Source organism: Arthrobacter sp. YAF17, from assembly GCF_052113365.1.
Taxonomy (GTDB): domain Bacteria; phylum Actinomycetota; class Actinomycetes; order Actinomycetales; family Micrococcaceae; genus Arthrobacter.
In genome coordinates this window covers 516,212-571,843 of sequence record NZ_JBFRDB010000001.1, presented here as the reverse complement: position 1 = coordinate 571,843, position 55,632 = coordinate 516,212, and the positions used below count along the sequence as shown (strand labels likewise).

General features: G+C 67.3%; 55 protein-coding genes and 1 pseudogene (2 of these 56 only partly in view). 35 read left to right on the top strand and 21 right to left on the bottom strand.

Going from position 1 to position 55,632, the window contains the following annotated elements:
- Together AB4Y67_RS02685 and AB4Y67_RS02680 are read right to left on the bottom strand one after the other, a co-directional pair.
- Positions 1–462: pseudogene (locus tag AB4Y67_RS02685) on the bottom strand (SulP family inorganic anion transporter) (its annotated part extends 528 nt beyond the left edge of the window); the annotation flags it as partial.
- 138 nt (positions 463–600) lie between these two features.
- A complete protein-coding gene (locus AB4Y67_RS02680; protein WP_441404331.1) occupies positions 601–1,311 on the bottom strand; it encodes an endonuclease/exonuclease/phosphatase family protein in 711 nt (236 codons plus the stop codon).
- 267 nt (positions 1,312–1,578) lie between these two features.
- Here AB4Y67_RS02680 and AB4Y67_RS02675 point away from each other — a divergent pair, with 267 nt between their 5' ends.
- Positions 1,579–2,385 carry a thioesterase family protein gene (locus tag AB4Y67_RS02675; protein WP_441404254.1) on the top strand — a complete coding sequence of 269 codons (807 nt, stop codon included), beginning with the start codon at positions 1,579–1,581 and terminating at the stop codon, positions 2,383–2,385.
- Positions 2,386–2,415: 30 nt separating this feature from the next.
- On the opposite strand, the gene AB4Y67_RS02670 is transcribed toward AB4Y67_RS02675, so the two are convergent.
- Positions 2,416–2,799 carry a DUF2177 family protein gene (locus tag AB4Y67_RS02670; RefSeq protein ID WP_441404253.1) on the bottom strand — a complete coding sequence of 128 codons (384 nt, stop codon included), beginning with the start codon at positions 2,797–2,799 and terminating at the stop codon, positions 2,416–2,418.
- Between AB4Y67_RS02670 and AB4Y67_RS02665 the strand changes: the two genes are divergently transcribed.
- Complete coding sequence (locus AB4Y67_RS02665; protein ID WP_441404252.1) at positions 2,792–3,565, top strand: lipoate--protein ligase family protein; 774 nt, start codon at positions 2,792–2,794, stop codon at positions 3,563–3,565. The genes AB4Y67_RS02670 and AB4Y67_RS02665 overlap by 8 nt on opposite strands.
- Before the next feature lie 69 nt (positions 3,566–3,634).
- Here AB4Y67_RS02665 and AB4Y67_RS02660 read toward each other — a convergent pair whose 3' ends face one another.
- The 3 genes from AB4Y67_RS02660 to AB4Y67_RS02650 all read right to left on the bottom strand — a co-directional run bounded on the left by AB4Y67_RS02660 (position 3,635) and on the right by AB4Y67_RS02650 (position 5,771).
- Positions 3,635–4,282 carry an MBL fold metallo-hydrolase gene (locus AB4Y67_RS02660; protein ID WP_441404251.1) on the bottom strand — a complete coding sequence of 216 codons (648 nt, stop codon included), beginning with the start codon at positions 4,280–4,282 and terminating at the stop codon, positions 3,635–3,637.
- Positions 4,279–5,364: an S-(hydroxymethyl)mycothiol dehydrogenase gene (locus AB4Y67_RS02655; RefSeq protein WP_441404250.1), complete on the bottom strand. Its 1,086-nt coding sequence runs from the start codon at positions 5,362–5,364 to the stop codon at positions 4,279–4,281. Before AB4Y67_RS02655 ends, AB4Y67_RS02660 begins: the two co-directional genes overlap by 4 nt.
- 149 nt (positions 5,365–5,513) lie before the next feature.
- Entirely contained in the window at positions 5,514–5,771 is a 258-nt protein-coding gene (locus AB4Y67_RS02650; RefSeq protein ID WP_024367105.1) for a mycoredoxin, read from the bottom strand.
- A 276-nt stretch (positions 5,772–6,047) separates the two neighbouring features.
- Between AB4Y67_RS02650 and AB4Y67_RS02645 the strand changes: the two genes are divergently transcribed.
- Entirely contained in the window at positions 6,048–6,794 is a 747-nt protein-coding gene (locus AB4Y67_RS02645) for an SOS response-associated peptidase (protein WP_441404249.1), read from the top strand.
- 582 nt (positions 6,795–7,376) lie between these two features.
- On the opposite strand, the gene AB4Y67_RS02640 is transcribed toward AB4Y67_RS02645, so the two are convergent.
- Positions 7,377–8,294: an alpha/beta hydrolase fold domain-containing protein gene (locus tag AB4Y67_RS02640; RefSeq protein ID WP_441404248.1), complete on the bottom strand. Its 918-nt coding sequence runs from the start codon at positions 8,292–8,294 to the stop codon at positions 7,377–7,379.
- Between the two features lie 6 nt (positions 8,295–8,300).
- A complete protein-coding gene (locus AB4Y67_RS02635; RefSeq protein ID WP_441404330.1) occupies positions 8,301–8,723 on the bottom strand; it encodes a VOC family protein in 423 nt (140 codons plus the stop codon).
- A gap of 14 nt (positions 8,724–8,737) precedes the next feature.
- On the opposite strand from AB4Y67_RS02635, the gene AB4Y67_RS02630 reads away from it, so the two are divergent.
- Entirely contained in the window at positions 8,738–9,064 is a 327-nt protein-coding gene (locus tag AB4Y67_RS02630; RefSeq protein WP_441404329.1) for a chorismate mutase, read from the top strand.
- Between the two features lie 10 nt (positions 9,065–9,074).
- Here AB4Y67_RS02630 and AB4Y67_RS02625 read toward each other — a convergent pair whose 3' ends face one another.
- Complete coding sequence (locus AB4Y67_RS02625; RefSeq protein WP_441404247.1) at positions 9,075–9,461, bottom strand: hypothetical protein; 387 nt, start codon at positions 9,459–9,461, stop codon at positions 9,075–9,077.
- A gap of 155 nt (positions 9,462–9,616) precedes the next feature.
- Between AB4Y67_RS02625 and AB4Y67_RS02620 the strand changes: the two genes are divergently transcribed.
- The 6 genes from AB4Y67_RS02620 to pdxS all read left to right on the top strand — a co-directional run bounded on the left by AB4Y67_RS02620 (position 9,617) and on the right by pdxS (position 17,905).
- Complete coding sequence (locus AB4Y67_RS02620) at positions 9,617–9,946, top strand: DUF6504 family protein (protein ID WP_441404246.1); 330 nt, start codon at positions 9,617–9,619, stop codon at positions 9,944–9,946.
- Positions 9,943–13,443: a DNA polymerase III subunit alpha gene (locus AB4Y67_RS02615; protein ID WP_441404245.1), complete on the top strand. Its 3,501-nt coding sequence runs from the start codon at positions 9,943–9,945 to the stop codon at positions 13,441–13,443. The genes AB4Y67_RS02620 and AB4Y67_RS02615 overlap by 4 nt, the downstream gene beginning before the upstream one ends.
- Positions 13,444–13,549: 106 nt before the next feature.
- Positions 13,550–15,559, top strand: coding sequence for a threonine--tRNA ligase (gene thrS, locus AB4Y67_RS02610; RefSeq protein ID WP_441404244.1), 2,010 nt, complete (start codon positions 13,550–13,552; stop codon positions 15,557–15,559).
- A 14-nt stretch (positions 15,560–15,573) separates the two neighbouring features.
- Complete coding sequence (locus AB4Y67_RS02605; RefSeq protein WP_441404243.1) at positions 15,574–16,179, top strand: HIT family protein; 606 nt, start codon at positions 15,574–15,576, stop codon at positions 16,177–16,179.
- A complete protein-coding gene (gene pgsA / locus AB4Y67_RS02600; protein ID WP_441404242.1) occupies positions 16,169–16,807 on the top strand; it encodes a phosphatidylinositol phosphate synthase in 639 nt (212 codons plus the stop codon). The genes AB4Y67_RS02605 and pgsA overlap by 11 nt, the downstream gene beginning before the upstream one ends.
- Before the next feature lie 171 nt (positions 16,808–16,978).
- Complete coding sequence (gene pdxS / locus AB4Y67_RS02595) at positions 16,979–17,905, top strand: pyridoxal 5'-phosphate synthase lyase subunit PdxS (protein WP_441404241.1); 927 nt, start codon at positions 16,979–16,981, stop codon at positions 17,903–17,905.
- A 202-nt stretch (positions 17,906–18,107) separates the two neighbouring features.
- On the opposite strand, the gene AB4Y67_RS02590 is transcribed toward pdxS, so the two are convergent.
- The gene (locus AB4Y67_RS02590) at positions 18,108–20,120 is read right to left on the bottom strand and encodes a M3 family metallopeptidase (protein WP_441404240.1); all 2,013 of its coding nucleotides are present in this window, start codon (positions 20,118–20,120) and stop codon (positions 18,108–18,110) included.
- 82 nt (positions 20,121–20,202) lie between these two features.
- Between AB4Y67_RS02590 and AB4Y67_RS02585 the strand changes: the two genes are divergently transcribed.
- From AB4Y67_RS02585 to AB4Y67_RS02575, 3 genes are all read left to right on the top strand, one after another.
- Positions 20,203–21,486, top strand: coding sequence for a CapA family protein (locus tag AB4Y67_RS02585; RefSeq protein WP_441404239.1), 1,284 nt, complete (start codon positions 20,203–20,205; stop codon positions 21,484–21,486).
- A gap of 3 nt (positions 21,487–21,489) precedes the next feature.
- Positions 21,490–21,756 carry a hypothetical protein gene (locus AB4Y67_RS02580; protein WP_441404238.1) on the top strand — a complete coding sequence of 89 codons (267 nt, stop codon included), beginning with the start codon at positions 21,490–21,492 and terminating at the stop codon, positions 21,754–21,756.
- Between the two features lie 77 nt (positions 21,757–21,833).
- Complete coding sequence (locus AB4Y67_RS02575) at positions 21,834–22,682, top strand: alpha/beta fold hydrolase (protein WP_441404237.1); 849 nt, start codon at positions 21,834–21,836, stop codon at positions 22,680–22,682.
- 20 nt (positions 22,683–22,702) lie between these two features.
- Here AB4Y67_RS02575 and AB4Y67_RS02570 read toward each other — a convergent pair whose 3' ends face one another.
- A complete protein-coding gene (locus tag AB4Y67_RS02570) occupies positions 22,703–23,191 on the bottom strand; it encodes a GNAT family N-acetyltransferase (RefSeq protein WP_441404236.1) in 489 nt (162 codons plus the stop codon).
- Between the two features lie 142 nt (positions 23,192–23,333).
- Between AB4Y67_RS02570 and AB4Y67_RS02565 the strand changes: the two genes are divergently transcribed.
- The gene (locus AB4Y67_RS02565; RefSeq protein WP_441404235.1) at positions 23,334–23,984 is read left to right on the top strand and encodes a hypothetical protein; all 651 of its coding nucleotides are present in this window, start codon (positions 23,334–23,336) and stop codon (positions 23,982–23,984) included.
- Between the two features lie 27 nt (positions 23,985–24,011).
- On the opposite strand, the gene AB4Y67_RS02560 is transcribed toward AB4Y67_RS02565, so the two are convergent.
- Positions 24,012–24,809 (bottom strand): type 1 glutamine amidotransferase, encoded by a 798-nt coding sequence (locus AB4Y67_RS02560; protein ID WP_441404234.1) that lies wholly within the window; start codon positions 24,807–24,809, stop codon positions 24,012–24,014.
- Entirely contained in the window at positions 24,806–26,110 is a 1,305-nt protein-coding gene (locus AB4Y67_RS02555) for a MurT ligase domain-containing protein (RefSeq protein WP_441404233.1), read from the bottom strand. The genes AB4Y67_RS02560 and AB4Y67_RS02555 overlap by 4 nt, the downstream gene beginning before the upstream one ends.
- Positions 26,111–26,202: 92 nt before the next feature.
- Here AB4Y67_RS02555 and pdxT point away from each other — a divergent pair, with 92 nt between their 5' ends.
- From pdxT to AB4Y67_RS02510, 9 genes are all read left to right on the top strand, one after another.
- On the top strand, positions 26,203–26,904 hold the full coding sequence (gene pdxT, locus AB4Y67_RS02550; RefSeq protein ID WP_441404232.1) for a pyridoxal 5'-phosphate synthase glutaminase subunit PdxT: 702 nt from the start codon (positions 26,203–26,205) through the stop codon (positions 26,902–26,904).
- Between the two features lie 3 nt (positions 26,905–26,907).
- Positions 26,908–27,663 carry a YebC/PmpR family DNA-binding transcriptional regulator gene (locus tag AB4Y67_RS02545; RefSeq protein WP_224046648.1) on the top strand — a complete coding sequence of 252 codons (756 nt, stop codon included), beginning with the start codon at positions 26,908–26,910 and terminating at the stop codon, positions 27,661–27,663.
- Entirely contained in the window at positions 27,660–28,247 is a 588-nt protein-coding gene (gene ruvC, locus AB4Y67_RS02540; RefSeq protein ID WP_441404231.1) for a crossover junction endodeoxyribonuclease RuvC, read from the top strand. Before AB4Y67_RS02545 ends, ruvC begins: the two co-directional genes overlap by 4 nt.
- 105 nt (positions 28,248–28,352) lie before the next feature.
- On the top strand, positions 28,353–29,000 hold the full coding sequence (gene ruvA / locus AB4Y67_RS02535; RefSeq protein ID WP_441404230.1) for a Holliday junction branch migration protein RuvA: 648 nt from the start codon (positions 28,353–28,355) through the stop codon (positions 28,998–29,000).
- On the top strand, positions 28,993–30,105 hold the full coding sequence (gene ruvB, locus AB4Y67_RS02530) for a Holliday junction branch migration DNA helicase RuvB (RefSeq protein WP_441404229.1): 1,113 nt from the start codon (positions 28,993–28,995) through the stop codon (positions 30,103–30,105). Before ruvA ends, ruvB begins: the two co-directional genes overlap by 8 nt.
- Positions 30,106–30,341: 236 nt before the next feature.
- A complete protein-coding gene (gene yajC, locus AB4Y67_RS02525; protein ID WP_441404328.1) occupies positions 30,342–30,740 on the top strand; it encodes a preprotein translocase subunit YajC in 399 nt (132 codons plus the stop codon).
- 106 nt (positions 30,741–30,846) lie between these two features.
- Positions 30,847–32,613: a protein translocase subunit SecD gene (secD, locus tag AB4Y67_RS02520; protein WP_441404228.1), complete on the top strand. Its 1,767-nt coding sequence runs from the start codon at positions 30,847–30,849 to the stop codon at positions 32,611–32,613.
- Complete coding sequence (gene secF / locus AB4Y67_RS02515; RefSeq protein ID WP_441404227.1) at positions 32,614–33,633, top strand: protein translocase subunit SecF; 1,020 nt, start codon at positions 32,614–32,616, stop codon at positions 33,631–33,633.
- Positions 33,634–33,807: 174 nt separating this feature from the next.
- The gene (locus AB4Y67_RS02510; RefSeq protein WP_441404226.1) at positions 33,808–36,201 is read left to right on the top strand and encodes a RelA/SpoT family protein; all 2,394 of its coding nucleotides are present in this window, start codon (positions 33,808–33,810) and stop codon (positions 36,199–36,201) included.
- A gap of 29 nt (positions 36,202–36,230) precedes the next feature.
- Here AB4Y67_RS02510 and AB4Y67_RS02505 read toward each other — a convergent pair whose 3' ends face one another.
- From AB4Y67_RS02505 to AB4Y67_RS02495, 3 genes are all read right to left on the bottom strand, one after another.
- Positions 36,231–36,848, bottom strand: coding sequence for a hypothetical protein (locus AB4Y67_RS02505; protein ID WP_441404225.1), 618 nt, complete (start codon positions 36,846–36,848; stop codon positions 36,231–36,233).
- A gap of 190 nt (positions 36,849–37,038) precedes the next feature.
- Positions 37,039–38,760 (bottom strand): DUF349 domain-containing protein, encoded by a 1,722-nt coding sequence (locus AB4Y67_RS02500; protein ID WP_441404224.1) that lies wholly within the window; start codon positions 38,758–38,760, stop codon positions 37,039–37,041.
- A 61-nt stretch (positions 38,761–38,821) separates the two neighbouring features.
- The gene (locus AB4Y67_RS02495) at positions 38,822–39,643 is read right to left on the bottom strand and encodes a peptidylprolyl isomerase (protein ID WP_441404223.1); all 822 of its coding nucleotides are present in this window, start codon (positions 39,641–39,643) and stop codon (positions 38,822–38,824) included.
- Positions 39,644–39,900: 257 nt separating this feature from the next.
- Here AB4Y67_RS02495 and hisS point away from each other — a divergent pair, with 257 nt between their 5' ends.
- Positions 39,901–41,247 (top strand): histidine--tRNA ligase, encoded by a 1,347-nt coding sequence (gene hisS / locus AB4Y67_RS02490; RefSeq protein WP_441404222.1) that lies wholly within the window; start codon positions 39,901–39,903, stop codon positions 41,245–41,247.
- Positions 41,248–41,276: 29 nt separating this feature from the next.
- Here hisS and AB4Y67_RS02485 read toward each other — a convergent pair whose 3' ends face one another.
- Positions 41,277–42,575, bottom strand: a complete 1,299-nt coding sequence (locus tag AB4Y67_RS02485; protein ID WP_441404221.1) for an APC family permease — start codon at positions 42,573–42,575, stop codon at positions 41,277–41,279.
- Positions 42,576–42,682: 107 nt separating this feature from the next.
- Between AB4Y67_RS02485 and aspS the strand changes: the two genes are divergently transcribed.
- The 4 genes from aspS to AB4Y67_RS02465 all read left to right on the top strand — a co-directional run bounded on the left by aspS (position 42,683) and on the right by AB4Y67_RS02465 (position 46,247).
- Complete coding sequence (aspS, locus tag AB4Y67_RS02480) at positions 42,683–44,476, top strand: aspartate--tRNA ligase (RefSeq protein ID WP_441404220.1); 1,794 nt, start codon at positions 42,683–42,685, stop codon at positions 44,474–44,476.
- A gap of 108 nt (positions 44,477–44,584) precedes the next feature.
- Positions 44,585–45,370 (top strand): GNAT family N-acetyltransferase, encoded by a 786-nt coding sequence (locus AB4Y67_RS02475; protein WP_441404219.1) that lies wholly within the window; start codon positions 44,585–44,587, stop codon positions 45,368–45,370.
- A 110-nt stretch (positions 45,371–45,480) separates the two neighbouring features.
- Positions 45,481–45,972 carry a DUF2975 domain-containing protein gene (locus tag AB4Y67_RS02470; protein ID WP_441404218.1) on the top strand — a complete coding sequence of 164 codons (492 nt, stop codon included), beginning with the start codon at positions 45,481–45,483 and terminating at the stop codon, positions 45,970–45,972.
- Positions 45,972–46,247, top strand: coding sequence for a helix-turn-helix domain-containing protein (locus tag AB4Y67_RS02465; protein ID WP_441404217.1), 276 nt, complete (start codon positions 45,972–45,974; stop codon positions 46,245–46,247). Before AB4Y67_RS02470 ends, AB4Y67_RS02465 begins: the two co-directional genes overlap by 1 nt.
- A 9-nt stretch (positions 46,248–46,256) precedes the next feature.
- Here the strand turns inward: AB4Y67_RS02465 and AB4Y67_RS02460 are convergent, their stop codons facing one another.
- Together AB4Y67_RS02460 and AB4Y67_RS02455 are read right to left on the bottom strand one after the other, a co-directional pair.
- On the bottom strand, positions 46,257–46,913 hold the full coding sequence (locus AB4Y67_RS02460) for a class I SAM-dependent DNA methyltransferase (RefSeq protein WP_441404216.1): 657 nt from the start codon (positions 46,911–46,913) through the stop codon (positions 46,257–46,259).
- A gap of 25 nt (positions 46,914–46,938) precedes the next feature.
- Positions 46,939–47,520, bottom strand: coding sequence for an AAA family ATPase (locus AB4Y67_RS02455; protein WP_441404215.1), 582 nt, complete (start codon positions 47,518–47,520; stop codon positions 46,939–46,941).
- Between the two features lie 109 nt (positions 47,521–47,629).
- Here AB4Y67_RS02455 and AB4Y67_RS02450 point away from each other — a divergent pair, with 109 nt between their 5' ends.
- The 3 genes from AB4Y67_RS02450 (at position 47,630) to AB4Y67_RS02440 (ending at position 50,828) form a co-directional block, all read left to right on the top strand.
- Positions 47,630–48,370: an ASCH domain-containing protein gene (locus AB4Y67_RS02450; protein WP_441404214.1), complete on the top strand. Its 741-nt coding sequence runs from the start codon at positions 47,630–47,632 to the stop codon at positions 48,368–48,370.
- A 7-nt stretch (positions 48,371–48,377) separates the two neighbouring features.
- Positions 48,378–48,878, top strand: coding sequence for a GNAT family N-acetyltransferase (locus tag AB4Y67_RS02445; protein ID WP_441404213.1), 501 nt, complete (start codon positions 48,378–48,380; stop codon positions 48,876–48,878).
- Positions 48,879–49,184: 306 nt separating this feature from the next.
- Positions 49,185–50,828: a DUF222 domain-containing protein gene (locus AB4Y67_RS02440; RefSeq protein ID WP_441404212.1), complete on the top strand. Its 1,644-nt coding sequence runs from the start codon at positions 49,185–49,187 to the stop codon at positions 50,826–50,828.
- Positions 50,829–50,940: 112 nt separating this feature from the next.
- On the opposite strand, the gene AB4Y67_RS02435 is transcribed toward AB4Y67_RS02440, so the two are convergent.
- The gene (locus tag AB4Y67_RS02435; RefSeq protein WP_441404211.1) at positions 50,941–51,468 is read right to left on the bottom strand and encodes a hypothetical protein; all 528 of its coding nucleotides are present in this window, start codon (positions 51,466–51,468) and stop codon (positions 50,941–50,943) included.
- 230 nt (positions 51,469–51,698) lie between these two features.
- A complete protein-coding gene (locus AB4Y67_RS02430) occupies positions 51,699–52,346 on the bottom strand; it encodes an acVLRF1 family peptidyl-tRNA hydrolase (protein WP_441404210.1) in 648 nt (215 codons plus the stop codon).
- Positions 52,347–52,409: 63 nt separating this feature from the next.
- Here AB4Y67_RS02430 and AB4Y67_RS02425 point away from each other — a divergent pair, with 63 nt between their 5' ends.
- The 4 genes from AB4Y67_RS02425 to AB4Y67_RS02410 form a co-directional block, all read left to right on the top strand.
- On the top strand, positions 52,410–53,858 hold the full coding sequence (locus tag AB4Y67_RS02425; RefSeq protein WP_441404209.1) for a replication-associated recombination protein A: 1,449 nt from the start codon (positions 52,410–52,412) through the stop codon (positions 53,856–53,858).
- 235 nt (positions 53,859–54,093) lie between these two features.
- Positions 54,094–54,492, top strand: a complete 399-nt coding sequence (locus AB4Y67_RS02420; RefSeq protein WP_441404208.1) for a cupin domain-containing protein — start codon at positions 54,094–54,096, stop codon at positions 54,490–54,492.
- 219 nt (positions 54,493–54,711) lie between these two features.
- Positions 54,712–55,338 carry a 30S ribosomal protein S4 gene (rpsD, locus tag AB4Y67_RS02415; protein WP_224046625.1) on the top strand — a complete coding sequence of 209 codons (627 nt, stop codon included), beginning with the start codon at positions 54,712–54,714 and terminating at the stop codon, positions 55,336–55,338.
- 145 nt (positions 55,339–55,483) lie between these two features.
- Positions 55,484–55,632 carry the beginning of a DUF948 domain-containing protein gene (locus AB4Y67_RS02410; RefSeq protein ID WP_224046624.1) on the top strand. Its footprint extends 226 nt past the window's final position, so the window shows 149 of its 375 coding nt (coding positions 1–149); its start codon is at positions 55,484–55,486; its stop codon lies beyond the right edge, outside the window.

Below are 55,632 nucleotides of genomic sequence, written 5' to 3'. Positions count from 1 at the left end.
GGCGATGGTGCCGGCGCCGAACAGCAAAGCGAGCGGATTGATGGCGCCCTGGGCCACCGCCTGGGCTGTGCCGGCAGCGGTGCCGGCCAGTGAGCCGCCGGTACCCGTGATGCCGAGCAGCTTGGGCAGCTGGCTCAGCATGATGACCAGGGCGATTCCGTTGAGGTAGCCAACCCGGATGGGTTTGGACAGCAGCCCGGTCACGAAACCCAGTTTGAAGACCCTGCCGGCCAGCAGCAGCCCGCCGATCATGAGTGCCAGCACGCCGGCCAGGGCCACGGCGTGATCCGGTTCCGTGGCGGCCAGGGGCAGGATGGCGGCCGCGATCATGGGGGCCAGGCTTGAGTCCGGACYGATGATCAGGACCCGGGAGGGTCCGAACACGGCATAGGCGAGCAGGGGGATGATCGAGGCGTAAAGTCCCGTGACGGCCGGAAGCCCGGCCGCCTCGGCATATGCCATGCCGGCCGGAATGAGGAACGCGCTGAGGGCTGCGCCGGCGGCCAGGTCGGATTTCAGCCAGGGACGCTCATAGTCCCGCACCATTGCGAGGCCCGGCGGGAGTTTCAGTGCCCGGGCGCCTCTCACGGTGGACCCGGGCTACGCGGCAGGGTACGCGGAGCCGTTGGCCAGCGGAGCGTCCTGGCCGTACTCCGCCGAAATGAGGATCGGGAGGTGGTCCGATGCCCCGCGCGGAAGGGTTTCGACACTCTCGATGTTGAGGCCCTGGGACGTGGCGAAGTCAAAGTGGCCCTTGAACACCTTGTACCGCGTGTAGGTCCGCCGGTCGCTGAGCGTCAGGTCGTAGCCGGCGTCCTTCATCTGTTCGGTGAGGTTCTTGGTGAAGAACGGATAGTTGAAGTCGCCCACCATCAGCGACATCAGGCCGCCGCCCATGCTCAGCAGCTCCGCGTGCGCGGCGTGGATCTGGTTCCGCCGCAGCGAGTTCGACGCCGTCAGCGGGGCCGCGTGGAACGAAGCGATCACGAGGTCGTGGTCCGTCTCATTGTCGACCACCCGCGTCCCGATGAGCCGCTCGTGGGCGGGGGACAGGACGCGGTCATGCAGTGACTTCTTCAGGGCGAATGCCTTGGTTTCGTAGGCCCTGAACCGGTCCATGCGGTAGTAGATCGCCAGGCCCAGGCGGTTGCCCTTGGTGGAGTCGGCGAGGTGCAGATCACCAATGGTGTCCGGCAGGTCGTTGGTGTCGCACTCCTGCAGACACAAGGCATCAATCTCAAAATCGCGGGCCAGATCAACCAGCTCACCGCTGGCATGGTGCTTACGCAGGTTGTAGCTGATGACTCGAATCAGGGGAACACCTCTTCGGTGGATAGTCGCGGACAGTCTGGTTCCGAGTCTACCCAGTCCCGTGAATCGCGTGGCAACGTGGGAACGGGGGACCCGGGGTCAGACCTGCGCCGCGGCATCAAGGAGCTGCCCGGTGGTTGAGCCGGGGAAGCCCCGCGCGTGCGGGCCTCGCGGCTGCCGGACCTATGCCGGCCAGAGGCGGGCTATAGCGGGAGCTATGAAGCGATAGTGTGTTCAGGGATTACCAGCCACGCGAAAGGGCAGACATTGACGACTGCTGAACTACCGGAGCTTGCCGAAGGCGATTTCTACTACGAGGTCTTGGGGGAGGGGCGCTTCCGCTCCACCATCCACGCCCAGGGCGCCTGGAACGAGCACGAGCAGCATATGGCGCCGGCGTCCGGCATACTGGCGGACTGCCTGGACCGGCACGAACCGCGGGACGACATGCGGATGGCGCGCCTGAGCTACGAGATCCTCGGGCTGATCCCCGGCGGCGAGTTCGAGGTCGTCACCACCACACTCCGCCCGGGCCGGACGATCGAGCTGGTGCAGGCCGAGCTGGTCGCCGGGGGGCGGGTCGCGATCCGTGCGACGGCCTGGCGGATGATCATGTCCGACACGACCGCCGTGGCCGCCTTCGAGGACCCGAGGATTCCCGCGCCGGCCGAATGCAAACCCTACGACGCCTCGACCATCTGGCCCGGCGGCTACATCGCTTCCCTGGAGATGCGGATTGCCGAGGGGCACCGCGCCGGGTCAGGGACCGTCTGGCTGCACACCGAACACCCGCTGACGGACGAGAAGGACAGCAGCGACCTGGCCCGGCTGATCGGCCTGGTGGACACCGCCAACGGGATCGCCGCCCGGGTTCCGCCGGGCAAGGGCAGCTACGCCTTCCCCAATCTGGACCTCCAGGTCCACATGTACCGGCGCCCCGAAGGTGACTGGCTGGGCCTGGACAACGAGGTCTCCTTCGGCACGGACGGGATCGGCCTGACCTCGACCGTGCTGCATGACCTCCAGGGCCCGTTCGGCCGCGCCGAGCAGATCCTGACGCTCCGGAAATCCTGATCGATCGTCCGGCCGCTTCAGGCCCTCCGGCTAGTGGAAGACCAGCCAGCCGACGACCGTGGCCAGGCCGGTCAGCACGGCGCCCCAGGCGATATCCGCCACCACGATGACGAGCGGCCAGTTCTTCAGGGTCGCCGCGTTCGTGAGGTCATAGGTCGCATAGGCGAAAGTGCCCAGCGCGGCGCCGTAGCCGAGCGCCGTGAACCAGCTGCCGCCGTCGAGCGCGGGCTGGAGGGCGAAGAAAACGATGCCTGCGATGTACAGGACGTAGAAGGCGACGGCGTACCCTAGATTGGGCTTGTCCGCCATGAGGTGCCCCAGATGGTTCCGGTAGAACTTGCTCATTGACTTGAGCCAGACGGAATCGATGACGGCGAACGCGGCGGCTACGACGAGGAACTGCAAGATGACCATAAGGGAGCATAACAACATGCCGGAGGCCGCGGTGGCACCACGGACGCTGACGATATTCCGGCAGGAGGATTCCCTGGGCGCCGCCGCAGACCTGGACCTCGCCCTCGAGCTGCTGCGGAAGGTCAAGACCGGCGAGGTGGGTCCCATGCTCCGGCTCTACCGGCCGGCACCCACCGTGGCCTTCGGGCAGCGGGACACACACCTGCCGGGCTTCGACGCCGCGGCGCAGGCCTGCCGCGACCTCGGCTTCGAGCCGCTGGTCCGCAAGGCCGGGGGCCGTGCCGCCGCGTACCACCAGGGGACCCTCGTGATCGATCACCTGGAACCGGACACCGACGCGATCGCCGGTGCCAAGGGACGGTTCTCCTTCTTCGGCGAACTGCTGGCCCACGCCCTGCGCAGCGCCGGCGTCGACGCCGCGGTGGGGGAGATCCCCGGCGAGTACTGCCCCGGCGAATTCAGTGTCCACGGCCAGGATCCGGAGTTTCCGCAGCACCAGCTCAAGCTGATCGGCACGGCCCAGCGGGTGGTGGCCGGCGGCTGGCTGTTCAGCTCGGTGATCGTGGTGGAGAACTCGGCCCCGATCCGCGCGGTGCTGGAGGCGAGCTACGCGGCCCTGGGCCTGGATTGGGATCCGACCACGGCCGGCGCCGTCAACGATCTTGTCCCGCACCTCGGCGTCGACGCCATCGAGGCGGCCGTGATCGACACCTACTCCCGCTACGCCGCCCTGGACTACGGCGACTTCGGCAGCCTGCTGGGCTGAGAGGGTCGCAGGCATGCAGAAGGCCGGGCACCACTGGTACCCGGCCTCCTCCACGCCTGCGGCTGGAGCCTAGTGCCCGCGGGCGATCCATTCCTCGAGCTGCGGCGCCTCGGCACCGACCGTCGTCGGGTCGCCGTGACCGGTCCGCACCACCGTGTCCACCGGGAGCGTCAGCAGCCGGCCCTTGATGGACTCGATGATGGTCGGGAAGTCGCTGAACGACCGGCCGGTGGCGCCCGGACCGCCCTGGAACAGCGTGTCGCCGGTGAAGACGGTGCCTTCGCTGGCCAGGTAGAAGCTCACGGATCCCGGGGAGTGACCCGGGGTGTGCAGCGCGACGAGCCGGGCACCGGCGACGTCGAACGTGTCCCCGTCCGCGATCGCGTGGTCCGGTTCGGTGCCCGGGAACACGCGCTCCCACAGCATCCAGTCCTCGCGGTTGAGGTACACCGGTGCGTTGACGCGCCCGCGGAAAGCGCCCACGGCGGCGATGTGGTCATCGTGACCGTGGGTCAGCAGGATCGCGGTGACCTTCCGGCCCGCGACGGCAGCCGCGATGGCGTCGGCGTCGTGCGCCGGGTCAATCACGATGCATTCCGCGTCGTTGCCCACGATCCAGACGTTGTTGTCTACGTCCCAGGTGCCGCCGTCGAGCGAGAAGGTGCCCGAGGTGACCAGCCGGTCGATCCGGAGCCCGTCCACGGGGCCGCCGCTCACAGTTCCACCACGGAACGCAGCACCGAGCCGGAGTGCATCTTGTCGAAGGCTTCCTCGATCTGGTCGATCGTGATCCGCTCCGTGACGAACGCGTCCAGGTCCAGTTTGCCCTGCCGGTACAGGTCGATCAGCATGGGGAAGTCGCGCGAAGGCAGGCAGTCGCCGTACCAGGAGGACTTGAGCGAGCCGCCGCGGCCGAAGACGTCCAGCAGCGGCAGGTCCAGGGTCATTTCGGGGCTCGGGACGCCCACCAGGACCACGGTGCCGGCGAGGTCGCGGGCGTAGAAGGCCTGCTTGTACGTCTCGGGGCGGCCGACGGCGTCGATCACCACATCGGCGCCGAAGCCGCCGGTCAGTTCGCGGATCGCCTCCACCGGGTCGACGGCGGAGGAGTCAACGGTGTGGGTGGCGCCGAGGTCCTTGGCGCGGCTGAGCTTCTTCGGGTCGATGTCGACGGCGATCACGGTGGTGGCGCCGGCGAGCGCGGCGCCGGCGACGGCTGCCACGCCCACGCCGCCGCAGCCGATGACGGCGACGGAATCGCCGCGCTTGACGTTTCCGGTGTTGATGGCGGCGCCGATGCCTGCCATCACGCCGCAGCCGAGCAGGCCGATCGCGGCGGGGTCAGCCTCGGGGTCAACCTTGGTGCACTGCCCGGCGGCGACCAGGGTCTTCTCGGCGAAGGCGCCGATGCCGAGGGCCGCGGAGAGTTCGGTGCCGTCCTCGAGCGTCATCTTCTGGGTGGCGTTGTGCGTATTGAAGCAGTACTGCGGCTGGCCCTTGGCGCAGGCACGGCATTCGCCGCAGACGGCACGCCAGTTGAGCACCACGCGGTCGCCGGGGGCCACCTCGGTGACGTCCGGACCCACGGCGCTGACGACGCCGGTGGCCTCGTGGCCGAGCAGGAACGGGAAGTCATCGTTGATGGCGCCCTGCTTGTAGTGCAGGTCGGTGTGGCAGACGCCGCAGGTGAGGATGTCCACCAGGGCCTCGCCGGGTCCGGGATCCGGGACCAGGATGGTCTCCAGGGTGACGGGGGCTCCCTTGGAGCGGGCTACGACGCCTTTGACTTTATGGACCATGGAAATAGCTCCTCTGCTCAGATCGCGGTTCCCACCGCAGGACTCTTTGTCGTGCGGCTTCTGCCGCACACAACTTTGCCGCACAACGAAGTCCGGCGCGGCCCCCAAAGGAGGCCGCGCCGTCGTCGTCATCGGTTCATAAAGGGGCCTTAGGCCGCGAGGCGGCTCTTGACCTCTGCCGCGGAGGGGTTGGTGGCCGCGGTGCCATCCGGGAACAGCACGGTGGGGACGGTGCGGTTGCCGCCGTTGAGCTTCTCCACGAGATCCGCGGTGCCTTCAACTTCTTCGATGTTAATCTCGGTGTACCCGATGCCCTGGGCGTCCAGCTGCTTCTTCAGGCGGTTGCAGTAGCCGCACCAAGTGGTCGAAAACATGGTGATGGTGCCGGATTCGGGGGTGAAGTCCACGAAGTTCTCCTTCAAACTGGTTGACGGCGCGCGGTGGCAGCGCCAGTTGCGACAAAAAGTCGTACGTTACTCCCAATAACCGTAACCCGCGGGCCGCTATTCCCGCACAGTGCGGCGCCGGTGCTACGTCGCGGTCGGGCGCGAAGTCGCCGGAAAGCTGCGGAGTCGCCGGAACGTTTCGGCGACCTCGCATGGTTCCGGCGACTTCGGTGGGCTCAGCCGGGTCGCCTGTGGCGCGCGGATGACACAGCATGGGTGCGGTGGCATGCTGGTGCCATGTGTGGACGCTACGTGATGGCCCGGGCCGTCGGGGACCTGCTGGCCGAGTTCGACGCCGGGCTGGAGGAGGAGGTCGCGATTCCGCCGTCGTGGAATGTGGCCCCGACCGCGGATGTGCCCATCCTGCTGGAACGGCTGGTCGACGGGCAACCGGTCCGGCAGCTGCACATCGCGCGCTGGGGACTGGTGCCGTCCTGGGCCAAGGACCCGGGAATTGGCTCGAAGATGATCAACGCCCGCAGTGAGAGCGTGCTGGAGAAGCCGGCGTTCCGGAAGGCCACCCGCGCCCGGCGCTGCGCCGTCCCAGCCGACGGCTACTACGAATGGAAGGGCGAGGGCCGCGGCAAGCAGCCGTATTACGTGCACCCCAGGGACGGCCACCCGATAGTCTTCGCCGGGCTCTACGAATGGTGGAAGGACCCGTCGAAAGCCGAGGACGACCCGGCGCGCTGGCTGCTCTCGACGTCGATCATGACCACCGATTCGCCGCCGGAAGGCTACGCCGGTGGAATGCTGGCCGAACTCACGGCCCTGCATGACCGGGTGCCGCTGCCGATGGACCGGGAAACGATGCAGTCGTGGCTGGACCCCCAGGCCGATGACGCCGCCGAACTCGTGGACCTCGTCCGGGCCGGCGCACACGATGTCGCGGAGGGCTGGACGATCGACGCCGTCGGCACCGCCGTCGGGAACGTCAGGAACGACTCCCCGGAACTCATCCAGCCGGTGGGAAGCCTGTTCTAGCCGCGCCGGCGCGGGGGTAGTCCCGACGGGTCAGTCTTGGGTGCCCAACTTTTCTTCCTCGTAGGACCTCAAGCCGTGCTTCACGCCAAGACGAATGATCCAGTACAGCAGCGTCGCAATGAGAATGGTTGGTATGGCGAATACGGCCACAGAAATGAGTATCGACAACATGTTTTCCCCCCAGTGAGAATCTCTCAGTGGTTAGCTTCTCACGCCGAACGGACCTGGCGTCCAAGGTCCACGCACGACGATCGCTGATGCTGACACGGAACTTGGGAGCGGGCGGATGGCTTGGGGGCAAAGCGGTGGCGAGCTGCGGAGCACACTCCTGCTTCGCAACTCGCCGCACACCGGCTCGATTAGCGTGCCGCCGTGTACTCCCAGCCACGTTAGCGACGCCGGTGAACACCTCAATAGGGCCATAGTGCCCTTGGCGAGTGGGCGGCGGCCTCACTCGCCCCGAACCAGTCAGGGGAATAAGCAGGATGCCCGCTTTGATCCGCCGCTGCTGGAGCGCAGTCTCGGTGTCGCTTCCCTAGGTCTCCGGATGGTCCGCCACGTCGCCGCGCCCTGTCCGTGCGGCTAGCCGCCGTCGCGAATGACGTATCCGAATAGCCGCAGGAGCTCATTCCCGGCCTCAAAGGCAGCTGGCGACTCTGTATCGAGGCTGAGGAAGCCATGGACGAGTCCACCATGAGGCACATGGTGGACCTCAGTTCCGGCGGCAATCAGCCTCCGGGCCAGGGCCTCGCCCTCGTCGCGAAGCGGATCGTGCTCCGCCGTAGCTATGACAGTCGCGGGCAGGCCGCTGAATCTGACGTGCAGTGGGCTCAATGACTCGAGTTGTTCGGCGTCCAAGCCCGGTACCCATTGCCTCAGCGACCACGCCAGCGCTTCTGCGTCCAGCCCCCATCCCAGCCCCTTCTGCTGCACGCTTGGCTGCGACAGCGTCAGATCGGCGTTGGGACAAACCAGCAGGAGCCCGCTGAGGCGGGCGCCCTCCGCGACCAGCCGCTGTGCCGCCAGCAAGGCGATCAGGCCTCCTGCGCTGTCGCCGGCCAGGGACGGAGAACCGCTGATTGGTCCAAGGACCGACGGTGGCTGGAGAGCCCACCTCAATACGGCGACGACGTCGTCAATCGCCGCCGGCGCCGGGTGCTCGGGCGCTCGCCGATAGTCGACCGCAAGCACCGAGGCGTTGGCTTCCACGGCCAGCCGGCGGCACGTCCGGTCGTGGGACTCGAGGTCCCCGACGATGAACGCCCCGCCATGGACGTAGACGATGAGCGGCAGTGGCTGCCCGCTGGGTCGGTAGAAGCGCAGTTGAACCGGGCTGTCGCCGGGCGTGGCAAGGTCGACTACTTGGGGCAGGCTTGGCCCTGCAGGCCTGGCGCGTGCGGCGCGCAGCTTGTTCACGTCCAGGGGCGGGGCGTCTGCTGGTTGTGAGCGGATGCCGGATATCCACCTGGCAAGCCCGTCATCGGCGAGTGTCTCGTTCACTTGTCGTCAGAGCGTGACTTTACCGCCGCCGTCGACCGCCCAGCTGGGATTGAAGGCGACCTCCCAGCGGTAGCCGTCGGGGTCGGCGAAGTAACCGGTGTAGCCGCCCCAGGGCTGGGTTCTCGGCTCGGCGATGATGGCAGCTCCGGCGGACTCGGCCTCTGCCATCACCCAGTCGACTTCCGCCGCGCTGCCCAGGTTGTGGCTCAGGGTGATGGTGGGAACCCCGGCCGGGGAATCAACGGCCGCTTCGGCCTGCATCCGCCCGGCGTCCCAGAGCGAGAGGACGAGGCCGTGATTGGCCTGGATGAACAGGACCTCGCCCCGGACTTCCCGGTGGACGGGCCAGCCCAGGCCATCTACATAGAAACTGCGGGAGGCGTCAACACTGCGGACACCCAGTGAGATTAAATCGACTCGTGGCTGCATCATTCGATACTGTCATGCACATGTCCACAAATCACCAAGACGAAAAAGCTGCCAAGGCCGACCGGGAGCAGCTCGCCGCCGTGCGGGTGGCCGTGGACGAGGTGGACGAGCAGATCGTGTCGCTGATCGGCCGCCGCGAGCGCCTGATCCGGATCGCCGGAACCCTCAAGGCTGACAGCGCCGAGGTGCGGGCCCCCGGGCGCGTGGAGCGGGTTATCGAACACGTCCGCGCCACGGCGGAAAATAAGGATATCGACGTCGAMCTYGTYGAGAAGACSTACCGGGCRATGATCGACGCGTTCATCACGCTCGAGCTGGAAGTCTACAAAGCCAGCTCCTAGGGCGAGGGGCCTAGAGGGCCTCCTCCACCGGAACGTTCGCCTGGTAGTCGCGGCCGTCGCAGTCGCTGAAGGCCGTCATGAGGTGCCCCTTGGCCAGGCCCATGATGGTGCTCAGCGGAAAGTGCCCGGTAATGGTGTTGCCGGAGTGCTCAACTCCCTTGAGGTCAAAGTTCTCCTCCGTGCCGTCATGACTGAAGCAATAGAAGGACACAGCTTCCCCGTTCATGAACTCGATCCCCATGCGTCGCTGGTGGGAATGATCGGGAGTCGCCGCTAACAGCCCCACCACGTAGGCGCCCTGGCCGGGGATGTTTCCGTCTATATCGAACTTCGCCACCAAGGACGTGTCCTCGGCGGCGATGCTTACCTGCTTCAGAAGTGCGTTATGGGAGCTCATGGATCAATCCTGCTACCTGTGCCTGCGTCCGTCCACCCCTGATCTAGGTTTTCCCCCGGCGCCGTCGTAGACTGGAATTGTTCGAAGATATGTTCGAATAGTTGCTGGCTGTTTGGCCAGATGGTTCTTACAGATGGCGCGGTCCGGGAGGCACGATGGGCATGTTCAGCGAGTCGGTGGACGTCGTCTGCACACCCTCCGGCCAGCCCCTGAAGCTGGACTGGGCAGGCCGGCACTACACCGTCTGCGCCGAACCGGTCCGCTGGTTTGAGCGCCGCCAATGGTGGGCGGAAGAGCAGCGGGCGCCGCTGGGCAGCGGCCCGGGACTCGTGGACCACGAAATCTGGCGGGTTCAGGTGCGCCGGGCAGATTCCCCCGACCCGGAAAGCCTCACACTTGACCTCACCCGGCATGTCGGCAGCGGACGCTGGCGCCTGCTGAGGATCCATGACGCCCTGCTTCACCGGAAACCCGAATCGGCATGAGCTTCACCCATCTCCATGTCTCCACCGCCTTCAGCGCCCACTACGGGGTCTCCTGGCCGGATGAGCTGGCGGTAGCCGCCGCCGCAGACGGGGCGACGGCGCTCGCCTGCACAGACCGCGACGGCCTCTACGGGACGGTCAAGCACCTGAAGGCCTGCATGGCGGCCGGGCTGGATCCGATCGTCGGAGTGGACCTTGCGGTCTTTGACGACGACGGCGACCTCCGCACCCAGGTGGGAGGACGCGTCGTCGTGCTGGCCCATGGGCATAACGACGGCGCTGGCTACCGTGCGCTGTGCCGGCTGATCTCCGATGCCCATGCCCGCACCACTGGAAAGGCCGGGGGAGCGGTGCCCGTCGCCGTGACCCGGGCAGAGCTGGCCTCCCGTACCCTGCACCCGGAAACGCTCAAGCCGGTGCTGACCGTGCTGATCGGGCCGGACTCCGACGTCGGACGCGCCATGGGAGGGAGGCGCTACCTGCGCCCCCGCACCCTGTTCAAACGCTGGCTCGACGCCATGCCGGCCGGAACCATTGCCGCCGAGGTGGTCAGCCAGCTCAGCCCGCCCGGGGAACCGCTCAGCACCGCCCACGCGGTACGGATGCTCAAACTCGCCGCCGAACACGGGGTGCCAGCCATGCTGAGCAACGCCGTGCGTTACGTGGCAGAGGACGGCGCGGCCACCGCGGATGTGCTGGACTCCGCCCGCACACTGAAATCGCTGCCCGAACTTTCCGCTGCCCCGCTGCTGCAGCCCAACGGGCAGGGCTGGCTCAAATCCGCGGACCGGATGCTCCAGCTCGGCAAGGAGATCATGCACGCCGCCGGATACGGTGCCGCCGACCTCAAGAGCCTGATGGCGCAGACCGAGGCGCTCGCGGACCGTTGCCGGATGGATCCGGTGACGGACATGGGGTGGAAACAGCCGGTGGTGCCGGAAGCCTCGGTGATCGGGATCGCCGGGGACGCCCTCCTCGAGCTCACCCAGCGGTGCGAAGCAGGCATCAGCAGGCGTTTCCCCGGGATCGCCGGCAAACCCGCCGGGGAGCTGCGCTCGCGGCTGGAACACGAGCTGCGGATCATCGACAGCCTCGGCTTCGCCGCGTACTTCCTGACCGTTGCCGAAGTCTCCCGGATGATCCTGGACATGGGAGTCCGGGCGGCCGCCCGCGGCTCGGGGGCATCCAGCCTGGTCAACTACCTGATCGACGTCAGCCAGGTGAACCCGCTGCAGCACGACCTGATCTTCGAACGCTTCCTCTCCCGGGACCGTGCCACCCTGCCGGACATCGACATCGACGTCGAAAGCGCCGAACGGCACAACGTGTACCGCAAGATTTTTGAGCGCTTCGGCTCCGAGCGCGTCACCTTGATGAGCATGCAGAACGGCTACCGCGCCCGCGGTGCCGTGCGCGACGCCGGCCTGGCCCTGGGCATGGAGGAGGGCGAGATCGGGGACATCGCCAAGCAGCTGTGGCGTTTCTCGGCCCGGAACTTCCGCGAAGCCCTCGAGGAGAAGCCCGAGCTGAAGGAATTTGCCATCCGGGTGGGGCAGCGCGACTTCAGCGGGAACCAGCAGCTGGACCTGCTGGTGGACCTCACCGAACGGCTGGACCGGCTGCCGCGCCATATCTCCATGCACCCCTGCGGGGTCATCCTGGGGGACGCCACCCTGCTGGACCGCACGCCCGTGCAGCCCAGCGGACTCGGCCTGCCCATGAGCCAGTTCGACAAGCACGACATGGACCCGATGGGCATGCTCAAACTCGACGTCCTGGGGGTCCGGATGCAAAGCGCCATGGCCTTCGCCGTCCGCGAGGTCATCCGCCTGCATCCCTCCAAAGCCGAAGTGGTGGCCGCCGGGGCGCACCCGGCGGGGCCGGACGGGACGGGTCCGGACTACATCGCCGAGGACGGCAGCATCGACCTCAACGCCGTGCCGCTCGACGACGAACCCACCTACGAGCTGATCCGCAGCACCCACACCCTGGGCTGCTTCCAGATCGAATCCCCGGGCCAGCGGGAGCTGATCGGCAAACTCGCCCCCCGGGAGTTCAACGACCTCATTATCGACATCTCCCTGTTCCGGCCGGGCCCGATGAAATCGGACATGGTCCGGCCCTTCCTGGAGCACCGGCACGGCTTCGCCCCCGAGGTCTACCCGCACCCGGACCTCAAGCCGGTCCTCCAGGAGACGCACGGGGTCACCGTTTTCCATGAGCAAATCCTGAAGACCTTCGACGTCATGACCGAATGCGGGCTGGCGCGTGCGGACGAATTCCGGCGCGCCCTCGGCAACGAGGTCCTGGAATACAGGGTGGAGGAGTTCTTCCGGAAGGAGGCCCGGGCCCGGGGGTACAGCCCCGAGGTGGTGGACAAGGTCTGGGGCACCCTCAAGGCCTTCAGCAGCTTCGGGTTCTGCAAAGCCCACGGCGCCGCCTTTGCCGTGCCCACCTACCAGTCGGCCTGGCTCAAGACCCACCATCCGGAGGCGTTCCTCGCCGGGCTGTGGGAACACGATCCGGGCATGTACCCCAAGCGGCTCCTGGTGGCAGAGGCGCGGCGGCTGGGAATCCCCATCCTGCCCCTGGACATCAACCGCAGCCAGGCCGAGTACAGGGTAGAGCGGGTGGCCGCCGGCCCGGACCGCGGAAAGCTGGGCATCAGGCTGAGCCTGAACGGCATCTACGGACTCTCGGGAACCGAGCTGAAGCGGATCGTGGCCGGTCAGCCCTACGACTCGCTCGCGGACCTGCGGGCCAGGTCCCGGCTGAGCAAACCCAGCATCCAGCGGCTGGCCCAGCTGGGCGCCTTCGATTCCCTCCACCGCGCCTCCGGCGGGACCGCCAACCGCGCCGACCTGGTCCAGCACTTGCAGACACTGCAAAGCCGGCCACACCGGAAGGGTGTGGACGTGATCGAAGGGCAGCTCGCACTGCCGCTGGGCGACGTCGAACTGAAAAACCTCAAGGCCCTGCTGCCCGCCCCCACCCTGGTGGATACCGTCCGGGCCGAGCTGGACCTGATGGCCGTTGACGTCAGCGACCACCTGATGGCCAGCCACCGGCCGCTCCTGGACCGCCTCGGCGTCACCACCGCGGACAAGCTGCTGGGACTGCGCAACGGCACCGAGGTGCTGGTCGCCGGAGTCCGCGTCGCCACACAGACCCCTCCCATGCGGGGCGGCCGCCGGGTGGTATTTATCAGCATCGACGACGGCACGGGCTGCGTGGACTCGGTCTTCTTCCATGAGGCCCAGGAGCTGGCAGGTCCACTGTTGTTCGGCACCCGGCTGCTGCTAATCCGGGGAACCACCCGGCGGACCGGGCCGCGGGGCATCAGCATCAGCGCCAGCATGGCCTGGGACCTGAGCCGCACCGAGACCCTGCCCTTCCCGGTCCCGGCCTCCGGAATCCCGGACACCCGGGAACCCGAGCCACCGGGACCCCTTGACGGCATCACCCGCCACCTCGCAATTACCGGGCTGGGAGGCTGAGTGGCGCGTTGGTTGGCCTCTTCAGAAACCGATAGCATGGACGAGGCTGGCTGTGGTCCCCGTACGCCACAAGCTACGAAGCCTTAACTTTGAATAGGAGACACCCGTGTCAGATGCCCAGCAGATCACCCTTCTCGTCGATGGCGAAGAGACCAAGGTGACTACCGGGACCACCGGCGCGGAACTCTTTTTTGAGCGCCGCGACGTCGTAGTGGCCCGCGTCAACGGCGAGCTCAAGGACCTGGACCAGCCGCTGCCCGAGGACGCCACGGTCGAGGCCGTCACCATCGATTCCCCGGACGGACTCAACGTCCTGCGCCACTCCACGGCCCACGTCATGGCCCAGGCCGTGCAGCAGCTGCGCCCGGACGCCAAGCTTGGCATCGGGCCGTACATCACCGACGGCTTCTACTTCGATTTCGACGTCGAGGAGCCGTTTACCCCGGAAGACCTGAAGACCCTGGAAAAGATGATGCTCAAGATCATCAACCAGAACCAGAAGTTCGTCCGCCGCGTGGTGTCCGAGGACGAGGCCCGCGAGGCAATGAAGGACGAGCCGTACAAGCTCGAACTGCTCGGCAAGAAGAACGAGGCCGCCGACGCCGGTGAAGGCGTCAACGTCGAGGTCGGCGCCGGCGACATCGCCATCTACGACAACGTGGACCGCAAGAGCGGGGACAGTGTCTGGTGCGACCTGTGCCGCGGCCCCCACCTGCCCAACACCAAGCTCATCTCCAACGCCTTCGCCCTGACCAGGTCCTCGGCCGCCTACTGGCTGGGCAACCAGAACAACCAGCAGCTGCAGCGGATCTACGGCACCGCCTGGCCCACCAAGGACGCCCTCAAGGCCTACCAGGAGCGCATCGCCGAAGCCGAACGCCGCGACCACCGCAAACTCGGCGCGGAGCTGGACCTGTTCTCCTTCCCGGACGAGCTGGGCTCCGGCCTGCCGGTGTTCCACCCCAAGGGCGGCATCATCCGCAAGGCCATGGAGGACTACTCCCGCCAGCGCCACGTCGATGCCGGCTACGACTTCGTCTACACCCCGCACATCACCAAGGGCCACCTCTACGAGGTCTCCGGCCACCTGGACTGGTACAAGGAAGGCATGTTCCCGGCGATGCACATCGACGCGGAACTGAACGAGGACGGCACCGTGCGCAAGCCCGGGCAGGACTACTACCTGAAGCCGATGAACTGCCCGATGCACAACCTCATCTTCCGTTCCCGCGGCCGGTCCTACCGCGAACTGCCCCTGCGGCTGTTCGAATTCGGCTCCGTCTACCGCTACGAGAAGTCCGGCGTCGTGCACGGCCTCACCCGGGTGCGCGGCATGACCCAGGACGACGCCCACATCTACTGCACCCGCGAGCAGATGAAGGACGAGCTCACCGGCACCCTGAACTTCGTGCTGGGCCTGCTCAAGGACTACGGTCTGGACGACTTCTACCTGGAGCTCTCCACCAAGAACCCGGACAAGTTCGTCGGCGACGACGACGCCTGGGACGAAGCCACCCGCACCCTCGCCGAAGTGGCCGAAGCCTCCGGCCTGGAGCTCATTCCGGATCCGGGCGGAGCCGCGTTCTACGGCCCCAAAATCTCCGTCCAGGCCAAGGATGCCCTGGGCCGCACCTGGCAGATGTCCACCATCCAGCTGGACTTCAACCTGCCCGAGCGCTTCGAGCTCGAGTTCCAGGCTGCGGACGGCACCCGCCAGCGACCGGTCATGATCCACCGCGCCCTGTTCGGTTCGGTGGAACGCTTCATGGGTGTGCTGACCGAGCACTACGCCGGTGCCTTCCCGGCCTGGCTGGCCCCCGTGCAGGTGGTCGGCATCCCGGTGGCCGAGGCGTTCAACGACTACATGTTCGACGTCGTGGACCAGCTCAAGGCCGCGGGCATCCGTGCCGAGGTGGACATCTCCTCGGACCGTTTCCCGAAGAAGATCCGCACCGCCAGCAAGGACAAGATCCCGTTCGTGCTGATCGCCGGGGGCGACGACGCCGACGCCGGCGCCGTTTCCTTTCGCTTCCGTGACGGCAGCCAGGACAACGGCGTGCCGGTGGCCGAGGCCGTCCAGCGGATTGTTGACGCCGTCCGCAACCGGACCAGCTAGCGGGGGAGCAGCACGTGCAGGAAACCACAGGGGCCGCTCCGGAGTATCCGGGGGACGACGGCGTGACCGACGACTTTGGCCTGGCCGGGGTGCCGGACGCGTTCCAGCGCCTGTGGACTCCGCACCGGATGGCCTACATCAAGGGCGGGCAGCACCAGTTCAAGAACGTGGACGACTGCCCGTTCTGTGTGGCGCCTGAACGGGAGGACGACGATTCACTGATCGTCTACCGCGGGCGGACCAGCTACGTCGTGCTCAACCTCTTCCCGTACAACCCGGGCCACCTGCTGGTCTGCCCGTACCGGCACGTTCCCGACTACACGGACCTGACCGTGGAGGAGACCGCGGAGTTCGCCGAGCTGACGCAGACGGCCATGCGTGTGCTGCGCAAGGTCGCCAACCCCACCGGCTTCAACCTGGGCATGAACCAGGGCGTGACCGGCGGCGCGGGGATCGCCGGTCACCTGCACCAGCATGTGGTGCCGCGCTGGGGCGGGGACGGGAACTTCTTCCCGATCATCGCCCAGACCAAGGCCATCACGCAGACCCTGGGCGAGGTCCGCCAGCAGGTCGCGGAAGCCTGGCCGCAGGCCACCGCCGGGGYGACTGATGCTGAATAGGCACGCGCGCGGGTTCTTCACCGCGCTGTTCTCCCCGCTTGCCTGCTGGCTGCTCCGGATCGGGGTGTCCCCGGACGCCGTGACCATCGTCGGCACCCTCGGCGTCGTGGTCGGTGCGCTGGTGTTCTACCCGCTGGGCCAGCTCTGGTGGGGCACCCTCTTCATCACCGCCTTCATTTTTTCCGACGTTATCGACGGGATCATGGCGCGGATGCAGAAGGGCGGAGGCCGCTGGGGCAATTTCCTGGATTCCACCCTGGACCGCGTCGCCGACGGGGCGTTGTTCGCCGGCGTCGCGGTCTGGTTCTTCACCGGGGGCGACGACGCCGCAGTAGCGATTGCCGCCGTCGTCTGCCTTGTCCTGGGCATGGTGGTTTCGTACGCCCGCGCCAAGGCGGAGGCGCTGGGCTTCCAGGCCAACGTGGGCATCGCAGAGCGTGCCGAGCGGCTGGTGTCGGTCCTGGTGGTCACCGGTTTCACCGGCCTTGGCCTGCCCACGGTGGTGCTGTTCGGAACGTTGTGCCTGCTGGCCGCCGCAAGCCTGGTGACGGTCATCCAGCGGATCATCACAGTCCGCCGGCAGTCGCTCGAGGAGACCGAGGGGACCGCGACCGGACAGGCCGCCTGAGCGCGCGGCTTCGGCCTGTCCCGCGGGGTGTAACCGGAATTCAGCCGGGCGCGGCGGGGGACTAGTATTAGCACTACCGGCCAATGGATCCGGTAATCCGGTGTGTGCGACGCGGCATTTGTGTGCCGTCCGCGATCCGGCGAGGTCATCTATCTACCCATAGGGGTTTTTGTGTCTACACCTGATGTAAGCAGCGAAGCCGGCGCGTCCGCGAAGAGCGTTACGGGCAGCAACCGCGTCAAGCGCGGCATGGCGGAGATGCTCAAGGGCGGCGTCATCATGGACGTCGTCAACGTCGAGCAGGCCCGCATCGCTGAAGATGCCGGAGCCGTGGCAGTCATGGCGCTGGAACGCGTTCCCGCCGATATCCGCGCCCAGGGCGGCGTCTCCCGCATGWCCGATCCGGACATGATCGACGCGATCATCGCTGCCGTGTCCATCCCCGTTATGGCAAAGGTCCGGATCGGCCACTTCGTCGAAGCCCAGGTCATCCAGACCCTCGGCGTGGACTACATCGACGAGTCCGAGGTCCTGACCCCGGCCGACTACGCCCACCACATCGACAAGTGGAACTTCACCGTTCCCTTCGTCTGCGGCGCCACCAACCTCGGTGAGGCCCTGCGACGCATCAACGAGGGCGCGGCCATGATCCGCTCCAAGGGCGAGGCCGGTACCGGCGACGTCTCCAACGCCACCACCCACATGCGCCAGATCCGCGCCGAGATCAAGAAGCTCGCCGCCCTGCCCGAGGACGAGCTCTACGTCGCCGCCAAGGAACTGCAGGCCCCGTACGAACTGGTCAAGGAAGTGGCCTCCACCGGCAAGCTCCCCGTCGTGCTGTTCACCGCCGGCGGCATCGCCACCCCGGCCGACGCCGCGATGATGATGCAGCTCGGCGCCGACGGCGTGTTCGTCGGCTCCGGCATCTTCAAGTCCGGCAACCCGGCCCAGCGTGCCGCCGCCGTCGTGAAGGCCACCACCTTCTTCGACGACCCGGAAGAAGTCGCCAAGGCCTCCCGCGGCCTGGGCGAAGCCATGGTCGGCATCAACGTGGACGAGATCCCCGAGCCGCACCGCCTCGCCCAGCGCGGCTGGTAACTCGCGTTCCTCCGGCGCCTGACGGCGCGATCCTCTGCGTGCTATTCCCCGCGCCTCGTTGGCAGCTGAGCTGCTGGTTGGGGCGCGGGGCCCCTTTTACGCACGCTGCCGGATCACACCGCCCTGCGCCTTCCGCTCCTGATTGAACGAGTCCGGCCCGTCACCTATCCAGGTGGCGGGCCGGACTCGTCGTTGGGGCTGCTTAGTCGAGGCCGCGGCGCTTCAGCAGCGGTTCCAGTTCGGCGTCGCGGCCGCGGAAGGCCCGGAAGGAATCAAGCGGGTCGCGGCTGTTGCCCCGGGAGAGCAGCTCTGCGCGGAAGAAGTCGCCGTTGGCCCGGGTGAGCCCGCCGTTCTCCTTGAACCATTCCACCGTTTCGGCGTCGAGCACCTCGCTCCAGATGTAGGAGTAGTAGCCCGCGGCGTAGCCCGCGCCGGCGAAGATGTGCTGGAAGTAGCCGGTGCGGTAGCGGGGCGGGATCAGGTGGTGTGCCACGCCGGCCGCGGCGAGTGCCTTGGCCTCGAACTCCAGGACGTCATCGGGGACATCGGACCCGCCCAGCACATGCCAGGCGAGGTCCAGCAGGGCAGCACCCAGGTACTCGGTGGTGCCGAAGCCCTCGCCCCACAGCTGCGCGGCGTCGAGCTTGTCCACCACCTCCTGCGGCAGCGCCTCGCCGGTGGCGTGGTGGCGTGCGTAGTTGGCGAGGACTGCCGGCCACATGATCCACATTTCGTTCACCTGCGAGGGGTACTCCACGAAGTCCCGCGGCACGGCCGTGCCGGAGAACCGGGGGTACGTAACCGACGAGAACAGACCGTGCAGGGCGTGGCCGAATTCGTGGAACGTGGTGCGGAGTTCGTCCAGCGTCAGGAGCGTAGGTTCGCCGGCCGGCGGCTTAGAGATGTTGAGGTTGTTGATCACCACGGGCCGGGTGTTGAGCAGCCCGGACTGTTCCACGAGGGAGTTCATCCAGGCTCCGCCCCGCTTGGATTCGCGGGTGTAGTAGTCGCCCAAAAACAGGCCCAGCTCGGTCCCGTCGGAGTTGCGAACCTCCCAGACGCGCACGTCCGGGTGGTAGCCGGCGAGGTCGCCGCGTTCGTGGAACGTGATGCCGTAGAGCGCGTTGGCGGCGAAGAAGACACCGTCGTTGAGGACGCGGTCCAGCTCGAAGTAGGGGCGCAGAGCCTGCTCGTCCACGGCGTACCGTTCGCGCTTGACCTTCGCGGAGTAGTAGGCCCAGTCCCAGGCTTCGAGGGGGTGGCCGGCGACTTCAGCCAGCGCCTCCGCTTCGGCGTCGGCGTTCCGGACGGCTGCCGGCGCGAGCCGGTTCATCATGGTCTGCACCGCGGCGAAGTCCGGTGCGGTCTGCTGGTCCACGACGAGTTCGGCGTAGTTGGCGAAACCGAGGAGGGAGGCCTTCTCTGCACGGAGCCGGACCATGTCCTTGACCAGGTCCAGGACGTCAAAGGAACCCCCGTCGCTGCCGCGGCCGATCGAGGCCTCGTACAGGCGGCGGCGGACGTCGCGGTTGTCCAGGGCGGCGAGGGCGGGCTGGTTGCTGGGCTGGATAAGGGTGAGCAGGAACTTGCCCTCGTGCCCGGCGGTGCGGGCGGCTTCCGCGGCGCTGGCAACATCGTCGGCGGGCAGGCCGGCGAGGTCGGCGGAGTCGTCGAGCAGCAGCGAGGCCGACTTCATCGCTTCCTTCACCCGCTGGCCGAACTCCGTGCCCAGCCGGGAAAGCTCGGCATTGACGGCCTTGAGCCGTTCCTGGCCGGCGTCGTCGAGCTGGATGCCGGTCTGGCGGAACTCCTTGAGGTACTCGTCCACGAGCCTGGCGGATTCGGCGTCGAGCGTGTCGGTGTTGACGGCGGCGAACCGTTCGAACAGCCCGCGGTTGAGGTAGACGGCGTCCTGGTGGGCGGAGAACCGCGGGGACAGTGTGGTCTCGAGGTCGCGGATGGCGTCCGAGGCATCGGCAGAGACGAGGGTGAAGAAGGACGCCGCCGCACGCTGCAGGAGCTGCCCGGACCGCTCCATGGCCAGTGCGGTGTTCTCGAAAGTGGCTGGCTCCGGCGTGTCCACGATCGCCTGGATCTCGGCGAGGTGCTCGGCGAGGCCGGCCTCGACGGCTTCGGCGTAATGCCCGGAGGCGATGTCCGCGAACGGCGGCAGGCCGAACGGCAGGGGGCTGGGGCTCATCAGGGGATTGGTCATGAAATAACTCTTTCATGTCGGCGGTGAGTTCTCAACGGCCTGCCGCGCGTGTTGTGACCGCCGCCACCGTAGGATTGGCGCCATGCGTACCATCACCCCAAGGCTGCGAGTCCGCCTTCTCGCCGCCGCCGCAGCGGTTTCCCTCGCGGCTTCTGTGGCCTCCTGCAGCGTCGGCGCCGGTCCGGATAACAGTGCGTCGGGCTCCCCGGCGGCCGCCGGCACCACCGCCGGGCCGGCAGAAACCGGGCCGGCAGCATCGACGACAGCGCCGGCGTCGAGCACTCCTACGGCGGCCCCGACCCCGACGCCGGGGAAGGGTCCGGGCTGCGCGGCCGAGCGCTGCGCCTCGGTCGTGGTCACCGGGGACATGCTGGTCCACGCCCAGCTCTGGGAACAGGCCCGCGCGGACGCACTGGCCACCGGCGCCAAGGGGCTGGACTTCGGGCCGCTGCTCGAGGGCCAGCGCACGTACATCGAGAAGAGCGACCTCGCCGTTTGCCACCTGGAAACACCAGTGGCCGGACCCGCCGGGCCTTTCTCCGCGTACCCCTCGTTCAATGTTCCGCCGCAGATCATCACCGCCACCCGGCAGGTCGGCTACCAGGCCTGCACGACGGCGAGCAACCACACGGTCGACCGCGGAACCGCCGGGCTGGTCCGCACGCTGGATGCGCTCGACGCCGCCGGGGTGCAGCACACCGGCGCCTACCGGACCGAGGCCGATTCCCAAGGCGTCCTGATCCTGCAGACCGCCGCGGCCAAGATCGCCGTGATCAGTGYGACGTACGGTCTGAACGGGCAGGTCCCGGAGGCTGCCTGGCAGGTGGACATGCTCGACCCCGACGTTATGATCGCCAAGGCGAAGAAGGCCCGGGATCTCGGTGCGGACATCGTGCTGGCCGCGATGCACGCCGGCGACGAGTATTCCAGTGTGCCCAACGCCGAGCAGACCAGCGTTGCGCATGCCCTCGCGGACAGCGGGCAGTTCACCATGATCTACAGCCACCACTCGCACTCGGTGCTGCCGATCGAGCACTACAAGGGAACCTGGATTGTCTACGGCCTGGGCAACGGGATCACGGAGCTCTCACCGACTTACAGGGTGAACAACGAGGGTCTGCTGGTCCGGGTCCAGTTCAGCGAGGACGCGGCAGGCAAGTGGACCGCCTCCGACCTGGTCTGGGCGCCGTCGGTGATTGTCCGCGGACCGTACCGCTGGTGCTCGGTGGCGTCCGATGCCCCGCAGGGGACCTGCGCGAGTGCCGCGGCCGACGCTGCCACCCGTAAGCGCACCCAGACCGTGGTCGAGTCGATGGGGGCCGCGGCTGCGGGCGCCCACGAACTGCTCATCACCAAGGAACCGTAGGGTTTGGAAGAACGACGGCGGGCGGCGCCCGTGCACTCGACCGTCCACCTGCTGTGCGGCCTCCCGGGCGCCGGCAAAGCAGAGGCGGCCGGCGCCGCCGTCGTCGTCCACTATGTGCGGACACCGCTGCAGGCTTCCATCGAAAGCGCGGCCGGCCGCGCCGGGAGGTGTGAGGCGGGTTCACACCGGCTCGGGGAGGCGGACGTCCGGCAACTGGCCGGGATCTTTGAGGAACCGGAACCGTCGGAGGGCCAGCGGATCTTGCCCTGATACCGGCCGGCGAATACCGTGATGGTGACGCGGGCGCTCAAGAAGTCAGCCCTGTCAGACGAGGACAGGAGGCTTTCGTGGGCAAAGTATCGACGGCGGACCGGGAACCCCGGAACGGGAGGTTCCCGAACGGCATGGAGTACCTGAAATGGGGCAACGGCCCGAAAACGCTCCTCTTCATCCAGGGAGGCCCCGGCAGCACGGTTCCCAAAGGAATGTTCCGAGGAGTGATCCGGCGGCAGTTCGATGGCTTTCTCCGCGCCGGTTACGCTGTCTGGGTTGTCACCCGCCGCCGGGGAATGCCGCCGGAGCACACGATTGCGGGCATCGCGGACGACTACGCCCGGCTGATAGCCGAACAGTTCGGCGGGCGGGTCGACCTGGTCGTGGCGGAGTCATTTGGCGGGATGGTGGGGCAGTACCTGGCCGCGCGGCACCCTGACTCCTTCGGTCACATCGCCATGGTGGTCACGGCCGCTGAGTTGAGCGACTGGGGCAAGGACGTCGATTCGCGGATGGCCACGGCCCTGGCGGGGGGTGACACCAACGGGGCCGGCACGGTCTTCGCCGAGTATCTGTTGCCGGGTCGGCGGATGATGTGGCTGCGGCGGCTGATCGGGCCCCTGATCAGCCGGCGCCTCCTCAGCGGAGCCGATTTCCCCGCTCAGGATGTGCTCACCGAAGTGCAGGGCGAAATGACCTTCAACTCCAGGGCAGTGCTCCCGCTGATCCGGCGGCCCGTGCTGCTGATCTGTGGCGGCTCCGACCAATTCTTCCCCCGCGATGTCGCCCACGAAACGGCCGGGCTCATCCCGGACTGCACCCTCGTTTGGTACGAGGGGAAGGGGCATCTCCGGGCCGCCTCCAGCGGACGCATCGCCCGCGACGTGCTGGAGTACGCCGCCCGCAGCAGAGACCCGGCCTGAGTGAACTTGGGCGTGCGGGGCTAACCTCCGGCCGGGCCCAGATCGAGGGTCATATAGACGCTGTTCGGGTCTTCCCCGTAGCCGGCAAAGGGCGGGCAAACGCTAAACCCGTGGCGTTGGTACAGCCGGCGTGCAGGGGCGAAAAAGTCTTGGCTTCCGGTCTCTAGATACAGGCGGTGATAACCGCAGCGCCGGGCCTCGGCCAGGATGTGGGCCAGCAGGAGCGTGGCGATGCCGCGGCCCCGTGCGTGGGCCGCGGTCCGCATCGACTTGATTTCGCCTTGTTTGGTCTTGGACTCGCCGGGTTCGAGCAGTTTCAGCGCACCGCAGCCAAGCACCCCCGAGTCCTCGCGCGCGGTCCAGAATGCGACGTCTGGTCCGGAGAGCGCCGCAGGGTCGAGGGCGTGCACGCTTTCGGCGGGCGAGGTGGCGAACATGTCGGCGAGGTGCTCACTCAGGAGCTGCTCAACGTCCGCGCGGCCGGGGCTGTCACGGTCAATCCGGATCATCGGGATACTGCGGGGGCGCCGGACCGCGCCGCCCCCCCCGCCGCTGTCCCGCGATTTCGCGTCCGACGGCGGCTGTCGGCACTATGCTGGGCCCAACGCGGCCGGACTGGCCGCGGCCGGTTGGCCGATGGTGGGGGATCCATTGCGAACGATAGACAACAGCGGCACAAACAGCCGGAACCACTCGCCGGGAAGCTCGGGCTCCCCGTCGGGAGGCAAAACACACCGGGCAGGATCTGCGCGGCCTGTCGCCGTCGCTGTGTGGCTGGGCGCCGCCGTCGTACTGGCATGGCTGGTGCTGGCCGGCAGAACGGAGGCTGCCATGGAGGCGGCGCCGTGGCTGTTCCTGGCGTCGTGGTTCGTCTACGTGGCGCAGTGGCGGCCGCTCCTCCGGACAGACGCGGACGGGTTCGAGCTCGTCAACGGACTCCGCGACCACCGGATACCTTTCGCCGCGGTCGACGACGTCGAGGTCCGTTACACCGTGGTGGTCAGGGCCGCGGGACGGCGGTACGTCAGCTGGGGCGCCCCGACGCCGCCGGGTGCCTTCGGCTCCGGATTCGACCACGTCAGCGACCTGAAAAGCCGGCCGCTCAGCATCCTCCCGGGCAATGAGCGCATCAGCCAGAAAGAGACGACGACCGGCCGGGATGCCATCGTCGCTGCCTGGCAGGATGCGCGGATTGCGGGTTTGACGGGTGGTTCCGGCATCGTCAGCTCGTCATGGAACCGGCCGGCGATCATCGTCGGGATCATCGCCGCCGGGTGGGCGATACTGACGGCAGTCGGCTGACGGCGCCCTGCCGTCGCCGCCGTCGGCTCAGCGCGGGCGTCGGGAGGCGTGTTCGCGGGCGAGGACGGCGTAGGAGTCGTCCGGCGTGCCGGGGGAGAAGCTGCCGTACTTGCGTTCGACGGCGGTCCGGATGAGGAAGTCCGCCAGTGCAGGGTTCTTCGGCAGCAGGGATCCGTGCAGGTAGCTCGCCACGATGTTCCGGTACCGGGCGCCTTCCTGGCCGTCGTTGCTGTTGTTGCCGGTGCCCTTGGCGGTGGTTCCCAGCGCTGAGACGCCCGGGCCGAGGGTGGTCTGGCCGCTGTGGTTCTCGTACCCCAGGACGGTGCCGAACTCGCCGGTGGACACCGCCACGTTGCCGATCAGCCGCTCGTCGGTTCCGTGGGTCTCCACGTCCAGGATGCCGATCCCCGGGATGACGGACCCCGTCCGGGTCTTGAAGAACTTCCCGAACAGCTGGTACAGGCCGCAGATCACCAGCATGGGCGTGCCGTCCTCGGCCAGGTCCTTCAGGACGGCCTCCCGCGACAGCAGGTCGTCCTGGATGACCAGCTGGCCGCTGTCCTGCCCGCCGCCGCCGACGACGAGGTCGATGTCCGCCGGAAACTCGTCGCCGACGTTGTACTCAAGCAGCTCGGGAGTGTAGCCGTGCCAGCGCAGCCGCTGTGCCAGCACCAGGGCGTTGCCCCAGTCGCCGTAGATGTTCATGTCCCGCGGGTACAGCTGCAGGACCCGGATGGTTCCCTTGCCGGGTTCCGGGGATTCCTCGGGCGGAAGCACGTGCCCGAAGGAAAGCTTGGACTGGTCGGAATCGGGCTGGGGGGTCATGAGACCACCTCCACTGTGGTGATTTTGGACAGCTCGCGGCGGATGGCCAGCATCGCTGTGTAGGTGCAGAAGATCCGCTTGGGTTTGTCCTTGGCGCCGCTGATGAAGGTCGCCAGCGCGGGGGCGATCTCGGTGTTCACGGCGCCGATCGCAACGTCGTCGTACTGCAGGCGCAGCGCCATGTCGTACGCGCGGGAGCCGCTCAGCTGGTCGACGCCGCCCTCGCGAAGGGTGTCGAACTCGACGTCCCAGAGCCAGGACATGTCGCGGCCGTCGGCATAGTTGTCATTGATCGCGATCATCGTGGCGTACCCGGCCGCCGGGAAGGACTTCAGCCCCAGCCGGAAGCCGCTGGGGTTCTTCACCAGCACCAGGTCCAGCGGCAGGCCGTCGACGACGAGGCTCTCACCGCGGCCGAACGCCGGCGCCACTTGCGCCAGGGCCTCCAGAAGGCCGTCGTTGTCGGCAAGTGCCGTCGTTCCCTGCCCGGTGTCCCGAACCGCAATGGCCCGGGCCAGGGTCAGCGCGGCGGCGGCGTTGAAGATGTTGTAGACGCCGCGGAGCTTCATGGCCGTCGTGGCCGTGGCGCCGTCGTACTCAAAGTCCGCGTCCGCCGCACCCACCCGGCGGAGCACGACGTCGGCGTGCGGCTTGGGCGGAGCCGGCGGCACCGGGCTGCCGGGGGCCGCCCGCAACTCGTCGTCGTTCGGGAAGGTGCTCAGCAGCGAGTCGTCGAGGCCGAAGTAGAGGACGTCGGGCCCGTCGAGGGTTTGCGCGATCCGGGCGACGCGGGGGTCCTCCCGGTTCAGCACGACGGTTCCCGTGGTCTTGGCGGCGATGTGCTGCAGCAGCTGCGCCGTTTTGTCGATCTCGCCGAAACGGTCCAGCTGGTCACGCAGCACGTTGAGCAGCAGGCAGTAGCGCGGCGGCACCTGGTTGACGAAATGCACCGCGTGGGCCTCGTCCAGTTCCAGCACGGCGACGTCGGCGTCCAGCCGTCCCCGCCAGTCCACCTCGCCGAGCAGCGCAGCGGCCACACCGCGGGTGAAGTTGCTGCCGGTGCGGTTGGTGAAGACCTTCAGGCCCTGGCTCTCGAGCAGCTCCACCACCATCTTTGTGGTGGTCGTCTTGCCGTTTGTGCCGCTGACGACGGCGACGCCGTGGGGCAGCGTGGACAGCGTCCTGCGCATGAAGCCGGGGTCGATTTTTTCGACGACCAGCCCGGGAAGGGCAGAGCCTCCGCCCCTGAGCCGGGAGACCCGGCGAACGAACTTGCCGAGCGGAACGCTGAAGTAAAACATGCTTTGTAATATATCCCAGCGGCGGCATGGAAGCCCGCCGGGAGGCGGCGCCGCGTGCCCCCGTGCGGGGCGTCGAGCACTATGCTGTTCGGATGACCAACCCCTCTTCCGAGCCTTCTTCCCGCGTGGGAACAGGGCTGCGGATCGGCGTCCTGGCTCTCCAGGGCGACTTCCGCGAACACCTCCACGCGGTGGAAGCCGCCGGTGCCACGGGCATCGGCGTCCGCCGGCCGGCTGAACTCGACGGCCTCGACGGACTCATCATTCCCGGCGGCGAATCGACCACCATCGACAAGCTGTCCCGGGCCTTCGGGCTCCGCGACCCGCTGCGCGAACGCATCCAGGCCGGACTGCCGGTCTACGGCTCCTGCGCCGGGATGATCCTCCTCGCGGATGAGATCACCGACCCCGCGAAGGACCTCGCCGGCAACCCGCAGCAGACGTTCGGCGGCCTCGACATCACGGTGCGCCGGAACGCCTTCGGCCGGCAACGCGAATCCTTCGAGACGGACCTGGACTTCARGGGCCTCGGCTTCAGCGCCACCGACAACGGCGTGGCCCCTGTCCATGCGGTCTTCATCCGCGGACCATGGGTGGAACGCGTCGGCGACGGCGTGGAGGTCCTCGCCGAAGTGGAGCCCTCCAAGGCGTCCCACCCCGAGGCGCTGGCCGGGACGGCTAGAATTGTTGCTGTGCGTTCCGGCAAGCTGCTGGCCACCTCCTTCCACCCGGAAGTGACGGGGGAGAAGCGCGTGCACGAATTGTTTATCCGAATGATCAGAGGAGAAGCGTAAAGCATGTCAGGCCACTCCAAATGGGCGACGACCAAGCACAAAAAGGCCATCCTCGATAGCCGCCGGGCCAAGTCGTTCGCCAAGCTGATCAAGAACATCGAAGTCGCCGCACGCATGGGCGGTCCGGACCTTGCCGGCAACCCGAGCCTGGAACTCGCCGTCACGAAGGCCAAGAAGACCTCGGTCCCCGCTGACAACATCGACCGCGCGATCAAGCGCGGCGCCGGCCTCACCGGCGAAGTCGTGGACTACACCGAGATCATGTACGAATGCCGCGGCCCGCAGGGCTCGGCGCTGCTGATCGAATGCCTGACGGACAACAAGAACCGGGCAGCCTCCGAAGTACGCCTCGCGATCTCCCGTAACGGCGGCACCATCGCCGATCCCGGTTCGGTCAGCTACCTCTTCTCCCGCAAGGGCGTTGTCTCGCTGCCGAAGAACGGACTGAGCGAGGACGACGTCCTGATGGCAGTGCTCGACGCCGGCGCCGAGGAAGTCAAGGACAACGGCGACAGCTTCGAGATCCACTCCGAGCCGACCGACCTGCAGGCCATCCGCGATGCGCTCAAGGAAGCCGGCATGGAGTACGACACCGACGAGGCCGAATTTGTTCCCTCCATGCAGGTGCCGCTGGACCTCGACGCCGCCAAGAAGTTCATGAAGCTCGTCGACGCGCTCGAAGAGCTCGACGACGTGCAGAACGTCTACAGCAACGCCGACCTCAGCGACGAAGTGCAGGCCGCACTGGAAGCGGAGTGACCCTTCGCGTCCTCGGCGTCGATCCGGGCCTCACCCGCTGCGGGATCGGCGTCGTGGACGTCGAGAAGAACCGCCGCGCCACCATGGTGGCGTTCGGCGTCGTCGGTAGCTCACCGGAGGAAAGCCTGGATCAGCGCCTGCTGGTCATCGCCACCTCCATCGACGAGTGGCTGGACAAGTACGAACCGCACGTCCTCGCCGTCGAACGCGTCTTCTCGCAGCTCAACGTCAGCACCGTGATGGGCGTCGCCCAGGCCTCCGGCGTCGTGATCGCAGCCGCGGCCCGCCGCGGCATCCCGGTGGCACTGCACACCCCCTCGGAAGTCAAAGCCGCCGTCACCGGCAGCGGAACCTCCAACAAGGACGCCGTCACCAAGCTGGTCACCAAGATCCTCCGGCTCGACGCGCCGCCGAAACCGGCCGACGCCGCCGACGCCCTGGCGCTGGCCATCACCCATGCGTGGCGGGCCGGCGGCGGGACTACCACTAAGGGCTCGGTCGCGACCGGACCGGGCAGCCAGTCGCTGACGCCGGCCCAACGGGCCTGGGCGGACGCCGAGGCCAAAGCGCGCCGGGCGCGCTGAATGTCCGGCAGATCCGCCGCGGAGCTTGGTAGGGTATTCGTAGATATGTTCGGATAACCGGGTCCTCCCGGTTCTATTTTCAGCTGAATTTTCAGGAGCCCGGCTTTGATCAGTTTTCTCCGCGGAACCGTAGCGCACGTCGGCCTGTCCTCCGCCGTGATCGACCTCAACGGCGCCGGCATGAGCGTGAACGCCACCCCACAGACCCTCGGCCGGCTCCGCGTCGGCGACGAGGGGAAGCTTTTCACCTCCCTGATCGTGCGCGAGGACTCCCTCACCCTGTTTGGTTTCGGCAGCGACGACGAACGCGAGGTCTTCGACGTCCTGCTCAGCGTCAGCGGCGTCGGCCCCCGGCTCGCGTTGGCGGTCCTGGCCGTGCACGAGCCGGAAGCGATCCGCGTCGCAGCACACTCCGGGGACGGTAAAGCATTCACCAAGGTCCCCGGCATTGGCCCCAAGGTCGCCGGGCGGATCGTGCTGGAACTGGCCGGCAAGCTGGTGCCGCACGGCACCGCCGCGGGGACCACGGCTCCGGCCGCATCCGCCGAAGCAATCTGGAAGCCGCAGGTCGTCGCGGCCATGACGAGCCTTGGCTGGTCCGAGAAGGACGCCACCTCCAGCATCGACAAGTCCCTGGCGGATTCACCCGAACTGGCCGAGAACGGCAACGTCGCCGAGATCCTGCGGGCCACCCTCCGCTGGCTGGGCCAGGACGGCGCCCGCGCGGGGAACAGGATAGGCGCCCGTGGCTGAGCCGTCCCTGGTGGGCGGGGGAGAGGTACCGGAGGAGCGGGTCATCGAGGCCGCGCTCCGGCCCAAGAACCTGCACGACTTCGTGGGCCAGCACCGGGTCCGCAAACAGCTTTCCCTTGTCCTGGAGGCCTCCCGGATGCGCGGCCGCAGCGCCGACCACGTTCTGCTCTCCGGGCCGCCCGGGCTGGGCAAGACGACGCTGTCCATGATCATTGCCGCCGAAATGAACGCCCCCCTGCGGATCAGCAGCGGTCCCGCCATCCAGCACGCAGGGGATCTGGCCGCCATCCTTTCCTCCCTCTCCGAAGGCGAAGTCCTCTTCCTCGATGAGATCCACCGGATGTCCCGGCCGGCCGAGGAAATGCTCTACATGGCGATGGAAGACTTCCGGGTTGACATTGTTGTGGGCAAGGGCGCCGGCGCAACAGCCATCCCGCTGGAACTTCCGCCGTTCACCCTGGTCGGCGCCACGACCCGTGCCGGTCTGCTGCCCGGGCCGCTCCGGGACCGCTTCGGCTTCACCGGCCACCTCGAGTTCTACTCCGTGTCCGAACTGGAACTCGTGCTCCGGCGCTCCGCCGGGCTCCTGGACCTCAAGGTCAACTCCGCCGGGTTCAGCGAAATCGCGGGGCGGTCCCGCGGCACACCCCGCATCGCCAACCGGCTCTTGCGCCGGGTCCGGGACTGGGCGCTGGTGCACGGGATCGAGCAGATCGACGCCCGCGCCGCCTCCGCGGCGCTGGACATGTATGAAGTGGACAAGCGCGGCCTGGACCGGCTGGACCGCGCCGTCCTGGAAGCCCTCATCACCAAATTCGGCGGCGGACCGGTGGGCCTGTCCACCCTGGCGATCGCCGTCGGCGAAGAGACCGAAACCGTGGAAACGGTCGCCGAACCCTACCTCGTCCGCGAGGGGCTGCTGGGACGAACCCCGCGGGGGAGGATCGCCCTCGCCCCCGCCTGGACGCACCTCGGCTTCGCGGTTCCGGCCGGAGTGTTCGCGCAGGACCCGCTGGAGCTCTTCGAAGCCTCCGACGACGAGCCCGGGATTGCGGGCGGGCTGGGCCAGGACGCTGATCCGGAATGGATCCGTAATAGTCAATAGCACCGCTCCGGCACGTTTTCCCTTGTAGACTGGTATGACGCTCGGCACGTTCGGGTCTTTGTTTCTGTGCGCGGCCACCACCTGGCCGCCGGCTTGGCATGGTTCGCTGCCGGCCAGCCCGAAGCGAAGCGGACGTTGCTGTAAAACCAGCTACGCAAGTACAGAACGGAACTATTCCTGTGTTCGGACTTATTTCTGCCCAGACCCAGCCGCAGGCCGGCGGCGGCATCGACATCATGACCATCCTGCTGTTCGCCATGCTCGGCGTCTTCGTCTTCATGATGTTCCGCCGCAACAAGAAGACCCAGCAGCAGCAGTCGCAGCTCCAGTCGAAGTTCGCTCCGGGTGTCGAGGTCATGACCAGCTTTGGCCTGTACGGCCGGATCGTCGAGATCGACGATGAAGAGAACAAGGTCCTGCTGGAACTCTCCCCGGGCAACACCGCCACCGTGCACCGCCAGGCCGTCACCAAGATCGTCGAGCCGGTTGTCCCGGCTGAAGAGCCCACGGTTGTCCCCGACGACGCCTCTTCCCTGACCACCGACAGCGCCGCAACGGTCAACGATGCCCCGCGCGACGAGACGCCGGAAGAAACCCTGCGCCGCCTCAACGACGAAGGCAAGAAAGACAGCTAGTCTGCCTGCTTGAGCTATCCCGCGAAGTAACGGTTGCGGGCAACCGCCGGAGCGGCCTCCTTGGTCTGCACCGGCGGTTCCTCCGTAAATAATAGAAAGATCGACAATGGCACGAACTGGCCCCAAAAACACAGCCCTCAGGGTGCTGGTCTGGCTCGGCGTTATCCTTGCCGTCCTGACCGCTGTCCTGGCAGGCGGCACCATGGCCGGCCAGGCGAGCTGGGCTCCAAAGCTTGCCCTGGACCTTGAAGGCGGCACCCAGATGATCCTGGCGCCCAAGGTTGAGGGCGGTTCGGACATCACCGAAGAGCAGCTCAACCAAGCCGTGGCGATCATCCGCCAGCGCGTGGATGGCTCCGGCGTCGCCGAAGCCGAAATCAGTACGCAGTCCGGACGCAACGTCGTGGTCAGCCTTCCCGGCACCCCGTCGAAGGAAACCCGAGCGCTGATCCAGGCATCCGCCGACATGAACTTCCGGCCTGTGCTGCAGGCCGGTCCCGGCGCGGCAGTCCCCGCGGAGGCGCAGACTCCGGAGGACCAGCTGCCCAAGCCCACCGCGGAGCCCGCCAACGGCAGCGACGTGAACTGGATTACCCCCGAGCTCTACAAGCAGTTCGAGGCGCTCGACTGCGACAACCCGTCGCAGGACAAGCAGGAACGCTCCGACCCGGCCAAGCCGCTGGTCACCTGCGAACCTGCATCCGAGGGCCGTCCCGCAATCAAGTACATCCTCGGCCCGGTTGAGGTCAAGGGATCGAGCATCTCCGGTTCCACCTTCCAGCTGCAGCGCGGTGCCCAGGGCGCCGTGACCAACGAGTGGGCTGTGAACATCCAGTTCAATGACGAAGGCACTGCCAAGTTCAAGACGGTCACAGAGCGGCTGAACAAGTTCTATGTCGAAGCCGGCGGTGAGAGCGGCTCGGATCCGAAGTCCCAGTTCGCGATCGTCCTGGACGACCAGGTCATCTCCGCCCCGCGCTCCCAGGCAGTCATCACTGATGGCCGCCCGCAGATCACCGGCGGGTTCACCGAGCAGTCCGCGAAGGCCCTCTCCGACCAGCTCCGCTTCGGCGCCCTGCCGATCAGCTTCGAGATCCAGAGCGAACAGCAGATCTCCGCGACCCTCGGCGGTGAGCAGCTCCGCATGGGCCTGCTCGCCGGCCTGATCGGCCTGCTGCTGGTGGTGGTGTACTCCCTGTTCCAGTACCGGGCACTGGGCCTCGTCACCGTCGCGTCCCTCGTGGTCGCGGGCGCCCTGACGTTCCTGGCCATCGACATCCTGGGCTGGACCGAGAATTACCGGCTGTCCCTCGCGGGCGTCGCGGGCATCATCGTGGCCATCGGCCAGACCGCGGACTCGTTCATCGTCTACTTCGAACGAATCCGCGATGAGCTCCGTGAAGGCCGCGGCCTTGTCTCGGCAGTCGAGAACGGCTGGAAGCGTGCCAAGCGCACGGTCCTGGCGTCCAAGGCCGTCAACTTGCTGGCCGCCGTCGTCCTGTACTTCGTGGCGGTGGGCAACGTCCGCGGCTTCGCGTTCACCCTCGGCCTGACCGCGCTGGCCGACCTGCTCGTCGTCTTTATGTTCACCCACCCGACCCTGCAGCTGCTGGCCCGCACCAAGTTCTTCGGTGAAGGCCACCGGCTCTCCGGGCTGGACCCGAAGAGCCTCGGCGCCGTCCCCTTGTACCGGGGCGCGGGCCGGTTCCGCACCCCTGCGGACAAGCCGGCCCAGGTTGCCGCGCTCCGTGCCAAGAATACCGGCGCCGCGGCTGAAGCCGAACGCCGGATGACCATTGCAGAACGACGCCTCGCCGAACGGCAGGAACAGCTTGCTGGTTCCTCCAAGAGCTCGACCAAGGAGGGCAACTAAATGGCCACCAGCTTCGCCAATTTCGGTAACGAGCTCTACACGGGCAAGCGCTCGTACGACTTCGTCGGATCCAAGAAAATCTGGTTCCTGATCGCGGCCGTCCTGGTGGCGCTCTCGATCCTCCTGCCTGTCGTCAAGGGCGGCTTCAACCTCGGCATCGAATTCCGGGGCGGCTCGGAATTCACCGTCTCCAACGTGAAGACCACGGACGCCAACGTGGGCGAGCAGGCGGTCAAGGATGTTGTTTCCGGTAGTGTCCCGCGGGTGGCCAACGTCGCAGGCAACACGATGCGGATCCAGACGGACAAGCTGACCGACGACGAGACGCTCCAGATCAAGGCGGGCCTCACCGAGGCCTACGGAGTGACGGACAACGAGGTGACGTCCACCTTCATCGGCCCCACGTGGGGCGCCGACGTCACCAAGCAGGCCCTGCTGGGCCTGGGAATCTTCGTCGGACTCGCCGCGGTGCTGATGGCGCTGTACTTCCGGACCTGGAAGATGTCGCTCTCGGCGATCGTCGGCATGCTGGTGACCATGTTCATCACCGCCGGCGTCTACGCCCTGAGCGATTTCGAAGTCACGCCTTCGGCGATCATCGGCTTCCTGACCGTGTTGAGCTACTCGCTCTATGACACCGTGGTGGTCTTCGACAAGATCCGCGAGAATACAGCGGACCTCCAGGCCTCCACGCGGCGGACCTTCGGCGAGGAAGTCAACCTCGCCGTCAACCAGACCCTGGTCCGCTCCATCAACACCATGATGGTGGCCATCCTGCCCGTAGGTGCGATCCTGTTCATCGGCGCGGGTCTGTTGGGCGCCGGAACGCTGCGGGACCTGTCGCTGGCCCTGTTCGTCGGCATCCTGATCGGCACTGCGGCCACGATCTTCATCGCTGCGCCGCTCTACGCCTGGCTGCGCCAGGGCGAACCGGAACTGGTCAAGCAGGCCGAGCGTGTGGCTCACCGCCGCGCCCAAGCTGCCAAGGCTGAGTCCCCGGCGGAGCCCGCCACGGCATAGCCGCAGCGGTCCTGCCCGACCGGTCACCGCCGCCGGGAACTGTCCCGCGGTCCGACGGGCCGGAGAACGTCATTCGTGACGCTCTCCGGCCCGTCGCCGTATGGCCGCCGGTTATCGAAGTATCCTGCTGCGGGAATAGACTGGAAGAATTAACGGGTTCGGAGAGGTGCTCCATTGGAAGAACGTTCGACGCCGGTGCCATCAGCGCCGGTGGCTAAGGCTTCAGGTCAGGGTTCGCAGACTGGCGTGGTGGCTCCCGGACGCGCAGATCCGCCGGTGCCCGTGGACAGCTCGGGCGCACGCCCCACTTTCCCCGGCCGTCGTGAACGCACCCGTTCCCGGCTTGCCCGCTTGACCGGACGCGGCGCCCCCGCCTATTCCCCCATCCTTGAGCCGCTGCTGCGGACGGTCCGGGCCAACAACCCAAAAGAGGACTTCGACCTCATCCAGCGTGCCTTCATTGTGGCGGAGCGCTGCCACCGCGGGCAGAAGCGCAAGAGCGGTGACCCGTACATCACGCACCCGGTGGCGGTGGCCACCATCCTGGCCGAACTCGGGCTCAGCGGAACCACACTGGCAGCGGCGCTCCTGCACGACACCGTTGAGGACACCTCCTACACCCTGGATGACCTGCGGGGCGAGTTCGGGCCGGAAGTCGCCATGCTGGTGGACGGTGTCACCAAGCTGGACAAGGTCAGCTTCGGCGAGGCAGCCCAGTCCGAGACCGTCCGCAAGATGGTCGTGGCCATGGCCAAGGACATCCGGGTCCTGATGATCAAGCTGGCCGACCGGTTGCACAACGCCAGGACCTGGCGTTTCGTCTCGGCAGAGTCGTCGGCGCGCAAGGCGCGGGAAACCTTGGAAATCTTCGCCCCGCTGGCGCACCGGCTCGGCATGAACACGATCAAATGGGAGCTGGAGGACCTCTCCTTCGCGGCCCTGTACCCGAAGGTTTACGAGGAAATCGTGCGCATGGTGGGGGACCGGACCCCCGAACGCGAAAAGAACCTCTCCGTGATCCGCAACCAGATCACCGATGATCTGCGCGAGGCCAAGATCAAGGCCACCATCACGGGCCGGCCCAAGCACTACTACTCGATCTACCAGAAGATGATCGTCCGGGATAAGGACTTCGACGACATCAACGACCTGATGGGCGTCCGGGTCCTGGTGGATTCCGTCCGGGACTGTTACGCGGCACTGGGCGCGATGCACTCGCGCTGGAACCCCCTGCCGGGGCGGTTCAAGGACTACATCGCGATGCCCAAGTTCAACATGTATCAGTCTCTGCATACGACCGTGATCGGCCCGGGCGGCAAGCCCGTGGAGATCCAGATCCGTACCCATGAAATGCACCGCCGCGCCGAATACGGCGTCGCCGCGCACTGGAAGTACAAGGACCAGCCGAACCGCACGGCCGCCGGGCCGGGCAGCCCGCGCGACGGCGACATGGGCTGGCTCCGTTCCCTCGTTGACTGGCAGCAGGAGACCTCGGACCCGGGGGAGTTCCTCGACTCCCTGCGCTTTGAAATCAACGCCCGTGAGGTGTTCGTCTTCACGCCCAAGGGCGAGGTCATGGCCCTGCCCGCGGGCTCCACACCCGTGGACTTCGCGTATGCCGTCCACACCGAGGTGGGCCACCGGACCATCGGCGCCCGCGTCAATGGCAAACTGGTCCCGCTCAACAGCGAACTCAACCACGGCGACTGGGTGGAGATCTTCACCTCCAAAGCCGAAGGGGCCGGGCCCAGCCAGGACTGGCAGCACTTCGTCAAGAGCGCCCGCGCCCGAAACAAGATCAGGCAGTGGTTCAGCAAGGAACGCCGCGAGGAGTCGATCGACCGCGGCAAGGAACTGCTGACCAAGGCGATGCGCAAGCAGAACCTCCCGCTGCAGCGCCTCATGACGCATGACGCCCTCGCCGCGGTGGCCGAGGACTTCAAGTACGTCGACATCTCCGGCCTCTACGCCGGTGTGGGTGACGGGCACACCTCCGCGCAGTCCGTCATGGAACGCCTGGTGGAGAGCCTTGGCGGCAACGACACCCCCGAGGACGACCTCACCGAGGTATCCATCCCGACCCAGGTCACCAAGGCCCGGTATTCCGATTCCGGAGTCGTGGTGCGCGGTGTGGACGACGTCTGGGTGAAACTCGCGCGCTGCTGCACGCCGGTACCGCCTGACCCGATCCTGGGCTTCGTCACCCGCGGCTCCGGCGTCTCCGTGCACCGGACGGACTGCACCAACGTCAGCGGACTGCTGGAGCAGCCCGACCGGATCGTCGAGGTCGATTGGGCACCCACGCAGTCGAGCGTCTTCCTGGTCGAAATCCAGGTCGAAGCGCTCGACCGCAAATCCTTGCTTTCGGATGTAACGCGGATCCTGTCCGAGAACCACGTCAACATTCTGGCGGCCAGCGTGCACACGTCCACGGACCGGGTGGCGATCTCCAAGTTCGCCTTCGAGATGGGCGACCCCAAGTACCTGAGCCATGTGCTGAGCGCCGTCCGCCGCATCGACGGCGTCTTCGACGTGTACCGCACTACCGGCAACCGGCGGCGGAGCTAATACGCTGCCGCTTTCGGATCCGCCGCGGGCTAAGGCGCCGGGCCGGCCCGGAGGTGCTCGAGCTTCGCCAGAGCGGCGTTCTTGTGCGGCACCCTCGGGGTGGCCTCCACAGCGAGCCTGAGCAGCCGCAACCGCACGCCCAGTGCGGGCTGGGCCAGGAGCGCGCGCAGGGCCGGTATGGCACGCTCGGCGTCCACGTGCAGGGCGATGTCCACTGAGGTCCGCAGCGGGCTGGAGACCATCAGTCCGCCCAGGCTCACGACGTCGAACGCGCCGAGGCGCACTTCGTGGAACGTGCACCCCCGCATGGACCTGAGGCTGGAAATCCGCCGGTTGGCGTCCACAAGCAGGGCGAGCCGGTCCGGTTCAGCGGCGCAGCCATAGATCCAGGCCGCAGTCATCCTTCCTGCAACGACCCGCTGCCGGATTGCCGGACGGATGAGGACGGCCGCGGCGCGGGCCCGGAGCTGCGGAGTGGCCCGGCTGCCCGGGGGCAGATAGCCGCGCTGGTAGAGCTGGGTCAGCACGCCGTCGGACGCCATGGCCTGCAGCTCGGGCCAGGTGAAAAGCGCCCCGGGGGAGTAGAGCTCAAGCGGTGCCGAGTGAGACGGTGCGAATGGGGGCGGCGCCGCGTGAGACGGTGCCACGCGGGACAACACCAAGTCAGACTGTGCCAAATGAGGCGGGGGCGGGGCGGTCGCTGGAGGGCCGGAAACATTGACCATCCAGCCATCCTGTCCGGTCCTGGATAAGGCGAACAGGCCCCGTCCCGGTCATGTGGATAACCGGTGCGGGGCCTGTATCAGACAGCCAGCTTCAGTGGCTGGTGCCTACCGTCTAGGAGAGTTCGCTCGCTGACTTCTCAAGCTGTTCCAGCCAGGCCTCACGGGCCTCGAGGGCTTCCTTGGCGGCCTTGATCTTGCGCTCGTCGCCGGCCTTCTCTGCCTTGGCGAGGTCATCCCGGAGCCCGGAGATGGCGGATTCCAGCTGCGTCAGAGCGCTGTTGGTGCGCGCCTTCGTCTCAGGATTGGACCGCTTCCAGTTCTCGTCCTCGGCGTGGCGTACGGCGTCTTCGACCTTGCGGAGTCCGGCTTCAACGCGTCCCATATCGGCGCGCGGAACCTTGCCGGCTTCTTCCCAGCGGTCACGGATGGACTGCAGGGCCTTCTTGGCGGCCGCAAGGTCCGTGATGGGGAGCAGCTCGTTGGCTTCTGCCAGCAGGGCTTCCTTGACCACCAGGTTCGCGCCATATTCCTGGTCGATCTCATCGTTGGCAGCCTGCCGGTGGGTGAAGAAGACGTCCTGCGCGGCACGGAAACGGGCCCAGAGGGCGTCGTCGTCCTTGCGGCTGGCGCGCGGTGAGGCTTTCCACTGGTCCATCAGCCGGCGGTACTCGCCCGCGGCAAAGCCCCAGTCGGTGGACGTCGAGAGTGCCTCCGCCTCGGTGATCAGCTTTTCCTTGGCGGCCTTGGCTGCCGAGTTATTGCTGTCCAGCTGGGAGAAGTACGCGCGGCGGTGCCGGTCAAAGACGGTGCGTGCGGCACGGAAGCGCTTCCAAAGGGCGTCCTCGTTGCTGCGGCCAAGACGGACGCCGCTCTTCTGCGCGGTCTTCCAGCTCTCGAACAGTTCGTTCATCCGGGCGCTAGAGGTTTTCCACTGGATCTGGGCCGGGTCGTGGCCGGCGATCTCTTCAGCTTCGGCGACGATTGCCTCGCGGGCCTTCAGCTCGGCGGCGCGGACGGCGTCGTGTTCGGCCTTTTCAGCCTTTTCGAGCGCCGTGATCTGCTGGGAGAGGGTGTCCAGGCGGGCCTCGGCGGAGCGAAGATCGCCTACCATGTTGCGCTCGGCCAGCTGCTCGCGCAGGTGGGCAACGGTCTTCTGCATGTCCGTGGTGGGCGCCTTGGAGCTGACGCGCTGTTCCAGCAGGACAATCTGCGCGACGATGTCGTCGAACTTCCGGGCGAAGTAGCCCAGGGCTTCGTCATCGCTGACGCCCGGGTACTGGCCGACGGGATGCTCCTCGCCGTCGACGGTCAGGAAAACGTGGCCGTCACCTTCAACGCGGCCCCAGCGGGCCGCTTCGGCCAGCGACGCGGCGGAGGACACTGCTGCCGGCGCGGCGGCGGGGGCGGCCGGTGAGGGCTTGGCCTTCGGACGGGCCGCGAATGCTGCCGGTGACGGCGCCGGACGGGCGGGAGCCGGCGCCGGCGTCGTGGCGGCGGGGGCTGCAGGTACTGCTTCTTCCGCGGGGGCCTCGTCAGCGGTTGCCTCAGCTGCCTCGGGAGCCGCGGTGCTGGTCCCGGCGCCGGCCGCGGATGCCTCGGGCGCGGATTCCTCCGCCGCAGCCTCGGGAGCCGCGGTGGAGGTCCCGGCGTCGGCCGCGGGGGCCTCCGTCGCCGTCGCCGTCTCCGTCGCCGTCTCCGTTACCGGCTCAGTTGCCGGTTCCGGCACCGTGTTTTCGGGAGTGTCGGTCGCCTGAGCCGGCACGTTGGCCTCAGCTTCGGTCTCGTTGGCAGCTGCTGCTGACACTGTTTCGTCGGATTTCTGACTGTCTGTCACCGCTAGAAGTCTTTCGCTTGGAGGGAAATACCGGGGCCGTGGCCACAAGGGCAACGGCTGGTTACTTCAGAGAGAACGAGTCTATCGTGACTGGTTCCGCAGGTGCGCCGTCTGTGGCGTTATCACCCGGTTTTAGTCCGGCGGCCGCAATGCTGTTCACCACGTCCAGGCCTGAGGTCACCTTGCCCACCACGGTGTAGCCGCCGGCGGCGTCGGCCGGAATGACGGTGTCCTTGTAGACGATGAAGAACTGCGTGCCGTTGCCGTACGCGTTTCCGCCGCTCCTGGCGACAGCGATGGTACCGGCGGGGTAGTTGTTGTCCTGCGGGGTGTTTTCCAGCGGACCCCAGGTGAAGCTCGGGTCGCTGCTGCCGTCGCCGGACTTGGAGCCGCACTGCAGCACGCCGAAGGTCTCGGCCGTGGTGAGCCGGTGGCAGTTGAGCCCGGCGTAGAAGTTCTGGTCCGCGAGAGACTTGAAGACGGCGGCCGCCTGGGGCGCCGCCGTGCCGTCGAGTTCGACGCCGAGCGTGCCGCTGTTGAGCTTGAGTTCGCCGGTGAAAGTCTTGCCTGCCGCGGTCTCGGGCTTCGGGATGTTCTCGGCGTTGGCGGTGGGGGAGGCAGAGGGCGACGGCGGAACGGGAGGAGTAGCGGAGGGGCTGGTCAGCCCGGCCTGTGCCGCGGCGTATTCGTCTTCGGTCGGGTTGGACGAGAAGACCGTCAGCTGGAGCACCAGGGCAACCACCACTGCGGCGGTGCCGGCGCCAATAGCGAGGACGTTGTCGCGCTTCCGGCGCTTGTCCTGCTCCTTGCGCAGCTCGCGCTTTGCCTCCATTTGCTGGACGCGCCGCTTGGCTTCGCGGGCGCTCCGTGAATTGGCCGCCAAAAGTCCTCCTGCTTGTCTGGCCGAAACTGTGCGGCGCCGGGGCGCCGTCGTGCGTTCAGCGGTAGTGCTGCCGGCAGTCCCGACGTGCCGGCCCCATTAGAAGTTGCGGGCGCGGAACGCATAAACTGACTGCCGCACACAGTTTATGCATGACCGGCCGCTCTGCTGCCCATCTGATCCCCGTTTCGGACGGCCCGTTTCGGCCGCAACGCGGCGCAGCAGGCTCCTGCCGGTTTTACCAGAGGAGAAAATCCACCATGGCACGCACCGCCTCCCTGTCCGGATTCCCCGAGTGGCTTCCCGAGGAACGGCTGGTGGAGCTGCATGTGCTGGACACGCTGCGCCGGGTCTTCGAACTCCATGGCTTTTCCTCGATCGAGACCCGTGCCGTGGAAACCGTCGGGCAGCTGCTGCGCAAGGGCGAGATCGACAAAGAGGTCTACGGGCTGAGCCGGCTGCAGGACGAGGAGAGCGAGGAAGCCAAGTCACACAAGGGCGATCCGCACGCCCTGGCCCTGCACTTCGACCTGACCGTGCCGTTCGCCCGGTACGTCGTCGAAAACGCCGGCTACCTCGCGTTCCCGTTCCGCCGCTACCAGATCCAGAAGGTCTGGCGCGGCGAACGTCCGCAGGAAGGCCGTGCCCGCGAGTTCACCCAGGCGGACATCGACATTGTGGGCGACGGCGAACTCCCGTTCCGCTACGACGTCGAGATTGCCCTGGTCATTGCCGAGGCCCTGAGCGCCCTGCCAATCCCGGACTTCCTGCTCCGGATCAACAACCGCAAACTGGCGGAGGGCTTCTACAACGGCATCGGACTCACCGATACCGCCGGGGTGCTGCGCAGCATCGACAAACTGGAGAAGATCGGCCCGGCCAAGGTGGCGGAACTGCTCAAATCCGAGCTCGGCGCCACCGACGAGCAGGCCCATTCCGCCCTCAACCTGGCCTCGATCCGCACTGAGGACACCTCCTTCGTGGCGCAGGTCCGCGCGCTCGGGGTCAGCAACGAACTGCTGGAAGAGGGCCTGGCCGAGCTGGAGCAGGTCATCGCCGCTGCCGTCCAACGGGCGCCCGGTAAGGTGGTCGCGGACCTCAGCATCGCCCGCGGCCTGGACTACTACACCGGCACCGTGGTGGAAACCCTCCTGGTGGGCCATGAGCAGCTCGGCTCGATCTGCTCCGGCGGACGCTACGACGCCCTCGCCAGCAAGGGCAACCGCAAGTTCCCCGGCGTCGGCCTCTCCATCGGCGTGACTCGACTGGTTTCCCGGATCCTCAGCCAGGACCTCGCCAAGGCAACACGATCCGTGCCGACGGCCGTGCTGGTGGCACTGAACAGCGATGACAGCTGGGGCGCGGCGCAGGACGTCGCCGCGGAACTCCGCGGCCGGGGGATCGCCACCGAGGTCGCGGCTAAGGCCGAAAAGTTCGGCAAGCAGATCAAATTCGCCGACCGCCGCGGCATCCCCTTCGTCTGGTTCACCGACGACGACGGCAAGCACCAGGTCAAGGACATCCGCACCGGCGAACAGCTCGACGCCGATCCAGCTACCTGGGCTCCGGCCGCGGACGACCTGCACGTCCGCGTGCTGAAGGCCTAAGCGGCCCGAATGCAGCACCTGAACGCCGTCTAAGTGGCGGCGTTCCGGCGCCGCAGCCGCAGCACCACGAAGCGGCCGGCCATGCCCACGGCCAGCACTGCCGCCATGCCCAGCACCGAGGCGGGCGGCAGTGTCACGGCCAGGAGCAGGCAGCCGAGGAACCCCAGGACGTTAAGCCAGCGCGGCGCATGCCATGGGCGCGCTGGCAGGGTGAAGGCTGCGGCGTTCGTCACCGAGTAGTAGACCAGCACACCGAAGCTGGAAAAGCCCACGACGGTCAGCACGCTGGTGGTCAGCAGCAGCACTGTGACGGCGGCCGCGACGGTCAGTTCGGCGAGGACAGGAACGGTGTGCGCGCCGCCCACCCGAGCGAGCGGGGACGGCAGGTCCCGCTCCCGCGCCATCGCCATGGCGGTCCGGCCCACCCCCGTGATGAGTGCCAGCAGCGCGCCAAGGCACGCGGCCGCCGCACCCGCCTGGACGAACGGGGCGCCGGCGCTCAGCTGCGAGCTGGCCACGGCGTCGAGCAGCGGCGCCGTTGAGCCGGCAAGCTGCTGAGGCGGCAGGTGCCACTGCAGCAGGAGCGCCAGCCCGAGGTAGATCACGAACGCCGCGGCCAGCGCCGCGAAGATGGCGCGCGGAATGGTGCGGGCGGGGTCCTTGACCTCTTCGCCGAGCGTCGCGATCCGGGCATAGCCGGCGAAGGCAAAAAACATCAGCCCCGCGGCGGGGAGCACACCCCAGCCGCCCGCCCCGGCGGCCGTGCCGGGGCCGCCGTCGGAGGCGGCATGCGGACCAAGAATCATGGCGGCCGCCACGAAGGCCAGGGTCGCGAGCACCACGCCGAGCAGGATCCGGGTCAGCAACGCCGTCCTGGTGATCCCCAGCAGGTTCACTCCTGTCAGGACCACGACGGCGGCCACCGCCAGCGGCGTCGCGAATTCCGGCGCCACATAGTGGCCGAACGTCAGGGCCATGGCCGCGCAGGAAGCCGTCTTGCCGGTCACGAAACCCCAGCCCGCGATAAAGCCGGGCCACTCGCCCAGCCGGATCCGCCCGTAGACGTACGTGCCGCCGCTGGACGGGTATCTGGCCGCCAGCTGGGCGGAGGCCACCGCGTTGCAGTACGCGATCACACCGGCGACCGCCACGGCAACGGCCAGCAGGGGACCGGCCAGTGCAGCCGCCGGTGCGAAGACCACAAAGACGCCGGCGCCCAGCATGGAGCCGAGCCCGATCGCGGTCGAATTTAGAACGCCCAGCCGGCGCTGCAGCCGCTGCTGGCGGTGCTGGTCCGGGGGCGGCTGGCTCTGGTGGCGGCTTGCCATGGCGGGAGGGGCCCTTCCAACGGGTAAACTCGTACGGGATCGTTCCTGTAGCGATCCTATTGAACATGAGTTTTGATTTCCCTCTGTCTTCTTCAGAAAGGCGTGCTGTGCTGCGCACACATGACCTCGGATCCCTTCGTTCCGAGCACATTGGACAAACCGTAACCCTCGCCGGCTGGGTCGGCCGGCGTCGTGACCACGGTGGTGTCGCCTTCGTTGACCTGCGCGACGCTTCGGGCGTGTCCCAGGTGGTCGTCCGTGAAGAAGAGGTCTTCCACGGCCTGCGCAACGAGTTCGTGCTGCAGATCGTGGGCACCGTTTCCCGGCGCCCCGAGGGCAACGAGAACCCCGCGCTGGCCACCGGCGAGATCGAGGTCATGGCCGAAAAGGTCACCATCCTCAACACGTCCGATGCGCTGCCGTTCCAGATTGATGAGCACGTCGAGGTCGGCGAGGAAGCCCGCCTCAAGCACCGCTACCTGGACCTGCGCCGCCCCGGCCCCGCCCGCAACCTGCGCCTGCGCTCCGAGGCCAACCGCGTGGCCCGCGAGCTGCTCCACCAGGACGGCTACGTCGAGATCGAAACCCCGACGCTGACCCGGTCGACGCCGGAAGGCGCCCGCGACTTCGTGGTTCCCGCACGCCTGGCGCCGGGCTCCTGGTACGCGCTGCCGCAGTCCCCGCAGCTGTTCAAGCAGCTCCTGCAGGTGGGCGGCTTCGAGAAGTACTACCAGATCGCCCGCTGCTACCGCGACGAGGACTTCCGCGCGGACCGCCAGCCGGAATTCACCCAGCTCGACATCGAAGCCAGCTTCGTCGAGCAGGACGACATCATCAGTCTCGGCGAAAACATCGTCAAGGCGCTGTGGAAGCTGATCGACGTCGAAATCCCGACGCCGATTCAGCGCATCACCTACCACGACGCCATGGCCCGCTACGGCTCGGACAAGCCGGACCTGCGTTTCGGCCAGGAGCTCACCGAGCTGACCGAGTTCTTCAAGGACACCAACTTTGGCGTCTTCAAGGCGCCTTACGTCGGCGCCGTCGTTATGCCGGGCGGCGCCTCCCAGGCCCGCCGCGCCCTCGACGCGTGGCAGGAATGGGCCAAGCAGCGCGGCGCCAAGGGCCTGGCGTACGTCCTGTACAAGGAAGACGGCGAGCTCGCCGGCCCCGTCGCCAAGAACCTCACCGACACCGAGCGTGCAGGCCTCGCCGACGCCGTCGGCGCCAAGCCCGGCGACTGCATCTTCTTCGCCGCCGGCGAGAAGACCCCGTCCCGCGCCCTCCTTGGTGCTGCCCGCGTGGAAATCGGCCACCGCACCGGCCTGATCAACCCCGCCGACTGGGCCTTCTGCTGGGTGGTGGACGCACCGATGTTCGAACCCGCCGCAGCCGCAGTGGCCTCCGGTGACGTCGCCGTCGGCGCAGGCAAGTGGACCGCCGTGCACCACGCGTTCACCTCGCCCAAGCCCGAGTTCATGGACAGCTTCGACCAGGATCCCGAGTCGGCCCTGTCTTACGCCTACGACATCGTCTGCAACGGCAACGAGATCGGCGGCGGCTCGATCCGTATCCACGAGCGCGACGTGCAGGAACGGGTCTTCGAACTCATGGGCCTGGACAAGGCGGACGCCCAGACCAAGTTCGGCTTCCTGCTTGAAGGCTTCAAGTTCGGCGCACCGCCCCACGGCGGCATCGCGTTCGGCTGGGACCGCGTGGTTGCGCTGCTGGCGGGCGTCGAGTCCATCCGCGACGTCATCGCGTTCCCGAAGTCCGGCGGCGGGTTCGACCCGCTGACCCAGGCCCCGGCACCGATCACGGCGCAGCAGCGCAAGGAAGCCGGCGTGGACTTCAAGCCGGAAGCCAAGAAGGCTGCGCCGCCGGCGGACGACGCCAAGTAGCCTGAATCGATGATCAGCAAAGGCTCTCCGGGAAACCGGGGGGCCTTTGCTGTGGCAGAAACTGCTGTCTCCAAAGTATTGGAAGACGGTGAGGACGGAGGGGGTTGCATGGCACCGGAACCGATGCCCGGGATTGAAGGGCTGATGGACGCCGCGTGGCCTGCCGCGGAGCGGGAGGAGTCCGGCGGCTGGGTGCTCCGGGCTGCCTCCGGCGTGACCCAGCGGGCCAACTCCGTCTGGCCCCGCGAACCCGGTGGCGACATCCACGGGCAGCTCGCCACGCTCCGGGAGGCACGCCTCTGGTACCGGAACCGCCGGCTGCCGTTGATCTTTCAGGTCTTCGATAATCCGCGTTACGCACCGCTCAACGCCGTCCTGGACGCTGAGGGGTTTACCCGGCAGTCCGAGACCCTGGTGTTGGTCCGCGACGGCGGGACAGATGCCCCGGCCGATCCCGGCGTAGAGATTTCCACGGAACCATCCGCGGAGTGGCTGCGGCTGTGGTGGAGCGTGGACGGACGCGGCGACGAGACTGCCCTCGCCGTCGCCCGCGGGATCCTTGAACGCTGCCCCTCGCTGTACGCCCTCGTGCGGGACGACGGCGGCCGGCCCGCCGCCGTCGGACGCCTTGCGGTTCCGTCCGGCGCTGCCGGCGGCACGGGCGGGCTGTACTGCATGGCGACGCGCCCGGACGCCCGGCGGCACGGCAATGCCTCCCGCATCCTGCAGGCGCTGCTGCGCGAAGGTGACGCCCGGGGCCTCGGCAGTTACTGGCTGCTGGTGATGGCCTCCAATGCCGGAGCCCGCGAACTCTATGCCCGCGCTGGGTTCCGCGCGGCGGCCCGGTACCTCTACCGGCAGGAACGGCTCAAGCGCCACCTGACCGGCTGCTGACTTCCCGTCCGCTACGCCCACCGGCTGCCGCCAGCACCCTGGCCGGGAGAGGCTTTACTTTGGTTGTCGATTATCGATAGAATTTAGTTGTTCATCGACAAGGGAGCCCATTGGGAAAGTCAACAGTCCTCGCACTCCGCGCAGTCCTCGCGATGGGGCTCGCCGGCTCGCTGTTCGTGCAGGTGTGGATGGTGCCGCTACTGTCCATCGATTTGGAGGAGTCCGGTGCTCCCAGCGGGCCGCGCACCGCTCTCTTGGTGATCGTGGTCCTGGGCATCGTGAGCGTTCAGGTCACCTTGGGGTGTGTGTGGCGTCTGCTGACGATGGTGCGCCGAGGAACTGTGTTCTCCCACGCCGCTTTCCGGTTCGTGGACGTCATCTTCGGAGCCATCGTGGCCGCATCGCTGCTGATGTTCGGCATCGCCGTCATCCTTGCGCCGGGCGAGACCGCTCCCGGCGTCGTCCTCTTGATCTGCGGGGCGTCCCTGATGATCGCCGGGACGGCACTGATCGTGCGGGTGCTGCGGATCCTGCTGGCTCAGGCGGTCGCTCGTGAGGCTGAAGCGGCATTCTTGCGGACTGAACTGGACGAGGTGATTTGATGCCGATCGTCGTCGACATCGACTTACTGCTTGCCAAGCGCAAGATGTCCGTCGGAGCGCTTGCGGACCGCGTCGGCATCACGCCCACGAACCTGGCCGTGCTCAAGAACGGCCGCGCCAAGGCTATTCGCTTCACGACGCTCGAAGCGCTGTGCGCAGTACTCGACTGCCAGCCTGGAGAACTGCTGCGCTGGGAACCCGAGGCTTCGACGGCCGTGACGTCGGCCGGCGACGGCCGTGAACGCCCACTCCTGCCTGGAGGGGCCGAGCCGTGACCGGCAGGGCTAAGTGCCCGCGGCCGGCCGGTGTGCGAGGAGAACGGCCTGGGGCGTGTTTTCCTGGGAACGTGGTGGGCGTGTCATCCGGGCGGTCACGCTGAAGCCGGCGTCCGCCAGGAGTTCGGCGATGGTCTCCGGTGTGAACAGCTGGGACTCCAGCGACACGTCGAGCCCGTAGGCGCGTGAGAGATGCCGGTGGCCCTCACCGACCTGGAAGCTGAGCAGTGCATGGCCCCCGGGCGCCAGGACGCGGAAGAACTCGGCGAACACCCGGGGGAGTTCCTCGGGCGGCGAATGGATGATCGAATACCAGGCGAAGACCCCGGCCAGCTGCCTGTCCGGGAACGGAAGCTCGGACAGCCCGGCGGCTGCAAAGCAGAGCTCAGGATAGTTCCTGCGGGCCACGGAGATCATCCCGGGGGACACATCAATCCCTGACACGTCCACACCCAGTGACGCCAGCAACCGGGTCATGCGGCCCGTCCCACACCCGGCATCGACCACTGATTGGGCGTTCCCCTCGGTCACGTGGGCGACGAACGCGCTGATCATGCCATGGTCCGCCGGTGCTTCGAAGCTGGCATCCGGCAGCAGTCGGGCGTAACTTTCCGCAACGGCGTCGTACGTTGACCGGACACTGTCGAGGTGATCATCAGCAATCATTCGGACAGGCTACCGGGCACCCTTGTCAGTCCCGTGCGGACGCGCTGACCGCAGCGGCCAGCGGCCCGGCCAGCCAATCCTCGGCTTCCTGCTGCGAACGCAACCGTACAACTGTGAGGTGCGGGTGCTTCTGGAGGAGGGCGGGCACGGCCTCGTGGTAGTTCCGCCGGGACCTGATGGCCCAGCGCACAATGTGTTCAGGATCGGTGACGACCGTCCACAGTGGCGCTTCGCGGTTGCCGTTCCACAGCTCTTCCAGGCTCCGGCGGCGGCGGACGGTGCGCCGGACGAGGCGGGGAAGCGTGACGCGCACAAAGGGCAGGTCGAGCCAGACCAGCACCTCTGCGTTCTCGGCGAGCAGCGGCCGCGCGGCGTCGTACTGCCACTCCGTGGTCCACGAGCCGGTGCTGATCAGCGAGCAAACGTCGGCGAGAAACTCCGGTCGTGGAGTCCATGCCGGTCCGTGGAAGAGCGCGTCGATCTCTGTGTGCGGGCCACCCGTGATGGCAGCGATTCGCCGGGCGAGCGTTGTCTTGCCAACACCCGATACCCCTGCCACCAGCACGCGCTTCGGGGCTAAGGGCAGCGGGACGCTATGAGAATGCATGGGTAGAGCTTAGGCCGACGGGTTAGGGAAACACCGCCACGTGCATCTTGGGGTGCGGCCCCGGTTGGCGTTCCACGACGCATGCCGGGGCGCATGCGAGGATGATCCGATGTTGTATGCCAACGAACAGCGTGTACTCGACGCGGCGAGCGAGTTAGCGGGCCGGATCGGTGATTCGCCCAACCACACGGTCGCCGCAGCCGCCATGGACACGGAAGGGCGGATCTTCACCGGCACGAACGTCTACCACTTCACTGGGGGACCGTGCGCCGAACTTGTGGTTCTCGGGGCAGCTGCGACGGCCGGTGCCGGGCCGCTGACAACAATGGTCGCAGTAGGCAACGACATCAGAGGCGTCATTGCCCCCTGCGGACGCTGCCGCCAGATCCTCCTGGATCTGCACCCGGACTGCTTCGTCATCGTGCCCACGGCGGAAGGGCCGGACTGCAGACCCGTCCATGAGCTGTTGCCTTTCGCTTATCGCTACCCGGGGGTGGCCGAACGAATTGTCCGGTTCAACAGCGCGTACTTTGACCGAGTCCGGTCTGGTCAGAAGACTGCTACCACCAGATACCGGGATCCGGTGGAAATCGGACCCGCCCTCTTCGTCTTCGAAGATGACGATGGATACCGCCGTCTCCACGGCGTGATTGACGACGTCGAGGAACTCCGCTTTGACGAATTGACGCCGGAACACGCGGAACTGGAAGGAGCATCTTCGCTGGAAGCTCTGCGTACGGGACTGAGGCACCATTACCCCGGCCTGGCCGACGACGCACTCATCAGTGTTGTCCGATTCCATCTTCAGGAGCCTCAATGGTCACGTCCCGCCGATTCCGGATCGATATAGTTGCGGCATGCCCGAGCTGATCGAACCTACCGGACGGCTGCACGCTGCCTGGCTTTCGGCTCGTGCGGAGTGGGGTCCCGGCGCCCATGAGGACGGTTTCGGGCTGTTGCCGACGGACGACGTCGACTCGCCCGCAGGGTTCGTGGCCTGGGTGGAGCGGCTGGCAGGGGAGTCCGAGCGCTGCACGTACCGCTGGATTGTTGAGGACGATCAGGTGCTCGGCGGGATCGCGCTGCGCCACGAGGGACACGATTCTGTGCCGCGGGCCGGACACATCGGCTACGGAATACGGCCGTCCGCCCGCCGGCGCGGACTGGCAACCTGGGCCCTCGGCCGCATGCTCTGCGAGGCACGGGCACTCGGCATGGAGCGCTTGCTGGCGGTCTGCGAAACTGAAAACGCCGCCTCAGCGAGAACCATAGAACGCCATGGCGGCATCCTCGAGGATGACGCCCGGAACGGCGCTGTGCTGCGCTACTGGATCAGGACCGGCGAGTCTCGCACCTGAGTCTGCGATTGCCTCCAGCAGCCGCCCCAGTCGCGGTTTCGCCGATGCGGACCTGGAAAGAATTCCCGGCAAGCTCGACGGGTGAGTCTGAACCGACTCGAGCCACTCTGGGAAGAATTTGAACGCTGGCGAGGCGAAGTGTGTGGCCCGTAGCAAGCGTCGTCGCCGGCTGGTAGGCCAATGAGATTCAGGATCTCAGGCTTCCCAGGGCCGGTTCCCACCCTTCGGGAGTCGGCCGGTGGCGTGTTTCGCTGCCGCGCCGCTGGTTTCGTGAAAACTGTCAGAGGTGGCCACTAGTTTGGGGGTATGGAAAGCACGGACTGGAGTGCGGAAGGCAGGGAGGCCCTCGCGGCTGTCGCGGCGTTGACTGCGGCGCTAAATCCCGTCACCGCGGCCGGCGCTGATCAGACTGGTCCGTCCGGCTCCGGCGCTGATCATGTTAGGTCCGGTGCCGATCCGTTGTGGGACGATCCGTTGCGGGATCTGGCGGATGCTTGTTTGGATGGGCTGGCCGAGTTGGCTCGGTGGGATGCTCGTTCGGCGGCTTTGAAGGCGCGGCTGGCCGCGGAGTACTTGCGGGCAGCCACGGTATTGGCGCCGCCCGCGGCGTCCCCGCAGGAGGCGACCGCCTGGGAGATGGCTTTGGTGGCCGAGGTCGCGTGTGTGCTGACCGTGAGCGAACGGTCGGCCTCCGCCCTCCTGTCCGACTCGCAAGCGCTTACGACAGCGCTGCCGCTCACGCTTGAGGCTTTGCAGGCCGGGACGATCTCCTGGCAGCACGCCCGGATCATGGTCGACGAAACCAGCAGCCTGGACCCGGCCGGGGCGGCCGCGCTCGAGGCGCACTTCCTGGACCCCGGCGCACCCAACCCCGCGCGGGGGTGCCCGGCGGGGGAGCTGGTGCCGGGACGGTTCCGGGCCAAGGCGCGCACGTGGCGGGAACGCCACCACCCAGTCAGCATCGAAAAGCGCCACACCAGGTGTGCGGCGGACCGGCGGGTCGAGTTCGTCCCGGACCGCGACGGCATGGCCTGGATCAACGCCTATCTTCCGGCAGACACCGCGGCGGGAATATGGGAGGGGACCACCGCCGCGGCCCGCGCCCTGCAGGGCCCGGACGAGGACCGTACCCTGACCCAACTCCGCGCCGACATCGCCGCGACCTTGCTCCTCACCGGCAACGGTTCCGCAGAGAGCAGTACCTCCGCGGCCGGCGGTGTTCCGTCGCCGCGGGCGCAGGTCCTGGTCACCGTCCCGGTGATGTCCCTGCTCGGCGCCAGCGATGAGCCGGCGATGCTGGACGGGTACGGGCCGATCCCGCCGTCCATGGCCCGCCGCCTGATCGCCGACGGGGTCGAGTCCTTCCACCGGGTCCTGACCGACCCCCGGGACGGTGCGCCGCTGGAAATCGGGCGGACCAGCTACCGTCTGACGAAGGCCCAGCGTCAGTGGCTCCGGCTCCGCGACGGGAAATGCCCGTTCCCGGGCTGCAGCAACCCCTCCCTGGACAACGAGGCGGACCATCTCCTGGCCTGGGCAGACGGAGGCACCACCGGGATCGCCAACCTGGGACAGCCGTGCCCCAAGCACCATCGCCTCAAACACGGCTCTGCGTGGACACCTGCCGGGGCCACTAAGGACAGCCCGCCGGGCTGGATTTCACCATCGGGTCGGCACTACCGCAGCGAACACCAGGACTGGGAACCACCCTGCTGGCCGGACCAGTTTCCTGCGACGGATATGGATACCGACAGCGACACGCTCCTGGCACAGTGCGCCCGCGAGGACCGGGAACCTGATTCCGATTCCGGGTTGCCCCCGGATCCCTTACCGGACTGGCACCTATTCACGGCCGGGCACCGATGGGCCGCCGCAGAGATAGACGACCTGGGCTGGCCAGAGCCCATCTGGGACCCGTATCCGGAATACCTCCTGATCCAAAACGCCTGAATCACTCGTTGCGTGCCCATTCAGAGTTCGTTCGAACAGGACGCGCACCGGCTTGGCCCCGGGAGGGCGCTAGGCATGACATCTGGCGCGCTGGGGGCGACTACGTGACCAGTCAGCCCGCGTCGACGCTCGGGGGAGCGGTTCGTTGTTCCTCGTCGTCGCCAGCGGACGTGGCGGACGCGCCCGTCGTGGTTCGGCTCAGGGTCTCAATGTAATCAAGAGTCTTCGGACTGACATGCCGCACGGCCGCCAGTTCCTCCCGGAGAGCGCCTCTCGTGGCGTCTTCACCGAGCATGGCCCGGAGGTCCATTACCGTTTCGATGCCCTGACGCTCGAACACGTGGGTAATGTCCTCGACCTGGGCGAGGCGGCCAGGCGACGGCCAGTTGATGACATCCGAGAGCTTCCCCGTGTCGAGGCGGCGGCGGAATCCGCTGGTCGTGGCCGCATCCGGCCAGGCCTCAATCAGGGCGACAACGCGAGGCAGGACGGTCTCGTGATAGTTCTGCCGTCGCTGCAAGGTCGCATCGACAATTATGGCCCCGACGTGGTCCCAGCCACGGCGGATTTTGGTCGAGGCGTCTATGCCCTGTGGATCCGTTAACGCCGGAAGGTTGGCATCATCATTCTCGATAGTCATAAGTGAATCCTTCCATGCGCCGGCTGTGAGGGCGGGCGGTCAGTCGTCAGATCCCTTGTCCCCGGCGGGTCGTAACACGGGAGGGCATCCATCGGGAGGGCATCCAGCTGTCGGGATTCATCGAGGCCGCCGCAGTCGGCGCCTATGAGCCATTGGTGCTGCATCCACAGGGTTCCGCTTGCTTCCGGGTTCGGGAACGTGGGATCAATCCCTGCCCCCCGCAGCCGCTCCTACACAGGCGGATCCGTCACCAGGATCCGCACCGCGCACAGGTCCGCCGCGGCCTTCTTCAGCACTGCCGCGCGAGGATCCGGCACGTCCAGGAACGCCAGCCTCGGCCGTGCGGCGTACTGCTTCAGCACCGGTTCGGCGAGGACCTGCTCGGCAAGGGTCCGGTCGCCGCCCGGAGCCAGGTACTCGATCCGGTGCTCCGCGAAAATCCGCGCGGCATGCTCCGCCACCGCCTCCACCAGCGCATCGGCCTGGTTGGCCCGCCGCCGGGCAAAGCGCTGCTGCGACCAGCCGCCGGCAGCCGTCCGGGACTGGACATGCCGCGTGCCGGTCTTGGAGGCGAGCACGACGCCGCCGCTCACCACCGCGACCGAGTAACCGCCCCGGCGGACCAATACGGCCCCGATGCCCCGCGGCTGGGATGACAGGGAAGCGAGGCGGCCGACTGCGTCGCCGCCGCGCCCGGGACGACCGTCCGCCGGCCACGGCGCCTGCAGCAGGGCAACGGCGCCGTCCGCGGCACTCAGCTGCAGCCCGCCGTCGAGCTCCTGTTCCGCCAGCGTGCCGTGGCTCGCGGCGAAGCGCTCCACCCAACCCGCCAGCCGGGCGCCGGAGACGAACGCCACACGGGACTCTGGGGTTGTCATGGCGCGGGTCTCCGTTGTGAGGTGAGTGTCTGGGCGGGCGGGAACTAGAAGTAGCCTATCTATGTGGATGATCTCTTTGGCGCAGGGCGGGACAGCAGCGCCGCTATCGAGGATGACGGCGACGCCGACGAATCCGGCGACGGCCGCAGAGTCTCCCCGCGCAGCCCCCTCGCCGTCAGGATGCGGCCGCGGACGCTCGACGACGTCGTGGGCCAGCAGCACCTCCTCGGCCAGGGCTCTCCGCTGCGCCAGCTCGCCGCCGGCACGGACGCCACCGGCCCGGCGGGCCCCAGTTCACTGATCCTCTGGGGGCCTCCCGGTACCGGCAAGACCACGCTCGCGCACGTCATTGCCAAGGGGCCCGGCCGGAAGTTCGTCGAGCTCTCCGCCATTACCGCCGGCGTCAAGGATGTCCGCCGCGTCATGGACGAAGCGCTCACAGCCCGGGACCTCTTCAAGACCACCACCGTGCTGTTCCTGGATGAGATCCACCGCTTTAACAAGGCCCAGCAGGACGCCTTGCTGCCCGGCGTCGAGAACCGCTGGGTGGTCCTGGTCGCCGCGACCACCGAAAACCCTTCCTTCTCCGTCGTCTCCCCGCTGCTCTCACGCTCCCTGCTGCTGACCCTCAAGCCGCTCACCGACGCCGACGTCGAGGGCCTGCTGGTGCGGGCCACCACGGACGACCGCGGGCTCGGCGGCAAGGTGGAACTCAGCGACGAGGCCCTGGCGCACCTCGTCCGGCTCTCCGGCGGCGACGCCCGCCGGGCGCTGACCGCGCTCGAGGCGGCGGCCGGCGTCGCGTTCGGTGACGCGGACGACGTCGACGGAACTGATGGAATCGCCAGCGTTGCCGGCGCAGCCGGGTCCGACACGGTGAAGATCGAACTCAGGCACACCGAGCGTGCCCTCGACGTTGCCTCGGTGCGCTACGACCGCGCGGGCGACCAGCACTACGACGTCGCCAGCGCCTTCATCAAGTCCATCAGGGGCTCCGACGTCGACGCCGCCCTGCACTACCTAGCCCGGATGCTCGAGGCGGGGGAGGACCCCAAGTTTGTCGCCCGGCGCATCGTCATATCCGCGGCCGAGGACGTCGGCATGGCCGACCCGACGGCGCTGCAGACCGCCGTCGCCGCCGCCCAGGCCGTGCAGCTCATCGGCATGCCGGAAGGCCGCATCATTCTGGCCGAGGCCGTGGTCCACCTCGCCACCGCACCCAAATCCAACGCCGCGTACCTGGGCATCAACCAGGCGATCGCCGACGTCCGCGCCGGCCTGGGCAACGGCATCCCCGCCCACCTGCGCGACGCCCACTACCCCGGGTCCAAGCAGCTGGGCCACGGGCAGGGCTACAAATACGCCCACGACGCACCCCATTCCGTGGCCACCCAGCAGTACCCGCCGGACGACCTGGTGGGCCGCAACTACTACGAGCCCACCGCCAACGGCGCCGAGCGGGACATTTCCACCCGGCTGGAGCGGCTGCGAAAGATCATCCGCGGCAAGTAGGCGGCGGCCGCAGGAAACTGCCCGTTGACTTCCCGTCGGTGAGGTCTAACGTGGATTTAGATCAGCAAAAACCTGCTGAACGTGCGTGCCTGCACCCGTGCCTCCGTGCGTGGACACGCGGCAGGCTGCACAATCGCCGGCTCTTAGCTTCCAGGACCTCAGGCCAGCGGCCGGCCCGTCAGTTGCCTGGCTCAAGGCCGGGCTACATCGTCCAAGGTTCCTAGGTCGTGTCTTCATGTCCTTGAATTTCGTCACAGCCCTGGCCGTTAAGTCCTTCGATGTACCGGACAAGAAACGGTGCCCGGAGAACGCCGAATTCGATCTCGTCACCGTGAACGACTACTCGGTGGCCCGGCTGATCCTCGGACCAGGTTGGCGGTGGTCCGAGTCGATCAGACCCCTCGAGCAAACCGAGGTGTGCCAGCACCACCATCTCGGATTCTGCATCTCGGGAGTGATGGAGGTGGAATCCACCGAGGGGATGCGCACCACGATCCGTCCCAACGACACCTACGCGATTCCCCCCGGCCATGATGAATGGGTCGTCGGGGCGGCGCCGTTCGTGGCCGTGGAATTCCTGGGGGCCGCATCCTTCGGGCGGCGCAGCAGCCGCGGCGTGCACGCCAGGTTCTGACCGGCCGCCCTGACCGGCCACGGCGTCCAGCATGGTAGGCTTGTTCGTTGTCTGGCAAGGCACAGACGCACAATCCACCTGATTCCAGCATTGCACGCTGTTGCGATGTTCATCTGATGGGTTTGCCCTGTGCCCAGTAGCAAAAGGCAGCGGTTGGCCGATGCTCTCCATCGTGGAGGCCAGTAACACTGACACACCGCAGATATTGGAAGGACACAAGTGGCTAACAACACTCGTGCTCGCCGTACCGCACGCCTCTCGCGCGCACTCGGCATTGCTCTGACCCCCAAGGCCGCCAAGTACATGGAGCGCCGCCCGTACGGCCCCGGTGAGCATGGCCGTGCCCGCAAGAAGCAGGACTCCGACTACGCCGTACGTCTGCGCGAAAAGCAGCGTCTGCGCGCCCAGTACGGCATCCGCGAAGCCCAGATGACCCGTGCCTTCGAAGAAGCACGCCGCACCAAGGGCCTGACCGGTGAAAACCTGATCGAACTGCTCGAAATGCGTCTCGACGCCCTCGTGCTGCGTGCAGGCTTCGCCCGCACCATCGCCCAGGCCCGCCAGCTGGTAGTCCACCGCCACATCCTGGTTGACGGCATCCGCGTTGACCGCCCGTCTTTCCGCGTCTCCGAGGGCCAGCTGGTCCATGTTCACAGCCGCAGCGAGACCATGCCCCCGTTCCAGGTTGCAGCAGCCGGCGCTCACCGCGACGTCCTGCCGATGGTTCCGGCATACCTGGACGTCAAGCTTGACGCCCTGCAGGCACGCCTGGTCCGTCGCCCCAAGCGCTCTGAGGTCCCCGTGACCTGCGAAGAGCAGCTCGTCGTGGAATTCTACGCACGCTAGATCCAGCGCGACACCTTACAAAGAAGCCCGTGGCAAGCGCCACGGGCTTCTTTGTATGTAAGGTACTTGGGGGAGTTCTGCGGTTGCCGGTTGTGTCAGCCGGAGACGCCCGCAGGTACACGATGCAACAAGGAGATGAACGACTATGACTGGTGGCGATATTGCCGGCCTGATCGCGGCCGGAGTGTTTGCACTGCTGGTCCTGCTGCTAGCCGTGCCGATCCTGAAGCTCGGGGGAGTGTTCGACGAAGTGCGGACCTCCATCCGTTCGATCAGCGACGGCGCCACCCCCCT

Coding starts and splice junctions, on each gene's coding strand:
- hisS (WP_441404222.1), top strand. CDS start 39,901: ATGGCACGCACCGCCTCCCTGTCCGGATTCCCCGAGTGGCTTCCCGAG.
- AB4Y67_RS02430 (WP_441404210.1), bottom strand. CDS start 52,346: ATGACAACCCCAGAGTCCCGTGTGGCGTTCGTCTCCGGCGCCCGGCTG.
- AB4Y67_RS02590 (WP_441404240.1), bottom strand. CDS start 20,120: ATGACCAATCCCCTGATGAGCCCCAGCCCCCTGCCGTTCGGCCTGCCG.
- AB4Y67_RS02635 (WP_441404330.1), bottom strand. CDS start 8,723: ATGCAGCCACGAGTCGATTTAATCTCACTGGGTGTCCGCAGTGTTGAC.
- AB4Y67_RS02450 (WP_441404214.1), top strand. CDS start 47,630: ATGTTGTATGCCAACGAACAGCGTGTACTCGACGCGGCGAGCGAGTTA.
- secD (WP_441404228.1), top strand. CDS start 30,847: ATGGCACGAACTGGCCCCAAAAACACAGCCCTCAGGGTGCTGGTCTGG.
- yajC (WP_441404328.1), top strand. CDS start 30,342: ATGACCATCCTGCTGTTCGCCATGCTCGGCGTCTTCGTCTTCATGATG.
- AB4Y67_RS02620 (WP_441404246.1), top strand. CDS start 9,617: ATGGGCATGTTCAGCGAGTCGGTGGACGTCGTCTGCACACCCTCCGGC.
- AB4Y67_RS02545 (WP_224046648.1), top strand. CDS start 26,908: ATGTCAGGCCACTCCAAATGGGCGACGACCAAGCACAAAAAGGCCATC.
- AB4Y67_RS02420 (WP_441404208.1), top strand. CDS start 54,094: ATGTCCTTGAATTTCGTCACAGCCCTGGCCGTTAAGTCCTTCGATGTA.
- AB4Y67_RS02465 (WP_441404217.1), top strand. CDS start 45,972: ATGCCGATCGTCGTCGACATCGACTTACTGCTTGCCAAGCGCAAGATG.
- AB4Y67_RS02570 (WP_441404236.1), bottom strand. CDS start 23,191: ATGATCCGGATTGACCGTGACAGCCCCGGCCGCGCGGACGTTGAGCAG.
- secF (WP_441404227.1), top strand. CDS start 32,614: ATGGCCACCAGCTTCGCCAATTTCGGTAACGAGCTCTACACGGGCAAG.
- AB4Y67_RS02555 (WP_441404233.1), bottom strand. CDS start 26,110: ATGTTTTACTTCAGCGTTCCGCTCGGCAAGTTCGTTCGCCGGGTCTCC.
- AB4Y67_RS02440 (WP_441404212.1), top strand. CDS start 49,185: ATGGAAAGCACGGACTGGAGTGCGGAAGGCAGGGAGGCCCTCGCGGCT.
- AB4Y67_RS02475 (WP_441404219.1), top strand. CDS start 44,585: ATGGCACCGGAACCGATGCCCGGGATTGAAGGGCTGATGGACGCCGCG.
- AB4Y67_RS02485 (WP_441404221.1), bottom strand. CDS start 42,575: ATGGCAAGCCGCCACCAGAGCCAGCCGCCCCCGGACCAGCACCGCCAG.
- AB4Y67_RS02625 (WP_441404247.1), bottom strand. CDS start 9,461: ATGAGCTCCCATAACGCACTTCTGAAGCAGGTAAGCATCGCCGCCGAG.
- pgsA (WP_441404242.1), top strand. CDS start 16,169: ATGCTGAATAGGCACGCGCGCGGGTTCTTCACCGCGCTGTTCTCCCCG.
- AB4Y67_RS02655 (WP_441404250.1), bottom strand. CDS start 5,364: ATGGTCCATAAAGTCAAAGGCGTCGTAGCCCGCTCCAAGGGAGCCCCC.
- AB4Y67_RS02645 (WP_441404249.1), top strand. CDS start 6,048: ATGTGTGGACGCTACGTGATGGCCCGGGCCGTCGGGGACCTGCTGGCC.
- AB4Y67_RS02560 (WP_441404234.1), bottom strand. CDS start 24,809: ATGACCCCCCAGCCCGATTCCGACCAGTCCAAGCTTTCCTTCGGGCAC.
- AB4Y67_RS02445 (WP_441404213.1), top strand. CDS start 48,378: ATGCCCGAGCTGATCGAACCTACCGGACGGCTGCACGCTGCCTGGCTT.
- AB4Y67_RS02455 (WP_441404215.1), bottom strand. CDS start 47,520: ATGCATTCTCATAGCGTCCCGCTGCCCTTAGCCCCGAAGCGCGTGCTG.
- AB4Y67_RS02460 (WP_441404216.1), bottom strand. CDS start 46,913: ATGATTGCTGATGATCACCTCGACAGTGTCCGGTCAACGTACGACGCC.
- AB4Y67_RS02670 (WP_441404253.1), bottom strand. CDS start 2,799: ATGGTCATCTTGCAGTTCCTCGTCGTAGCCGCCGCGTTCGCCGTCATC.
- AB4Y67_RS02435 (WP_441404211.1), bottom strand. CDS start 51,468: ATGACTATCGAGAATGATGATGCCAACCTTCCGGCGTTAACGGATCCA.
- AB4Y67_RS02615 (WP_441404245.1), top strand. CDS start 9,943: ATGAGCTTCACCCATCTCCATGTCTCCACCGCCTTCAGCGCCCACTAC.
- AB4Y67_RS02665 (WP_441404252.1), top strand. CDS start 2,792: ATGACCATAAGGGAGCATAACAACATGCCGGAGGCCGCGGTGGCACCA.